The organism is Flavobacterium sp. (genome assembly GCF_034111225.1).
Taxonomy (GTDB): Bacteria; Bacteroidota; Bacteroidia; order Flavobacteriales; family Flavobacteriaceae; genus Flavobacterium.
Map to the genome: position 1 here is coordinate 1 of NZ_JAWUXR010000016.1, position 57,671 is coordinate 57,671.

59 protein-coding genes and 1 tRNA gene (1 of these 60 running past the window's edge) are annotated in these 57,671 nt (G+C 31.4%); 25 read left to right on the forward strand and 35 right to left on the reverse strand.

Translation table 11 applies throughout. The annotated features are described in order from the left end of the window. Both UXY25_RS11150 and UXY25_RS11155 read left to right on the forward strand, forming a co-directional pair. Window positions 1-549 (forward strand): adenosylhomocysteinase (locus tag UXY25_RS11150; protein ID WP_320816100.1); only part of this gene is annotated, 549 nt, incomplete at its 5' end. 146 nt (window positions 550-695) lie between these two features. Further along, window positions 696-1,796, forward strand: a complete 1,101-nt coding sequence (locus UXY25_RS11155; RefSeq protein ID WP_320816101.1) for a DUF4407 domain-containing protein — start codon at window positions 696-698, stop codon at window positions 1,794-1,796. 51 nt (window positions 1,797-1,847) lie between these two features. On the opposite strand, the gene UXY25_RS11160 is transcribed toward UXY25_RS11155, so the two are convergent. From UXY25_RS11160 to ruvC, 6 genes are all read right to left on the reverse strand, one after another. Next, complete coding sequence (locus UXY25_RS11160) at window positions 1,848-2,522, reverse strand: PH domain-containing protein (protein ID WP_320816102.1); 675 nt, start codon at window positions 2,520-2,522, stop codon at window positions 1,848-1,850. A gap of 114 nt (window positions 2,523-2,636) precedes the next feature. Continuing rightward, a complete protein-coding gene (locus UXY25_RS11165) occupies window positions 2,637-3,578 on the reverse strand; it encodes a zinc metalloprotease (protein WP_320816103.1) in 942 nt (313 codons plus the stop codon). A gap of 203 nt (window positions 3,579-3,781) precedes the next feature. Beyond that, a complete protein-coding gene (locus UXY25_RS11170) occupies window positions 3,782-4,138 on the reverse strand; it encodes an MmcQ/YjbR family DNA-binding protein (protein ID WP_320816104.1) in 357 nt (118 codons plus the stop codon). Between the two features lie 12 nt (window positions 4,139-4,150). After that, window positions 4,151-4,948 (reverse strand): cyclase family protein, encoded by a 798-nt coding sequence (locus tag UXY25_RS11175; protein WP_320816105.1) that lies wholly within the window; start codon window positions 4,946-4,948, stop codon window positions 4,151-4,153. Between the two features lie 11 nt (window positions 4,949-4,959). Then, window positions 4,960-6,093, reverse strand: a complete 1,134-nt coding sequence (hemW, locus tag UXY25_RS11180; RefSeq protein ID WP_320816106.1) for a radical SAM family heme chaperone HemW — start codon at window positions 6,091-6,093, stop codon at window positions 4,960-4,962. 2 nt (window positions 6,094-6,095) lie between these two features. Then, window positions 6,096-6,650 (reverse strand): crossover junction endodeoxyribonuclease RuvC, encoded by a 555-nt coding sequence (gene ruvC, locus UXY25_RS11185; protein WP_320816107.1) that lies wholly within the window; start codon window positions 6,648-6,650, stop codon window positions 6,096-6,098. Between the two features lie 74 nt (window positions 6,651-6,724). Here ruvC and UXY25_RS11190 point away from each other — a divergent pair, with 74 nt between their 5' ends. Together UXY25_RS11190 and UXY25_RS11195 are read left to right on the forward strand one after the other, a co-directional pair. Next, window positions 6,725-7,588: a hypothetical protein gene (locus tag UXY25_RS11190; RefSeq protein ID WP_320816108.1), complete on the forward strand. Its 864-nt coding sequence runs from the start codon at window positions 6,725-6,727 to the stop codon at window positions 7,586-7,588. Next, a complete protein-coding gene (locus UXY25_RS11195; RefSeq protein ID WP_320816109.1) occupies window positions 7,585-8,685 on the forward strand; it encodes a glycosyltransferase family 2 protein in 1,101 nt (366 codons plus the stop codon). Before UXY25_RS11190 ends, UXY25_RS11195 begins: the two co-directional genes overlap by 4 nt. A 1-nt stretch (window position 8,686) precedes the next feature. Here UXY25_RS11195 and UXY25_RS11200 read toward each other — a convergent pair whose 3' ends face one another. Further along, window positions 8,687-9,166: a hypothetical protein gene (locus UXY25_RS11200; RefSeq protein WP_320816110.1), complete on the reverse strand. Its 480-nt coding sequence runs from the start codon at window positions 9,164-9,166 to the stop codon at window positions 8,687-8,689. A gap of 58 nt (window positions 9,167-9,224) precedes the next feature. Here UXY25_RS11200 and UXY25_RS11205 point away from each other — a divergent pair, with 58 nt between their 5' ends. Continuing rightward, window positions 9,225-9,722 (forward strand): DUF456 domain-containing protein, encoded by a 498-nt coding sequence (locus UXY25_RS11205; protein ID WP_320816111.1) that lies wholly within the window; start codon window positions 9,225-9,227, stop codon window positions 9,720-9,722. Between the two features lie 16 nt (window positions 9,723-9,738). Here the strand turns inward: UXY25_RS11205 and UXY25_RS11210 are convergent, their stop codons facing one another. The 7 genes from UXY25_RS11210 to UXY25_RS11240 form a co-directional block, all read right to left on the reverse strand. Then, window positions 9,739-10,281 (reverse strand): hypothetical protein, encoded by a 543-nt coding sequence (locus tag UXY25_RS11210; protein ID WP_320816112.1) that lies wholly within the window; start codon window positions 10,279-10,281, stop codon window positions 9,739-9,741. A gap of 264 nt (window positions 10,282-10,545) precedes the next feature. Next, a tRNA-Asp gene (locus UXY25_RS11215) sits at window positions 10,546-10,619 on the reverse strand. Between the two features lie 86 nt (window positions 10,620-10,705). Continuing rightward, entirely contained in the window at window positions 10,706-11,632 is a 927-nt protein-coding gene (locus tag UXY25_RS11220) for a DUF58 domain-containing protein (protein WP_320816113.1), read from the reverse strand. Between the two features lie 221 nt (window positions 11,633-11,853). Next, a complete protein-coding gene (gene trxA, locus UXY25_RS11225) occupies window positions 11,854-12,171 on the reverse strand; it encodes a thioredoxin (protein ID WP_320816114.1) in 318 nt (105 codons plus the stop codon). A 112-nt stretch (window positions 12,172-12,283) separates the two neighbouring features. Then, window positions 12,284-12,859 (reverse strand): peroxiredoxin-like family protein, encoded by a 576-nt coding sequence (locus tag UXY25_RS11230; RefSeq protein ID WP_320816115.1) that lies wholly within the window; start codon window positions 12,857-12,859, stop codon window positions 12,284-12,286. A 66-nt stretch (window positions 12,860-12,925) separates the two neighbouring features. After that, entirely contained in the window at window positions 12,926-17,437 is a 4,512-nt protein-coding gene (dnaE, locus tag UXY25_RS11235; RefSeq protein WP_320816116.1) for a DNA polymerase III subunit alpha, read from the reverse strand. Between the two features lie 156 nt (window positions 17,438-17,593). Beyond that, window positions 17,594-18,298 carry a DUF6252 family protein gene (locus UXY25_RS11240; RefSeq protein WP_320816117.1) on the reverse strand — a complete coding sequence of 235 codons (705 nt, stop codon included), beginning with the start codon at window positions 18,296-18,298 and terminating at the stop codon, window positions 17,594-17,596. Window positions 18,299-18,468: 170 nt separating this feature from the next. On the opposite strand from UXY25_RS11240, the gene UXY25_RS11245 reads away from it, so the two are divergent. The 5 genes from UXY25_RS11245 (at window position 18,469) to UXY25_RS11265 (ending at window position 22,499) form a co-directional block, all read left to right on the forward strand. Then, entirely contained in the window at window positions 18,469-19,023 is a 555-nt protein-coding gene (locus UXY25_RS11245; protein ID WP_320816118.1) for a 30S ribosomal protein S16, read from the forward strand. Window positions 19,024-19,040: 17 nt separating this feature from the next. Beyond that, window positions 19,041-19,568 (forward strand): ribosome maturation factor RimM, encoded by a 528-nt coding sequence (gene rimM, locus UXY25_RS11250; protein ID WP_320816119.1) that lies wholly within the window; start codon window positions 19,041-19,043, stop codon window positions 19,566-19,568. 9 nt (window positions 19,569-19,577) lie between these two features. Continuing rightward, complete coding sequence (locus tag UXY25_RS11255; protein WP_320816120.1) at window positions 19,578-20,288, forward strand: tRNA1(Val) (adenine(37)-N6)-methyltransferase; 711 nt, start codon at window positions 19,578-19,580, stop codon at window positions 20,286-20,288. A gap of 127 nt (window positions 20,289-20,415) precedes the next feature. Next, the gene (locus UXY25_RS11260; protein WP_320816121.1) at window positions 20,416-21,594 is read left to right on the forward strand and encodes an acyl-CoA dehydrogenase family protein; all 1,179 of its coding nucleotides are present in this window, start codon (window positions 20,416-20,418) and stop codon (window positions 21,592-21,594) included. A 122-nt stretch (window positions 21,595-21,716) separates the two neighbouring features. Next, the gene (locus UXY25_RS11265; protein ID WP_320816122.1) at window positions 21,717-22,499 is read left to right on the forward strand and encodes a DUF3050 domain-containing protein; all 783 of its coding nucleotides are present in this window, start codon (window positions 21,717-21,719) and stop codon (window positions 22,497-22,499) included. Window positions 22,500-22,530: 31 nt separating this feature from the next. Here UXY25_RS11265 and UXY25_RS11270 read toward each other — a convergent pair whose 3' ends face one another. The 8 genes from UXY25_RS11270 to trmB form a co-directional block, all read right to left on the reverse strand. Beyond that, window positions 22,531-22,860 (reverse strand): 2Fe-2S iron-sulfur cluster-binding protein, encoded by a 330-nt coding sequence (locus UXY25_RS11270; RefSeq protein WP_320816123.1) that lies wholly within the window; start codon window positions 22,858-22,860, stop codon window positions 22,531-22,533. Beyond that, a complete protein-coding gene (locus UXY25_RS11275) occupies window positions 22,860-23,918 on the reverse strand; it encodes an NAD(P)/FAD-dependent oxidoreductase (RefSeq protein ID WP_320816124.1) in 1,059 nt (352 codons plus the stop codon). The genes UXY25_RS11270 and UXY25_RS11275 overlap by 1 nt, the downstream gene beginning before the upstream one ends. Before the next feature lie 78 nt (window positions 23,919-23,996). Next, window positions 23,997-24,236: a NifU family protein gene (locus tag UXY25_RS11280; protein ID WP_320816125.1), complete on the reverse strand. Its 240-nt coding sequence runs from the start codon at window positions 24,234-24,236 to the stop codon at window positions 23,997-23,999. Between the two features lies 1 nt (window position 24,237). Next, window positions 24,238-25,380 carry an Mrp/NBP35 family ATP-binding protein gene (locus UXY25_RS11285; protein ID WP_320816126.1) on the reverse strand — a complete coding sequence of 381 codons (1,143 nt, stop codon included), beginning with the start codon at window positions 25,378-25,380 and terminating at the stop codon, window positions 24,238-24,240. Window positions 25,381-25,543: 163 nt separating this feature from the next. Continuing rightward, window positions 25,544-26,401 carry a hypothetical protein gene (locus UXY25_RS11290; RefSeq protein WP_320816127.1) on the reverse strand — a complete coding sequence of 286 codons (858 nt, stop codon included), beginning with the start codon at window positions 26,399-26,401 and terminating at the stop codon, window positions 25,544-25,546. Between the two features lie 10 nt (window positions 26,402-26,411). Continuing rightward, a complete protein-coding gene (locus tag UXY25_RS11295; RefSeq protein ID WP_320816128.1) occupies window positions 26,412-26,756 on the reverse strand; it encodes an MGMT family protein in 345 nt (114 codons plus the stop codon). 3 nt (window positions 26,757-26,759) lie between these two features. Beyond that, window positions 26,760-27,386, reverse strand: a complete 627-nt coding sequence (locus UXY25_RS11300) for a hypothetical protein (RefSeq protein WP_320816129.1) — start codon at window positions 27,384-27,386, stop codon at window positions 26,760-26,762. Between the two features lie 53 nt (window positions 27,387-27,439). Further along, the gene (gene trmB, locus UXY25_RS11305; protein WP_320816130.1) at window positions 27,440-28,114 is read right to left on the reverse strand and encodes a tRNA (guanosine(46)-N7)-methyltransferase TrmB; all 675 of its coding nucleotides are present in this window, start codon (window positions 28,112-28,114) and stop codon (window positions 27,440-27,442) included. A 94-nt stretch (window positions 28,115-28,208) separates the two neighbouring features. Between trmB and UXY25_RS11310 the strand changes: the two genes are divergently transcribed. Beyond that, window positions 28,209-29,264, forward strand: coding sequence for a glycosyltransferase (locus UXY25_RS11310; RefSeq protein ID WP_320816131.1), 1,056 nt, complete (start codon window positions 28,209-28,211; stop codon window positions 29,262-29,264). Here UXY25_RS11310 and UXY25_RS11315 read toward each other — a convergent pair. Continuing rightward, entirely contained in the window at window positions 29,247-30,290 is a 1,044-nt protein-coding gene (locus UXY25_RS11315; RefSeq protein ID WP_320816132.1) for a sensor histidine kinase, read from the reverse strand. The two genes, UXY25_RS11310 and UXY25_RS11315, sit on opposite strands and share 18 nt — an antisense overlap. After that, complete coding sequence (locus UXY25_RS11320; protein ID WP_320816133.1) at window positions 30,290-30,973, reverse strand: response regulator transcription factor; 684 nt, start codon at window positions 30,971-30,973, stop codon at window positions 30,290-30,292. The genes UXY25_RS11315 and UXY25_RS11320 overlap by 1 nt, the downstream gene beginning before the upstream one ends. Before the next feature lie 178 nt (window positions 30,974-31,151). Between UXY25_RS11320 and UXY25_RS11325 the strand changes: the two genes are divergently transcribed. From UXY25_RS11325 to UXY25_RS11345, 5 genes are all read left to right on the forward strand, one after another. Then, window positions 31,152-33,911, forward strand: a complete 2,760-nt coding sequence (locus UXY25_RS11325) for a TonB-dependent receptor (protein ID WP_320816134.1) — start codon at window positions 31,152-31,154, stop codon at window positions 33,909-33,911. 27 nt (window positions 33,912-33,938) lie between these two features. Beyond that, window positions 33,939-35,099, forward strand: a complete 1,161-nt coding sequence (locus UXY25_RS11330; protein WP_320816135.1) for a hypothetical protein — start codon at window positions 33,939-33,941, stop codon at window positions 35,097-35,099. A gap of 112 nt (window positions 35,100-35,211) precedes the next feature. Beyond that, a complete protein-coding gene (locus UXY25_RS11335; RefSeq protein WP_320816136.1) occupies window positions 35,212-35,535 on the forward strand; it encodes a T9SS type A sorting domain-containing protein in 324 nt (107 codons plus the stop codon). 105 nt (window positions 35,536-35,640) lie between these two features. Continuing rightward, window positions 35,641-37,347, forward strand: a complete 1,707-nt coding sequence (locus UXY25_RS11340; protein WP_320816137.1) for a T9SS type A sorting domain-containing protein — start codon at window positions 35,641-35,643, stop codon at window positions 37,345-37,347. A 77-nt stretch (window positions 37,348-37,424) separates the two neighbouring features. Next, a complete protein-coding gene (locus tag UXY25_RS11345; RefSeq protein WP_320816138.1) occupies window positions 37,425-38,405 on the forward strand; it encodes an acyl transferase in 981 nt (326 codons plus the stop codon). A gap of 1 nt (window position 38,406) precedes the next feature. Here UXY25_RS11345 and tyrS read toward each other — a convergent pair whose 3' ends face one another. Further along, window positions 38,407-39,714, reverse strand: a complete 1,308-nt coding sequence (gene tyrS, locus UXY25_RS11350) for a tyrosine--tRNA ligase (RefSeq protein WP_320816139.1) — start codon at window positions 39,712-39,714, stop codon at window positions 38,407-38,409. A gap of 106 nt (window positions 39,715-39,820) precedes the next feature. Between tyrS and UXY25_RS11355 the strand changes: the two genes are divergently transcribed. Continuing rightward, entirely contained in the window at window positions 39,821-40,822 is a 1,002-nt protein-coding gene (locus UXY25_RS11355) for an NAD-dependent epimerase/dehydratase family protein (RefSeq protein ID WP_320816140.1), read from the forward strand. Here UXY25_RS11355 and UXY25_RS11360 read toward each other — a convergent pair. Genes UXY25_RS11360 through UXY25_RS11370 form a run of 3 tightly spaced genes read right to left on the reverse strand, consistent with a single transcriptional unit; the run spans window position 40,791 to window position 43,254 of the window. Next, window positions 40,791-41,186 carry a DUF4296 domain-containing protein gene (locus UXY25_RS11360; RefSeq protein ID WP_320816141.1) on the reverse strand — a complete coding sequence of 132 codons (396 nt, stop codon included), beginning with the start codon at window positions 41,184-41,186 and terminating at the stop codon, window positions 40,791-40,793. The genes UXY25_RS11355 and UXY25_RS11360 overlap by 32 nt on opposite strands. Window positions 41,187-41,188: 2 nt before the next feature. Continuing rightward, complete coding sequence (locus UXY25_RS11365; RefSeq protein WP_320816142.1) at window positions 41,189-42,532, reverse strand: dihydroorotase; 1,344 nt, start codon at window positions 42,530-42,532, stop codon at window positions 41,189-41,191. Beyond that, entirely contained in the window at window positions 42,532-43,254 is a 723-nt protein-coding gene (locus UXY25_RS11370; RefSeq protein WP_320816143.1) for a polyprenol monophosphomannose synthase, read from the reverse strand. The genes UXY25_RS11365 and UXY25_RS11370 overlap by 1 nt, the downstream gene beginning before the upstream one ends. A 107-nt stretch (window positions 43,255-43,361) precedes the next feature. Here UXY25_RS11370 and UXY25_RS11375 point away from each other — a divergent pair, with 107 nt between their 5' ends. Further along, entirely contained in the window at window positions 43,362-44,024 is a 663-nt protein-coding gene (locus UXY25_RS11375; protein ID WP_320816144.1) for a DUF4271 domain-containing protein, read from the forward strand. A gap of 18 nt (window positions 44,025-44,042) precedes the next feature. Next, window positions 44,043-44,792, forward strand: coding sequence for a uroporphyrinogen-III synthase (locus UXY25_RS11380; RefSeq protein WP_320816247.1), 750 nt, complete (start codon window positions 44,043-44,045; stop codon window positions 44,790-44,792). A gap of 70 nt (window positions 44,793-44,862) precedes the next feature. On the opposite strand, the gene pckA is transcribed toward UXY25_RS11380, so the two are convergent. After that, window positions 44,863-46,488, reverse strand: a complete 1,626-nt coding sequence (gene pckA / locus UXY25_RS11385; protein ID WP_320816145.1) for a phosphoenolpyruvate carboxykinase (ATP) — start codon at window positions 46,486-46,488, stop codon at window positions 44,863-44,865. Window positions 46,489-46,558: 70 nt separating this feature from the next. Further along, a complete protein-coding gene (locus UXY25_RS11390) occupies window positions 46,559-46,948 on the reverse strand; it encodes a DUF423 domain-containing protein (RefSeq protein ID WP_320816146.1) in 390 nt (129 codons plus the stop codon). A 123-nt stretch (window positions 46,949-47,071) separates the two neighbouring features. On the opposite strand from UXY25_RS11390, the gene UXY25_RS11395 reads away from it, so the two are divergent. Beyond that, window positions 47,072-48,442, forward strand: coding sequence for a saccharopine dehydrogenase family protein (locus UXY25_RS11395; protein WP_320816147.1), 1,371 nt, complete (start codon window positions 47,072-47,074; stop codon window positions 48,440-48,442). 105 nt (window positions 48,443-48,547) lie between these two features. Beyond that, window positions 48,548-49,018 (forward strand): Lrp/AsnC family transcriptional regulator, encoded by a 471-nt coding sequence (locus UXY25_RS11400; RefSeq protein ID WP_320816148.1) that lies wholly within the window; start codon window positions 48,548-48,550, stop codon window positions 49,016-49,018. A 69-nt stretch (window positions 49,019-49,087) separates the two neighbouring features. On the opposite strand, the gene UXY25_RS11405 is transcribed toward UXY25_RS11400, so the two are convergent. From UXY25_RS11405 to UXY25_RS11425, 5 genes are all read right to left on the reverse strand, one after another. Beyond that, window positions 49,088-49,783 carry a zinc metallopeptidase gene (locus UXY25_RS11405; RefSeq protein WP_320816149.1) on the reverse strand — a complete coding sequence of 232 codons (696 nt, stop codon included), beginning with the start codon at window positions 49,781-49,783 and terminating at the stop codon, window positions 49,088-49,090. An 86-nt stretch (window positions 49,784-49,869) separates the two neighbouring features. Further along, on the reverse strand, window positions 49,870-50,025 hold the full coding sequence (locus UXY25_RS11410; RefSeq protein WP_320816150.1) for a hypothetical protein: 156 nt from the start codon (window positions 50,023-50,025) through the stop codon (window positions 49,870-49,872). Window positions 50,026-50,124: 99 nt separating this feature from the next. After that, a complete protein-coding gene (locus tag UXY25_RS11415) occupies window positions 50,125-50,742 on the reverse strand; it encodes a hypothetical protein (protein WP_320816151.1) in 618 nt (205 codons plus the stop codon). Between the two features lie 275 nt (window positions 50,743-51,017). Then, window positions 51,018-51,809 carry a hypothetical protein gene (locus tag UXY25_RS11420; protein WP_320816152.1) on the reverse strand — a complete coding sequence of 264 codons (792 nt, stop codon included), beginning with the start codon at window positions 51,807-51,809 and terminating at the stop codon, window positions 51,018-51,020. A 2-nt stretch (window positions 51,810-51,811) separates the two neighbouring features. Continuing rightward, window positions 51,812-54,796: a leucine--tRNA ligase gene (locus UXY25_RS11425; protein ID WP_320816153.1), complete on the reverse strand. Its 2,985-nt coding sequence runs from the start codon at window positions 54,794-54,796 to the stop codon at window positions 51,812-51,814. A 254-nt stretch (window positions 54,797-55,050) separates the two neighbouring features. Here UXY25_RS11425 and UXY25_RS11430 point away from each other — a divergent pair, with 254 nt between their 5' ends. The 4 genes in view from UXY25_RS11430 to truB are tightly spaced (at most 29 nt apart) and all read left to right on the forward strand, a layout consistent with a single transcriptional unit that may run on beyond the window. Then, window positions 55,051-55,926 carry a cell division protein FtsX gene (locus UXY25_RS11430; protein ID WP_320816154.1) on the forward strand — a complete coding sequence of 292 codons (876 nt, stop codon included), beginning with the start codon at window positions 55,051-55,053 and terminating at the stop codon, window positions 55,924-55,926. 29 nt (window positions 55,927-55,955) lie between these two features. Further along, a complete protein-coding gene (locus UXY25_RS11435) occupies window positions 55,956-56,195 on the forward strand; it encodes a DUF3098 domain-containing protein (RefSeq protein ID WP_320816155.1) in 240 nt (79 codons plus the stop codon). A 3-nt stretch (window positions 56,196-56,198) separates the two neighbouring features. Continuing rightward, entirely contained in the window at window positions 56,199-56,984 is a 786-nt protein-coding gene (locus tag UXY25_RS11440) for an undecaprenyl-diphosphate phosphatase (RefSeq protein ID WP_320816156.1), read from the forward strand. After that, window positions 56,984-57,671: the 5' portion of a tRNA pseudouridine(55) synthase TruB gene (truB, locus tag UXY25_RS11445; protein WP_320816157.1), read on the forward strand. Its footprint extends 11 nt past the window's final position; only the first 688 of its 699 coding nucleotides appear in the window; its start codon is at window positions 56,984-56,986; its stop codon lies off the right edge, out of view. The genes UXY25_RS11440 and truB overlap by 1 nt, the downstream gene beginning before the upstream one ends.

Here is a 57,671-nt window from a genome sequence, read left to right on the forward strand (position 1 = left end):
GCATTGCAAGCTGCAATGGATGGTTTTGAAGTTAAGAAATTAGAGACTGTTGTTGCAAACTCAGATATTATTATTACTACAACAGGAAATAAAGATATTGTGCGTGGAGAGCATTTTAAAGCAATGAAAGACAAAGTAATTGTTGCCAATATTGGTCACTTTGATAATGAAATTGATGTTCCTTATTTAAATGCAACCAGCGAAAAAGTTGAAATCAAGCCACAAGTAGATAAATATAATATCAACGGAAAAGATATTATCTTATTAGCAGAAGGACGTTTGGTAAATCTAGGTTGTGCAACGGGGCATCCAAGTTTTGTAATGTCTAACTCATTTACAAACCAGACTTTGGCGCAAATGGAACTTTGGAACAATGCAAAAGCATACGGAAACGAAGTGTATATGTTACCAAAACATTTAGATGAAAAAGTAGCTGCTTTACACTTAGCTAAATTAGGAGTTGAATTAGAAGTTTTACGTGACGACCAAGCGAAATATATTGGCGTTCCAGTTGAAGGTCCATTCAAACCAGAATATTACAGATACTAGTCTGAAGTTATAATTCAGAAATTAGAATACCAAAACCCTTGCAGAAATTGCAAGGGTTTTTTTATGCTTAAAATTTTAATTACCAATATTTTAACAACAAATTAAAACATTTCACGTTAAATTTGTACATATCAAAATCAATCATCATGTTAAAAAAATTCTTCATTCTTTGTTCTGGAGCAGATAAGAATCTCATCAATTCTTGTTCCAATGGCGAACAAAATAAGTACGCTGGTATTGGCGCAACCGTTTTCTTTACCGCCGTAATGGCATTTATTGCCGCTAGTTATGCTCTTTTTACGGTTTTTGACAATGCTTATATAGCAATGGCATTCGGACTCGTTTGGGGTTTACTTATTTTTAATTTAGACCGATTTATTGTTTCTACCATTAAAAAAAGAGATTCTTTTTGGAGTGAGTTTAAACAAGCAACTCCTCGAATTCTCTTAGCAGTTATTATTGCAATCGTAATTTCAAAACCATTGGAAATTAAAATCTTCGAAAAAGAAATCAATACGGTATTATTGAAAGAGAAAAACCAAATGGCTTTGAACAACAAAAAAGAAATTGCCAATTACTTTCAATCGGATGTTGATAAAAACAAAACACAAATTGACAGTTTAAAATCGGATATTACCAAAAAAGAAAAAGAAGTAAACGACTTATATTCGGTTTATATCACCGAAGCCGAAGGGACAGCAGGAACTAAAAAACTAGGAAAAGGTCCGGTTTACAAAGAAAAAAGAGAAAAACATGATGCCAGTTTACAAGATTTAGCCTTGTTAAAAACTATTAATCAAGCTAAAATTGCCGAATTGGAAACGAAAGCTAAATCACTACAAACTGATTTAGACAAAAAAATTACAGAAACACAGCCAATAATCGACGGATTTGACGGTTTAATGGCTCGTATTAACGCTTTAAATAAATTACCATTACTTCCTTCTTTATTTATAATGCTGCTGTTTTTAGCTATTGAAACTTCTCCTATTATTGCTAAATTATTATCTCCGAAAGGAGAGTTTGATTTCAAACAAGAAGATGCGGAAATGTCCGTTTTAAATATGCTTACCCAAAACAAATACCAAAGTGAATTGCAGCGGAAAACCGATGCGGAAATTTACGACAAAGTATATGCAGACATAAAAGACGATAAAGAACTTTATAATTATAAAAAGAAACGCACCATTGAATTGCTGGAACTTCAAGCTGATGGCTTTGTAGAAAAACAAAAGAATTCATTGTAAACAAAAAAAGCGATAAGTTTACCTTATCGCTTTTTTTATATTTAAATGAAATTACATTCTACTTAAAACTTCTTTTTTCAAAGCATCATATTCTGCTTGTAAAATAAGTCCGTTGTCTAATAGTTTCTTGTAATTTTGAAGCTTTTCAAACAACTCTTCTTGTGAAAGATTGTTGCCTAATTTCTCAACTTCAGAATTTACAGGTGCAATTTCTGCAAAATTTGTAATTTCTTCAGCAACCATCTCTTCTACTGATTCAATGATTTCTACTGATTCATCAGTAATATTTAATGGAACAACTGCATCTACTACTGGAATAGATTGCAATGGATTTTTCAACAAATCCAATTGTTCTTTTGCAAAAGTATATAACTTTCTTGCTTGATTTTTTGGCAAATAATCTATTGTATGCGTTAGGTCAGTTTTAGTAGAAAAAGTAAAATCTGAACCTAAAATTCCTTCTTTCACAAAAGAACCTGCAATATCGTCCCAATCATAATCTACAAATTCCATTGAAAAACCTAAATTTTTAGGCTTACAAAGAATAATTCTTTTGTTGGTAACCACTACACTATCAGGAAAAATGGTTACAGCGGGTTTTTTTTGAACCGCAATATAACCTACTTCTTCATTAGACATTATTAAGTTTTCCAATTTTGAAGCAATTTTTTCTATTGCTTTTGGATCTTGGTCTTCGTTTAAAATATTTTTTAAATTTTCAAGCATGATTAACATTTATTTCTTTTACAAAAGTACTATCAAAATTGATAAGTTAGCTACTTTTTTTAATAGAAAAAGCCGTTTAATAAATTAAACGGCTTAAAGTGTTTTTTATAATAATTATCTAAATGAAGCTCTTGGCCCTGTTGAACCAAAAACGGCTGCCATTCTTGATGCTTGACCGCTAGAGAACATGTACATTCCTCTATCATCCGTATAATCCATATAGTTCATATACATTTCTAATGGAGTCCCTGAACAAGTACTTCTATGACCTACTGCAGGTACACCATAATTAGCTGCATTATGAGAAGGCGTATCAGTAACTAAATCATTTCCACAAGTAGCATCACCCCAAATATGACGTAAATTCATCCAGTGACCAACTTCATGTGTTGCTGTTCTACCTAAGTTAAAAGGATAAACAACAGTTCCTGTTGTACCAGTATACTTTGAATCAATTGCTACACCATCTGTTGCAGAAGCACCTCCAGGAAATTGAGCATATCCTAATATTCCACCACCTATTGTACAAACCCAATAGTTTAATTTTGTTGTTGGTGAAGTAGGATTAATACCCCCTTGAGTAGATTTCTTCATAGCATCTGTAGTTCCCCATGATGTTTTAGTTGTTGATTTTCTATAAATAGCATCTAAAACAAATCTAATATTTAAACCTCCTCTTACACTATTGTATGGATTACTTGAATTATAATCAGAATTTGTTGCTGTAAAATCTTTATTTAAAACATCTATTTGTGATTGTAATTGTGCTTGAGTAATATTTTCTGCACTTGTTCTATATAACACATTAAATACAACTGGAATTTCCAAAACTCCGTTTACAATCCTACCCTGTTGTATGAATTTCTCAGCTTCAATTTCAAAATTAGCCATTCTTTCTGCTAATTTAGGATCATCTGATAATTGTCTCTCCAAAACTTCATGAGAAGCACAACCTCTATGTGCTCCAGAATTTTGAGTTGCTGCTGACGTCGATTCGTCGTTACTACAAGAAAAAAGCATTGCTAACGTGAATGCTGATAAAATAAGTTTTTTCATAAATAAAGTAGTTATAGTTTTTTGATACAGCAATACTATGGCGAAAATTTTAATGTTTTTTCAAAAAAATTCACTAACTACCTATTGATTATTAATTATTTTTGTTATATAATTGCAAAAACCGTATTTATTTTTCATTTTTAATGAAATAAATAACATCTATTAAGATAAATTAACATTTAATTATTAATAAATACTTGTGCTTACAAAGATTCTTTAATTTTTTTACTTAAAGAACTAAAAACCAACCCATAAGAATCATTAATTAAGTCAGTTATCATTTTACTCGGAAGTTCTTCGTTTAGATAAACGCTATTCCAATGTGTTTTACTCATATGATAACCTGGTTTTATAGCTTCATATTGTTCTCGAAGTTCAATTGCTCTTTCGGGATTACATTTTAAATTTAAAAATGGATTTCCTTCTTCAAATTTTTTCAAAGAAGCTAAACAAAACATTTTTCCGCCAACTTTAAAAACCAATGTATCTTCATCAAACGGAAAATGCTCGGTTACTCCTTTTTTGGAATGGCAAAATTCGTAAAGCTGTTGAATATTCATTATTTATTGTAATTATTTTATCTTATACAAAACTGGTTTACTTGGACTCGCATCATTTTCAAATGAAGCAATTTGTAAGTTTAAGAAATAACTTCCGTCAAGAATTGTATCGTTTACATAAATCATTTCAGTAATGGTACAATTCATTCGAGCATCTGCATTTAATACGTTTACATTTTTTACATTCCAAAATGCTTTGTGTGCCAATAAAAAACCTCCATCGTGCTCTTTATCTACACTTGGCAAGTCAATTAATAAATGTTGCACACCGATTTCCCTTATATAAGCTGCCGCTGCTATATCTAGATATGGCGGATTTGTATGCGAATAATTTATGTGTTTTTTCTTTTCTAAATTAGGTAAAGTTCTAATAATAATAGCTTCAGGATAATGATTTTGATTGTGTGATTTCTCCTCCGTCGAAATGACAAAAAAAGATTCAATTTGTTCTTTTGTAATGACTAAGTCTTCTCCAATCGTTTTTGGTTCAACCGAAATAACTTCAGCAGTAAAGAAAAACTGTTTTAAACATTGATTGATGCTGTAAAAATCTTTAGTAATATGGCCTAAACATTCAGTATGTGTTCCGTGTGCATGCGGATTGAAGAAAATATTATTAAAATTAGTGGAAGACTTTCCTTCTGAAACTTTTCCTATCCAATCACCCTCTTTTACAGGTTCTATAATTGGTGTACTTTGATACCAAGCAATTGGGTTTTGCTCATTATTAGTTAATGGAATTGAAATATCTAAAGGTTTAGATAAATCTAATTCAAAAGTTATATTGTTATGTTGAATTGCAGTTTTCAATTGGATTGATTTTAATCCAAATTTACTAAAAATAAGTCTGATGCAATTCCATCACAAAGAAACTTTCCTTTTTTGGTTGCTCGAAGCACATTTTCTTCAATAATAAGTAGCTCGTCTTCTAAAAAACGCTTTGCTTCTTTAAGAGAATGATTTAGATAGAACTCTCCAAATTCATTTTCTATTCTTTCTAACGAAACGCCCCAAATGGTTCGCAAACCAGTCATAATATATTCGTTATAACGGTCTGTAATCGTAAGTTTTTCAGTTTCAATTGGAACTTTATTTTCTTGAATAGACTTAATATAAAGTGAATTATTAGAAATATTCCAACCTCTATTTATGCCATCGTAACTGTGTGCTGAAGGTCCAATTCCTATGTATTTTTTACCCAACCAATAAGCCGAATTGTTTTTCGAAAAATATTCAGGTTTTCCAAAGTTTGATAATTCGTAATGTACAAATCCGTTTTCTTGTAAAGAATCAACTAAAATATGAAATTGCTCTTGAGTTACTTCATCATCAGGTTGTTTGATAATTCCTTTTTTAATGAATTTATCTAAAGCTGTTTTTGGCTCGACTGTAAGTGCATAACTGGAAATGTGATTGATTCCAAAAGAAAGTGCTTTATCTATATTTTGTTTCCATTTCTCGTTACTCGAACCTGGAATTCCGTAGATTAAATCCAAAGAAATATTATCGAAATATTGTGTGGCAATTTCCAAGCAATTTAAAGCTTCTTCTGAATTGTGTGCACGATTCATCATCTTCAAATCGTCTTCAAAAAAAGATTGAATACCAATTGAAAGTCGGTTTACTTTGCTCTTTGATAATTCAATGATTCGTTCTTCGGTCAAATCATCAGGGTTTGCTTCTACTGTAATTTCTGGATTTTCTACAACTTTATAATTTTTATATACTTCATCAATCAAAAACCTTAAATCTTCAGTTGATAAGATACTTGGCGTTCCACCACCAAAATAAATAGTTTCTACTTCTTCATTTTGAGATTCACTTTTACGCAAGCTAATTTCTTTGGCCAAAGCCAAAACCATTTCGTCTTTCTTCTTTAAGGAAGTAGAGAAATGAAAGTCGCAATAATGACATGCTTGTTTACAAAACGGTATGTGAATGTAGATTCCTGACAAAACTATTTTTTTACTCGTGATTCATTGTTTTTTACGAAAGCATCCCAACCCGAATAGCTTTTTTCGCCAACCACTTTTCCTGAGTTGAAGAAATGACAAACTGCTGCCGCTAATCCGTCAGTTGAATCAAGATTTTTGGGCAATGTTTTCAATCCTAATAATTGTTGAAGCATTTTGGCAACTTGCTCTTTACTGGCATTTCCGTTTCCGGTAATGGCCATTTTTATTTTCTTAGGTTCGTATTCTGTAATAGGAATATCTCTAGACAATCCTGCAGCCATAGCAACTCCTTGCGCCCTTCCTAACTTCAACATCGATTGTACATTTTTGCCAAAAAAAGGTGCTTCAATAGCAATTTCATCTGGATGATGCGTATCGATGAGTTCAATTGTGCGTTCAAAAATATGTTTTAATTTTTGATAATGATTGTCGAGTTTATTTAACTGCAGTTCATTTAGCTGAATAAACTCCATTTTTTTATTCACGACTTTTATCAAACCAAAACCCATTATGGTTGTTCCTGGATCTATTCCTAATATGATGCGTTCGTTTGCCAAATTTTCTTTTCTTTGTAGTAATGATTTCGATTCCTCACAAAGCTAAACAATTCCTGTTACTTATAATCAAACTTTTGATTGTAAGTATTGCTTTGTTTTATATTTACCATCAACTACAAGGCGATAAAAAAATCAATTGGAGTATTATTTCGAGTTATTTATCAGTACAATCGGCCATCATTTTAATTGGATTTTCAGCTGTAAATTGGGTATTAGAGATTTTTAAATGGAAACATTTAGTTTCTTACTTTAAAGAAATTTCTTTTTTTGAAGCTACTAAACAAAGTTTAGGTTCGCTGACTGCTTCTATTTTTACGCCTAATCGAATTGGCGAATATGGCGCTAAAGTTTTATATTTTCCAAAGGAAAACAGAAAGCAGGTTGTTTTACTAAATTTCATTGGAAACAGCAGTCAAATGCTTGTTACAACGTTTTTTGGAGTTATTGGAGTTTCATTAATTGGGCTGAACTTTCAAGTTTCAAATTGGGTTATTTTTGGATTTTTTATAGCTGCATTTTTGATTCTTTTCCTTTTTAAGAAGGTTGAAATCTACGGGTTTTCCATTCAAAAATTAGTCCAAAAAATTGCTTCCTTCTCATTTGCATTTCACAGAAAAAATATTTGGTTTTCAATAATGCGTTATTTGGTTTTCTCTTGTCAATTCTTCTTTTTACTATTGACTTTTGACATTGAAATTGCACTTGAAATCGCTTTTGGAACTATTTTTACAATGTATTTATTAGCATCGATTGTTCCAAGTATTCACTTAATGGACGTTGCTATAAAAGGAAGTGTTGCTGTATATCTATTTAGCCTTCTAGGTGTTGAAAGTTGGAAAATAATTGCAATTACTTCTTTAATGTGGCTTTATAATTTGGTGCTACCTGTTTTAGTTGGAAGTTATTTTGTTTTACGCTTTAAACCTCAAAAACCATGATTGTAATTCTATTCACAATCTTAATAATTTATGTGCTTTTTATAAGTGCACTCATTTTTGGTTTTAGCAAAAAAACTAAAAATGAAGCAAATGCCTTAAAGCCTAAAACTACTTTTTCTATTGTAGTTCCTTTTCGAAATGAAGCAGAAAATTTACCCAAATTATTGCATTCTATTTCACAATTGAATTATCCTAGAGCCCTTTTTGAAGTTATTTTAGTGGATGATGAATCGTATGAAGAATTCAGAATTCAGAATTTAGAATTCAGGATTCAGGTTATAAAAAATATTCGTAAAAGCAATTCGCCAAAAAAAGACGCGATTGAAACTGCAATTAAAGTTGCTGAAAATGATTGGATAATCACTACTGATGCCGATTGTTTAGTTCAAAAAAACTGGTTGCTTTCTATTGACAATTATATTCAAAATGCAAATGTGAAAATGATTGCGGCTGGCGTAACTTATTTACCCAAAAATGGCTTTTTACATGCTTTTCAAACCGTAGACTTTATGAGTTTACAAGGCGCAACTGTTGGGAGTTTTGGAATTGGAAAACCGTTTATGTGTAATGGAGCAAATTTTGCTTATTCGAAATCATTTTTCCAAGAATTAAATGGTTTTAATGGAAATGAAAACATAGCAAGTGGCGACGATGTTTTCTTATTACAAAAAGCGGTTTTAAAAGCACCAAAGTCGGTTGGGTTTTTATATGATTCTAAAAGTATAGTTGCAACACAAACTGTAAACACTTGGAAAGAACTTTTTATGCAACGCGTCCGTTGGGCTGCAAAAAGCACAGGTTATACTTCTGTTTTTGGAAAAGCACTTGCCTTACTTGTTTTTGCTACAAATTTATGTTGGATTCTTGTTTTTACGCTTTGGCTCATTGGAAAACTAGACCAAAACTATTTTATGCTTTTTATAGGAAGTAAATTTTTGATTGATTTGATACTTCTTCAAAAAACGGCTCACTTTTTTAAAACCAAACTGAGTTGGATATTAGCAAGTTCGTTTTTGTATCCTATTTTTAGTTCTTCAGTTGCTTTGTATTCACTTTTTGGAAAGTATGAATGGAAAGACAGAACGTTCAATAAATAAATTACTCCGTAACTTTAATTATTACAGGAACTATAAATTGTGTTTTTACTTTAATTCCTCTTTTAATTGCTGGCTCAACACGTGGAAAATCAGCTAATCTATTCTTTAGAATACTGTCAATTTTTACAAAATCGTATGTAATGCTGTCTTTTGGTTGTTGGGCTTCAAATTTAAGTGTCGAATCGGCATTAATAGTAACTTTAACATCAATAGTATCTGCTTTTGGGTACATCATTTGAATAGTATCAATTCCTATTCGTTCTTGAATAATTTGAACTAAATTTTCAAAAAAACATTGTTTTTGAAAATCTTTATCTTGAATAGTGTCGCATTTAAAAATACTTGGATATTGATCTACTTCAGACCAATTGATTTTATTCAATTCTTCTTGTAACAATACATTTTCATCTGGTGCTTGCGCATCAAAATATTGACAAGAAACCACAAGAAAAACAAAAAATAAACTTAGCTTTTTATACATTTAATTTTGAATAACAATTAAATTTGTAAACATTCATTGCCAAAAATAGAAATAATTTATGGAATACTTTTTATTAATAACCGGTTTTTGCTTTATGATTATTGGCATACTTGGTAGTTTTTTACCTGTTTTACCGGGACCGCCTATCAGTTGGGTTGGGTTATTACTTTTATACCTTACAAAAGGAATAGAAATAAATTATTGGGTTTTAGGCATAACACTTTTTATAGCATTGTTTGTAGCCGTTTTAGATTATATTATTCCTGCCAAAGGCACAAAACGATTTGGCGGAAGTACATACGGTATTTGGGGAACCAATATTGGTTTAATAATAGGTTTGTTTTTTCCGCCAATAGGATTTATTATTGGAGCTTTTGTTGGCGCACTTATAGGAGAACTTATTTACGACAAGAAAGACCAAAACAGAGCTCTAAAAGCCGCAACGGGTTCGTTTTTAGGATTCCTCGCCGGAACTTTTATAAAACTTGTGGTTTGCTTTGCGTATTTAGGCTTGTTTATAAGTTTGGTTTGGGAAAATTGGAATGTTTGGTTTTAAGAATAGTATCTTATAATCACCAATTCTTTCCACCTAAGATAATTATTTGCTCATTGCAATTTGGGAAACACAATGATTTATTCTTACTTCTCTTTCTTGAGTTCATTTTATAAAACTTATATAAACAATTTATATCTATTTCTCCAATGACTTCAGAGTATCCAATAAAATCAGTAACCTCAATTTTCTTCAAATCTTGAAAAAACTCATCAATATCTAGATAATCAAAACCAGCAAGACGATAAAATATCTTATTTTTTTTATTATATGACAAATAATAATTACAATGACCGAATGAAATTTTTTCAGAATCATCATCAAATCTGTATGGTTGTTCAAAAGTTATTTTAAGAAAAATAAAATTTTTATATTCTGATTTAAGATATATGATTTTTTGATTTTCGACATCATTACTTATTAATTCTTTTGCAGAAACTCCATATCTACTTACTGTTAGTAATTTTGCCTTAAATTCTATGTCAACAGAATCTATCTCTTTTTGTTGAGCAAAAGAAGTAAGTGTTATTAAAAAAAATAAAAGCGCTAATTTATTTGTCATAATTTATATTGTATTCTTAAAAACAAAAATAAGATAGAAATGTAAAAAAGAGTTGTAAATAGAAATATTTATTTTTTGAAAAGTGTATAAAATCAAAAAAGCCATCCAAATCCTGATAATTCAGAATATTTGGAAAGCTTTTCATTGGTCTAACTACTAAACCTGCTACGAGTTACAAAGTCGCAGCGTAAACAACACAACTGTTTTTGATACTTTTATGGGGCAAAAAAGCACCTCATTTCTGAAGTGCTTTCCCCAATCTTGCGGTCTGGACGGGACTCGAACCCGCGACCCCCTGCGTGACAGGCAGGTATTCTAACCAGCTGAACTACCAGACCGTTGCTTGATTGCGAGTGCAAATATAGGACGGAATTTTAATATTCCAAACCTTTTCTTAAAAAAATTTCATCTTTTTTTTAGCTAATTAGCCAAACCTTTGTTTTTCAACTAAATATGTGGTCATAATTTTTTGAAAATTTTCTCCAACCGCAACAGGAACGTACTGAATTTTATATTGCATGCAGTTGTTTTCTATTTTCTTGAAGAAAGAGTCTACTTCTTTTTCATAATTTTCTTTGGTTTGCTCTGTATACAGATTTATTGTTTCTCCGGTTTCTAGATCAATAAACTTTCTAGGAGTGCCATCGTATTCTAATTTAAGCTCTGATTTTTCATCATAAACATGAAATACAATTACTTTATGTTTGTTGTGCTTTAAATGCTGTAATGCTTTAAAAATTTCCTCTTCATTTGTGTTTTGAAACATATCTGTAAACAAAACTACCATAGAACGACGATGCATTTTTTCGGCAATTTCATGCAAATAAGCAACCGTATCTGTATTTTTTGATTGTTTTGTGTCCTCTAAAACCGACTCTAGCTTGTCTAAAAGCATACGATGATGACGTTCGCTTCCTTTTTCGGGTGCATAATATTCATATTCGTCGGAATAAACACTTAGACCAACAGCGTCACGTTGTTTTTTAAGCAAATTCATTAAAACTGCAGAAGCCAACACCGAAAACCCTATTTTGCTTTCGTAAAAGCCTTGATTTGACTTTAAAACAGGATAATGCATCGAAGAAGAGTTGTCGATAATTAAATGACAACGCATATTAGTTTCTTCCTCATAGCGCTTTGTATAAAGTCGGTCTGTTTTTGCAAATAATTTCCAATCAATATGCTTGGTGCTTTCGCCTGGATTGTAAATTTTATGTTCAGCAAACTCAGCAGAGAAACCATGAAACGGACTTTTATGCATTCCCGAAATAAAACCCTCAACTACTTGCTTCGCCAAGAGCTCAAGATGCTTGAAACTGGATATTTTTTCTAATTGATTTTCAATCTTCATCTCTCAAATGTATTAAAAAAAAATTGGATTTTTAGATTTTTAGACAATAGACAAATGTTTTTCCCAACAGCCCTGATAGAGCGCTTATCCTTGTGAAGTAAAGCGAAACAAGATAATAGCGAAAGCAGGAATTACGCTTACAAGAAATACTAAAACTTTCGCTTCATAAAAAAAGCCCAACTTTCGCTGGGCTTCATTTTCTTTTTCAATTTGATGCTTTATTACAATAATGCGTCGATAGCATCTGTATATGTTTTCTTTGGAGCAACTCCAACTTGACGACCTACTACTTCTCCGTTTTGGAAAATTAATACTGTAGGAATGTTTCTTACGCCGTATTTTGCAGCAAATTCTTGGTTTGCATCTACGTCTACTTTTCCTACTACTGCTTTTCCTTCGTAATCTGCAGAAACCTCATCGATAACCGGCCCAACCATTCTACATGGTCCACACCAAGCTGCCCAAAAATCTACTACTACTGGTTTATCTGATTTTAACACTACTTCTTCAAAAGTAGCATCTGTTATTGCTAATGCCATATTTTTTATGTTTTAATTTTATTAATTTCTGATAACAAAAGTAACTAAATATTTTTTAGAAACCTTAATACAAGAATTGCTTTTGCTTATAGCTCTATTTTAAAAAATGATATTAAAGCGATTTTAAAACAGCTAATAAAACATCTCCTTTTAAACGCGTCCCGTAATTTGGATTGATGTACATGAATTCTATTTCACGATTGTTATTTAACACATAAACAGTAGGGACAGGAAGAAATCCTGGATTTTTACCTTCTGAATATTTATCTAATTTTGGTTTTTCTTTTTCAAATGCAATTCCAATAGCTTGAGCAAAAACTCCTTCGCTATCTGAATATAACTTATATTTTAATTCTTTTTTATCCAAAGTCTGTTTTAAGAAACTTGGTGCATCTGGGCTAATTGCAATAACTTGATAGCCTAATGCAATAATGTCTTTCTCAATTTCTTGCATATCGGCTAATTGCGAATTACAATAAGGACACCAACCACCACGATACACAACAAGAACTGTTTTTTTATCAAGAATGTCTTTTGTTTTTACTTCTTTTCCATTTGCATCATGTAAAATGACATTTGGAATTTTTTCTCCAATTAATAACGGACTTACATTTTCTGCTTTATCTGCTATTTGCGCAAATGAAACAGCAGAAAATAAAAAGATTACGATTTTAAAAATATTTTTCATGTTTGTTTATTTTATTTGATACAAAGTTCAATAATTAAGCCACAACAGATTGTTAGCTACATTACATTAATTCAACTTAAAGTTAATTTGCATGCTTTCTAACTCTTGAAGTAATTCATTTGAAATTTTAATTTTCAACTTTCTGCTTGGCATTACCAGTTTCGTTACTACTTGTATTTCTTCTACTTCAGTTTCAACAACTGCGGTTTCAGTAGATTCGTCTTCATTGATTGAAGCTTCATCTTCTTCGCTTTCTACAACCACTTCAGTTGCAACCATTCTTTTTACTTTTTGAAGTTCCATTACTTCCATAGTAACTTGATTATCTCCTTTTGCTCTAGAAAATAAATCTTGAAGTGCGTGAATTAAATTATCATTTAAATCGGCTATGTTAAATTGTAGTATTAATTTTTTAGCAAAAGTGGTTAGCACATCTTGCAAATACTGCACTGCAAGAAACTGCATTCTAGGGTCTCCCTTTTTACCTTCAGCATTTGTCCAACCTTCTTTTACAACTAATTTTATAAAAGTGAAATTATTTTGAATAAGAAAATGTCGGAATTTCAAATACTCTTCTCCAAATATTCTAAAATCGTAACTCTCATCATAACCTTCTAAAGTAAACATTGCCCAACCTTTACCGTTTTTAGAAACCCTGTGCTCTATTTTTGTAATGATTCCACCAATACTCACATTCTTACCGACTAAAGTATTTAAGTCTTTTAGATATTCTAGCTTAGTACCGCAGAAATATTTCATTTCATATTTATAATCATCTAATGGATGTCCCGAAATATAAATACCTACTACTTCTTTTTCCTTGGCTAATTTTTCCATAGTGTTCCACTCTTCACAAGGCGGAACAATTGGTTCTGGGATTTGCACTTCGGAAGCGTCTCCAAACAAACTTACTTGTGACGAATTTTCGTTTTCTTGAAACTTAGCTCCGTACTTAACTGCTTTTTCTAAGAAAGTAATTCCATCTCCTTCATCATGGAAATATTGCGCTCTATGTGTTTCACCAAAACCATCAAATCCTCCTGCCAAAGCCAAACTTTCAAAAGCTTTTTTATTGGCTGCACGTAAGTCAATCTTTTTGGCAACATCAAAAATAGATTTGTATTTTCCTTCTTTTCTATTCTCTACAATAGTATCAACCGCATTGGCTCCAACGCCTTTAATTGCTCCCATCCCAAAACGAACCGCATACTCATCATTAACCGTAAACTTATAGTACGACTCATTTACATCTGGTCCAAGAACCTGTAATCCCATTCGCTTACATTCTTCCATAAAGAACGAAACTTGTTTAATATCGTTCATGTTATTAGAAAGCACTGCGGCCATATATTCGGCGGGAAAATGCGCTTTTAAATAAGCCGTTTGATATGCAATCCAAGCATAACAAGTAGAATGTGACTTATTAAAGGCGTAACTCGCAAAGGCTTCCCAATCTTTCCAAATTTTCTCTAAGATAACTGCGTCATGCCCTTTTGCTTCAGCTTGCTCAATAAACTTAGGCTTCATTTTATCTAGAACGTCTTTCTGTTTTTTACCCATTGCTTTACGCAAAACATCGGCATCACCTTTAGAAAAATCAGCTAATGATTGAGACAAAAGCATCACTTGCTCTTGGTAAACTGTAATTCCGTAGGTTTCTCCTAAATATTCCTCACAAGCGTCTAAATCGTATTTTATTTCTTCTTCTCCATTTTTACGTTTTACAAATGAAGGTATATATTCTATTGGCCCTGGTCGATATAAGGCATTCATTGCAATTAAATCGCCAAAAACCGTTGGTTTTAAATCTTTTAAATATTTCTGCATTCCTGGTGATTCGTATTGAAAAATACCAACCGTTTCTCCTCTTTGGAATAACTCATACGTTTTAGCATCATCAATAGGAAAAGTATCTGGATCTAAATCAATATTATTTCTGTACTTAACTAGCTTAACTGTGTCTTTAATTAAGGTTAATGTTTTAAGACCTAAGAAGTCCATTTTCAATAAACCTGCACTTTCAGCAACTGAATTGTCAAATTGAGTAAGGTATAAGTCAGAATCTTTTGCGGTTGTAACCGGAACGAAATTGGTAATATCTGAAGGCGTAATAATTACACCACAGGCATGAACACCCGTGTTTCGCAACGAACCTTCTAATATTTTCGCTTGTTGAATAGTTTCTCCTGCTAAATCTTCGCCATTTGCAATTGCAATTAATTCTTGTACTTTTTCAAATTCTTCTGAACGCAATGCTTTTTTAATTGTCACTTCATCTTCTGCAATAAAACGAGCTAAATTCCATTTCGATGGCATCATAGCCGGAATTAACTTCGCAATTCTATCTGCTTCAAATAAAGGTAAATCTAATACACGCGCTGTATCTCGAATAGCCGATTTAGTTGCCATTTTACCATAAGTAATAATTTGCGCCACTTGATTAGCACCATACTTATTAATTACATAATCCATAACACGACCACGACCTTCATCATCAAAATCGATGTCGATATCGGGCATGGAAACACGGTCTGGATTTAAGAAACGCTCAAAAAGCAAGTCATACTTAATAGGATCAATATTGGTGATTTTTAAGCAATACGCTACTACAGAACCTGCTGCAGAACCACGACCTGGCCCAACAGAAACGTCCATTTTTCGAGCTTCGGCAATGAAATCTTGTACAATTAGGAAGTATCCTGGATAACCTGAATTGGAAATGGTTAACAATTCAAAGTCAACTCGTTCTTGAATTTCTGGCGTTATTTCACCGTATCGTAATTTTGCTCCTTCGTAAGTTAAATGTTTTAAATACGCATTCTCTCCTCTTACTCCGCTATCATTTTCATCTTCAGGATTCAAAAACTCTTCAGGAATTTCATATTTAGGAAGTAAAACATCCCTGTAAAGAGAATAAATTTCGACTTTATCAACAATTTCTTGAATGTTCGTTATTGCATCGGGTAAATCAGAAAAAAGTTTTTTCATGTCTTCTTGCGATTTGAAAAAATATTCTTGATTTGGCAATCCATAACGATATCCTCTACCTCTACCTATTGGTGTAGCTTGTTTTTCACCATCTTTTACACATAATAAAATATCATGTGCATTAGCGTCTTCTTTATTTACATAGTACGTATTATTAGTAGCAACTAATTTTACATTGTGTTTTTGAGAAAATTCAATTAAGGTTTTATTGACACGGTTTTCATCTTCTTGATTGTGTCGCATAATTTCGAGATAAAAATCATCTCCAAATTGCTCTTTCCACCAAACTAAAGCTTCCTCTGCTTGGTTTTCCCCTAAATTTAGAATTTTACTTGGAATCTCTCCGTATAAATTTCCAGACAAAACCATAATATTTTCTTTATACTTTTCAACGACATCTCTATCAATTCTAGGTACATAGTAAAAACCTTTTGTAAAGGCAATAGAAGACATTTTAGCTAAATTATGATAGCCTTTTTTATTTTTTGCCAATAAAACAACTTGATAACCGTTGTCTTTTTTGGTCTTATCTAAATGATTTTCACAAATATTATATTCACATCCAACAATAGGTTTTATTTCAGTTTCAGTTGGTTCTTCCCCATTTTCCACTGCAGCTTCCATTTTCGCTTTTGCTGTTTTATTGTAATTCATTACTGCACTCACGAAATGGAAAGCTCCCATCATGTTTGCAGTATCAGTCATTGCAACCGCATTCATATTATTTTTGGCTGTAGCTGAAACTAAATCAGAAATTCCAATGGTAGATTGAAGTACTGAAAATTGTGTGTGATTATGCAAATGCGCAAACTTTGCTTTATTTAAACCCTTTTTATCGGCATCTGAGATGGTAGTTTGAACATTATCTTGCTCAACCTTTTGCAACTGTTTTCTAATTTGCTCAGAAGCAGCTTTTAAGTTGATATGTTTTAAACCTATAAGTTGAATTCCTTTTGGATTATGCTCTTTAAATCGTGTAAAATAATCTGAAGAGGCAGCAAGCTCTTCTTTTGTAAAGACTTCACGATTGATTAATTCCAAGAAACAACGAGTTGTAGCCTCTACATCGGCAGTTGCATTATGCGCTTCCGAAAAAGGGACATTAAATAAATACTGGTGTAATTCTGTTAATGTTGGAAGTTTAAATTTTCCTCCTCTACCACCTGGAAGTTTCAGTAAAGAAGCGGTAACTTCTGTACACGTATCTAAAACCGGCATTTTTGACATTGTAGAACCTACATTCATCCTATGAAATTCACAGCCTATAATATTGACATCAAAACCTAAATTTTGACCAACAATGAACTTCGTCTTAGATAAAGCTATATTGAATTTTTCAAGAACTTCGCTTAAAGAAATTCCTTGCTCCATTGCTAATTCAGTAGAAATGCCGTGAATACGCTCGGCATCATACGGAATATTAAAACCTTCTGGCTTAACCAAATAATCTTGATGCTCGATAAGGTTACCCATGTCGTCATGTAACTGCCATGCAATTTGAATACAACGAGGCCAATTGTCTGTATCCGTTATAGGAGCTGACCAACTACGAGGCAATCCGGTTGTTTCGGTATCAAAAATTAAATACATTGAATTGATTATTAAGCGTTAAGCAATAAAAGAGTTGAAAATTTCAACAAAACAAAAATACATTATAAAAAAATGAAGCACAATTTTAGTTATCAACAGAAAACAAAAAAGCCGTTTTGAAAAAATCAAAACGGCTTTTTAAAAATTTTTTTTTAACTATAAACCTGCTTCGCTCAATTTGTAAAAAACTCCACTAGAAAAAGTAATAACTTCCCCTGAACTACTTACAGCGTTAAACTTAAACGAACCTGTGTATTTTCCATTCTCAACCTCTTCAATAACGATTTCTCCATTACTTTGTTGAGTATTTAAAATTCTAACTGTTGCATTATTATTACCTCCAACAACACTAACTATATCGCCAGCAACATAACCATCTCCTCGTGAAACTATAGAAACACTAGTTATATTTCCACTAGTAGCATTTGTTAAAATTGCAAGTTTCAAACCTGATCCTGAACCAGTAACAGGAGTTGTTTGAGAATTATTTGAATTAGAATAACCAGTTCCTGAATTCACAATATTAGAAATTTTATAAGCTGGACCTTCATAAAGAGAAGTGTCATGACTTGAAAAAATTCCTTGCCCATCAAAATCATAAGAAACATAATTATCTTGATTAGTAGTTCCTAAAACATAAGTTCCTGGATTTGCAGAAGAAGTTCTCAGCACAACAGTTTCATATTGAGTATATGCTGTAATGACAAACCTTCCTTGATCATCTAAAGAAACTCTGGCATCCAAGGCCCTCCAAGTAGCATCGTTGAATTTTGCTTGAAATGCTGGATTATTAGTTTGTACATCGTTTGTACAAGCTGAAAAGATTAATCCTGTAAGGAACAAATAAATTATATTTTTCATTTTTTTTAGTTTTCTTAAATTCAATTAACAAAAATAATTTTTTTAAACTAAATACAATACAATTAGATGAAAAATATTTTAAAAATACTTTTATAAAGTAAATATAAATATTGTATCTTTGCGGCCTTAATTAACTGAGGTCGTGAACCTCAAAATTTAATCATTAGATTATGTCAGTAAAAATTAGATTACAAAGACACGGTAAAAAAGGAAAACCTTTTTACTGGATCGTAGCAGCTGATGCGCGTTCAAAAAGAGATGGTAAATTTCTAGACAAAATAGGAACTTATAATCCAAACACAAACCCTGCAACTATTGACTTAAATGTTGATAGCGCTGTTCAATGGTTACACAATGGTGCTCAACCAACTGATACAGCTAAAGCTATTCTTTCTTACAAAGGTGCTTTATTAAAACATCATTTAGATGGTGGAGTAAGAAAAGGAGCTTTAACACAAGATCAAGCAGATGCTAAATTTGCTAAATGGGTTGAAGAAAAAGCTGGAAAAGTTGACTCTAAAAAAGACGGTTTAAGCAAAGCGCAAGCTGACGCAAGAACTAAAGCTTTAAAAGCAGAGCAAGTAGCAAACGACAAACGTAGTGCTGCACAAGCTGAAGCTTTAAAAGTTGAAGAAACTGTAGAAGAAGTTACTGAAGAAGTTGTTGAAACAGCTACAGAAGAAGCTCCAGCAGTTGAAGAAAACAACGAAGAAACAGAAGCTTAATTTAAAAATTGTGATTGATGCATAAAGATGAATGTTTCTATTTAGGCAAAATTGCAAAGAAATTTAGTTTCAAGGGAGAAGTACTAGCATTCCTAGATACTGACGAACCCGAAATTTATGAAAATTTGGAATCAGTTTTTGTTGAATTAAACAAAACACTGGTTCCATTTTTTATTATAAAAAGTCATATTCACAAAAGTAAATTTCTAAGAATTAAATTTGAAGACTTTACTTGTGAAGAAGATGCAGATGCAATTATGAATTGCCATCTGTACTTGCCTCTCTCATTCTTACCTAAACTTGAAGGTAATAAGTTTTACTATCATGAAATTGAAGGCTTTAAAGTTGAAGACACTCGCTTAGGCGATATTGGTGTTATTCAACGCATTAACGACAGTAATGCACAGCCTCTTTTTGAAATATTAAAAGGAAAAACGGAAATACTAGTTCCTTTAATAGATCATTTCATTGTTGAAATTGACAGAGAAAACAAAATCATCCACCTTAATACACCAGTAGGACTAGTTGATTTGTATTTAAGATAATTTTAAAAAATGTCTTTTAAATTCAAACAATTTACCATAGAACAAGAACGTTGCGCAATGAAAATTGGCACCGATGCTGTTTTACTAGGTGCTTGGACTCCAATTCCAAAAAACATATTTAGTGTTTTAGATATTGGCACTGGAACAGGCGTTTTGTCTTTAATGTTGGCTCAACGCAGTAATGCCGAACAAATCGACGCCATTGAGATTGATGAAGATGCGTATGAAGAATGCGTTGATAATTTTGAAAACAGCAATTGGAGCGATCGTTTATTTTGCTACCATGCAGGCTTAGATGAATTTCTTGAAGAAATGGAAGATGAATCTTATGATTTAATTATTTCAAATCCTCCATTTTATACAGATGAATATAAATCTAATACAGAAAAAAGAAATTTAGCTCGATTTGAAGACGCCTTACCTTTTGACGAACTTATAGAAAGTGCAGCGAATTTATTGAGTGAATTTGGGATATTCTCTGTAATTATCCCTTTTAAAGAAGAAGAACGATTTACTCAAATAGCCGCGAAATTTCACCTTCAACCATTTAAAACAACACGAATAAAAGGAACAGAAACTTCTGAAATAAAAAGAAGCTTATTGGCTTTTAAATGGGACGAACAAATTAATATAATTGATGAATTGGTTATTGAAATTACAAGACATCAATACACTGCAGATTATATTGAATTGACAAAAGATTTTTATTTAAAGATGTAAATATTTTTGAATTACGCTTATAAAATATAACATCTGTTCATTGATTTGTTAAAAATGTTTACTTACTTTTGTTCTACGAAAAACCGATTGTAACACATAACTGCGTTACAATCATAATGATAAAAAAATGAGACCAGATTTATTTCAATCACCTGATTATTACCTTTTAGACGACTTATTGTCTGATGAACATAAATTAGTTCGTGACGCAGCACGCGCATGGGTTAAAAAAGAAGTATCTCCTATTATTGAAGAATATGCTCAGAGAGCTGAATTTCCAAAACAAATTGTAAAAGGTTTAGGTGAAATTGGTGGTTTTGGACCATACATCCCTGTTGAATACGGAGGAGCTGGTTTAGACCAAATTTCTTATGGTTTAATCATGCAAGAAATTGAAAGAGGTGATTCTGGAGTTCGTTCAACTTCATCTGTACAGTCTTCTTTAGTTATGTATCCTATTTGGAAATATGGTAACGAAGAACAAAGAATGAAATATTTACCTAAATTAGCTACTGGAGAATTCATTGGTTGTTTTGGTTTAACAGAACCAGACCATGGATCTAATCCAAGCGGAATGACTACAAATTTTAAAGATATGGGTGACCATTATCTTTTAAATGGTGCAAAAATGTGGATTTCAAATGCGCCTTTTGCAGACATTGCTATAGTTTGGGCTAAAAATGAAGAAGGAAGAATTCACGGTCTTATAGTAGAAAGAGGAATGGAAGGGTTCACAACTCCTGAAACACATAATAAATGGTCACTTCGTGCTTCAGCAACTGGGGAATTAATTTTTGATAATGTGAAAGTTCCTAAAGAAAATTTATTGCCAAACAAATCTGGATTAGGAGCGCCTCTTGGATGTTTAGATTCTGCACGTTATGGCATTGCCTGGGGAGCAATTGGAGCAGCGATGGATTGTTATGATACTGCATTAAGATATTCAAAAGAGCGTATTCAATTTGACAAACCAATTGGAGCTACACAATTACAACAAAAAAAATTAGCTGAAATGATTACTGAAATCACTAAAGCACAATTATTAACTTGGAGACTTGGTGTTTTAAGAAATGAAGGTAGAGCAACTTCTCCTCAAATTTCTATGGCAAAAAGAAACAATGTTGATATGGCAATTCATATTGCTCGTGAAGCGAGACAAATGCTTGGCGGAATGGGAATTACTGGAGAATATTCAATCATGCGTCATATGATGAACTTAGAATCTGTAATCACATATGAAGGAACTCATGACATTCACTTGCTAATTACAGGTATGGATGTAACAGGTTTTCCTGCATTCAAGTAATTAAACAATAGATAAAATTTATACAAAATGCTTCGTTATTTAACGAAGCATTTTTATTTTTGGAACACTATTTGCAAATCCATAATTAAATAGATTTCGTAAATATATTAAAACATACTGTCATGAAAACCCAAACTATTAACCACAGCATTCAAAAATATAAAGATGAATTATTAAATCATTCTTTATATAATGAAATAAAAACGATTGACGACCTACATTATTTCTTGGAAAACCATGTATTTGCCGTATGGGATTTTATGTCGCTCTTAAAAGCTTTACAAAGCAAACTTACATGCACTACTACCCCATGGGTTCCTGTTGGAAATCCAGAAATTCGCTATTTAATTAACGAGATAGTTGTTGCCGAGGAAACCGACATTGATTTAGACGGAAACCGAAAAAGTCATTACGAATTGTATATAGATGCAATGAAAGCATGTGGAGCAAACACAACCTCTATTGAAAATTTCTTGTTAGATGTGGAGGCTACCAAAAACATTTTTGTTTCTATTAAGCAAAGTGAATTGCATTCTAATGTGAAAGAATTTTTAGACTTTACTTTCAGAGTTATTGAAGAAGGAGAAACACATCAAATTGCAGCTGCATTTACTTTTGGTCGAGAAGATTTAATTCCGGAAATGTTTACAGCAATATTGAAAAAATTTCAAGCAAACTTTCCTGATGTGGATTTGTCTAAACTAATTTATTATTTTGAAAGACACATTGAATTAGACGCTGATGAACACGGACCAATGGCTATGAAAATGATAGATGAACTATGCGGAGATGACGATAAAAAATGGCAAGAAGCTGAAATAGTTTCTGCCTTAGCATTAGAAAAAAGAATATTATTATGGAATGCAATTGAAGAGCAAATATGTAAAAAGGAATTAGTGCATTAAAAAAAAGCGAGATTTAATAATCTCGCTTTTTTTATTGTTCAGGTGCAATTTCAATTTCTAAACCTTCAAGATCTTCTGAAATATGAATTTGACAACCTAGTCTACTATTCTCTTTTACATGATAAGCATCACAAAGCATAGCCTCTTCATCATCATTTCGTTCTGTTTTTAAAGCATCATTCAAAACATAACATTGACAAGATGCACACATTGCCATTCCGCCACAAATACCAATTGTACCTTCTTCTGCTAATTCATAAGATCGAATAAGCTCCATGACATTCATATTCATGTCTGTTGGCGCAAGAACTTCATGTTTTACACCATTTCTATCGGTAATTTTTATGGTAACGTCAGTCATTAGTCTATTGATTTTACAACTGCTTTTTCAGCTTCTTTTCTAGTTCCGTCAAAACCATCTACTCCAGAAACTGTTGTGTATTTTAACACATAGCGTTTTCCTGGATTCAGTCTATTATAAACACTTTGACACATTAAAGTTGCCTCATGAAAACCACATAAAATCAATTTTAATTTACCTGGATATGTATTCACATCGCCAATAGCGTAGATTCCATCAATATTAGTTTGATAATCTAAAGCGTTATTCACTTTAATAGCGTTTTTTTCAATTTCTAATCCCCAATTTGCAATTGGTCCTAATTTAGGCGTTAACCCGAAAAGCGGAATAAAATAATCGGTTTCAATATTCATACGAGCTCCATTGATTTCAATATCTAACGACTCTATTCGTTCGCTTCCTTTGAAACCAACAACTTCAGCTTCTGTAATTAATTTTATTTTTCCTGCAGATTTTAATTCTTGTACTTTCTCTACAGAATCTAAAGCTCCTCTAAATTCATTTCTTCGGTGTACCAAAGTAACTGAACTGGCAACATTTGATAAGAAAACACTCCAATCTAAAGCAGAATCTCCACCACCAGCAATTATAATATTTTTTCCACGGTATTTTTCCGGATCTTTTACAAAATAATCAACTCCCCGATCTTCCTTCTCATAAAAATCAATATCCTTTAAAACTGGTTTTCTAGGTTCAAAAGTACCCAAACCTCCCGCAATAGCAATCGCTTTTGCTTTATGTTGCGTACCTTCTTTAGTTGTAACTAAAAAAGTTTCATCTTCTAATTTTTCAATTGTATTTGCCGTTTCTCCTAATGTAAATCCTGGCTCAAATTGTTTAATTTGTTCCATTAAATTAGTTACCAAATCACCCGCTAAAACTTCAGGGTAGCCTGGAATATCAAATATTGGTTTTTTAGGATACAATTCTGCTAATTGCCCACCTGGTTGTGGCAAAGCATCAATAATATGGCATTTTAATTTTAATAATCCTGCTTCAAAAACAGTAAAAAGACCTGTTGGACCAGCTCCAATTATTAATATATCAGTTTCAATCATTTTTAATTTTTATAGACTACAAAGTAACTAAATACAAAAGCAAAATAGAATGACTTTTATCAGTTTGTCGTTTTCTAATTAAGCAATATTCTCTACGGTTTCGATTTGAGGAACAAACTTTTTAATTGTTGTTTCAACTCCAGCTTTCATAGTACTAATGCTTAAACTACAACTTGTACAAGCGCCCTCTAAACGAACCTTAACGTGCTTGCCGTCTAAAACCTCAACCAATGAGATATCTCCACCGTCTGAGTTTAAAAAAGGACGAATTTCATCTAAAGCTTTCTCAATACCAATTATGATTTCTTCTTTGTTCATCTTACTTTCCTTTAACAGCAGAACAACCTGCCATTGTTGTTATTTTTATTGCCTCAGAAGCTGGTAATGTTTCATTTCTACTTACCGTTTCAGCAACAACACTTCTTGCTAATTCTTCAAAAGCAGTTTCTAATGGAGAACCCGTTTGTAATGCTGCTGGACGACCATAATCTCCTGCTTCACGTATGCTTTGCACTAATGGAATTTCTCCTAAAAATGGCACATTTAAATCTTGTGCTAAGTTACGAGCTCCTTCTTTTCCAAAAATGTAGTATTTGTTATTTGGTAATTCTTCTGGTGTAAAATAAGACATGTTTTCAATAATTCCTAAAACTGGAACATTGATACTTTCGTTAGCAAACATGGCAACACCTTTTTTAGCATCGGCTAAAGCTACAGCCTGAGGCGTACTAACAACAACAGCTCCTGTAATAGGTAAAGATTGCATAATTGAAAGGTGAATATCTCCTGTTCCTGGCGGTAAATCAATTAACATGAAATCGATTTCTCCCCAGTTGGCATCAAAAATCATTTGGTTTAATGCTTTTGCAGCCATTGGTCCACGCCAAATTACTGCTTGATCTGGTTTTGTAAAAAATCCGATAGAAAGAATTTCTACACCATAACTTTGAACTGGTTGCATTTTTGATTTTCCGTCAATTTCAACTGATGTTGGTTTTGCTTGTTCAACATCGAACATAATTGGCATTGATGGTCCGTAAATATCCGCATCTAAAACACCTACTTTAAAACCCATTTTAGCTAAAGTTACTGCTAAATTTGCAGTAATTGTAGATTTACCAACTCCTCCTTTACCTGAAGAAACTGCAATAATATTACTGATTCCTGGAATAGCCTTCCCTTTTATTTGGTTTGGATTTTCTGGTTTCTCTGGAGCTTCAACCTTTATATTTACTTTTACTTTTGCTTTTTCATACACTTTATCGTGTATTACTTTTATGATGTCAACTTCTGCTCTTTTTTTAATATGTAAAGCCGGCGTAGATAAAGTAAGATCTACTAATACTTCATCTCCAAATGTGATTACGTTTTGAACCGCACCACTTTCAACCATATTTTTACCTTCTCCAGCAACAGAAATAGTTTCTAATGCTTTCAATATTTCTTTTCTATCTAACTTCATTTGTATAAACTTGAAAGTTGTGTTAACTTTATTTAAACTGATTTAAGATTGCAAAGATAAAGAATATAGTTGTAATCTAATAAAGTTACAAGTTGTAAAGTTTTGTGAAAGTTAACGAGTTGAATTTATAGAAGGCTTTTGTAGTTATTCGAAAAGTAAATAATCATAAATCACTCTTTAACAAACTATTATTCTTTTTTACTAAAAACCATTCATCATCTAAATATGGGTCAAAAATTTTATAAAAATCAAGATTCAAAAAATCATCATTAAATTGAGGCTGATTGATAAAACCTTCAATTTCATTTGAATAATAATAATGATTGTTTAATCTTATTTTAACTCTTATTTTCGTTTTAAAGTTACCGTGATATTTTATTATAGAAATTGCAATATATTTTTTGGGTTTTAATTTGTGGAAAAATGGACTTATCATATCCGAACTTAAATTATTTAAATATTCAATAGGTTTCCATTTACCATCAATATCTTTTGCTTCCTGAATTAATTGAAAACCACTCAACGCATCATAAATGAAAACATCTTTCAATTCATTATTATAAATTAGTAACGGATAAGCTGTTACTGGTTTTTTTCGCGTTTTTGTTAACTTATCAAAATAAACTTTCGTAATCAAATCTGGCTCTATTTCTCTATTTGTGTAATTTAATTTAATTAAACTATCTATTTTTTTTCTTAAATCTAACCATTCATATTCAAAATTTTTACAATGGAAACCATAACTTGTATCAATAATTATTTTAAAATCATATTTGGGTAAAATTGTATCATATTTAAATTCTACTTGAGAGGTATTTGCCTTAAGTATATTAGTATTAATAACAGTGTCTTTATTAAAATTAATTCCTAAATAAACTGGTTGACTTTGCAACATATGTGCAGTATTAACCTCAACAATCTTGTTAGATTTTGGTACAATTAGTCTTGGGTATTCGTGTTCATTTTTTGAAGTGCAAAAAACAAAAAATTGAATAACTAGAATTAAAAAAAACTTTTTCATAATTGAAACATTATTCACTACTAACGCTTGGCTCCCAATAATATTTTTGAAAATTGACAATTTGGTTATCAACCACTTCAACACCTTCAGATTCTAATAGTTGTTGCATTAAATTTGTTCCGTCAAAATGATGCTTTCCTGAAAGTAAACCAAGACGATTTACCACTCTGTGCGCAGGAACGTCATCCCTATTATGCGAAGCGTTCATTGCCCAACCCACCATTCTTGCAGAACGAACAGCGCCTAATGCTTTTGCAATTGCTCCATAAGATGTTACTTTTCCGTAAGGAATTTGACGTGCAATTTCGTAAACACGCTCGAAGAAATTTTCATTATTTGGGTTCTTATTTATCAAAAGCTAAGCAAATATCATTTTATAAATAGAAAAAGCAGCAACAAATCCTGTAAATGCAGCTAAAATAAAATAGATGTTATTTATCAGCACCTCGGCCTTGTCTTCTATTTTTTTAAAGAAAACAGCATAACTATAAAAGATAGTAAAAGTTCCAAATGCAGCTGCAATTGAAAATACAATTATAGAAGTCAGAGAAAAATCAAAAAGTTCTTTTGAAGCTAAGGTTAAACTTGATATAGCAAAAAAAGGAATAGCAAACATATTGAAACTCGCCATCATTAAACCGTAAACATATCGATTGCGTTTCGACTTAATTTCTACCTCTTTTTGTGGTTTTTTTACTTGAAATCCTTTAAACAAAAAGGCAATTGTTAGCAATACGAAAATTACAGTTCCAAATTGTTTAAGAGTTTCACTTACACCTGGATGATTGTCTAAAAATTTAGCAAAGTAAACTCCTGTAAAAGCTTGCAACAAAACGATGGTTAGCGTTCCAAAAATAAACAACATTGCAGCTCTTTTACTTTCGGTAATACTAATTTTAGCTGCCAAAACATTTAACATTCCTGGAGCAACAAACCCAACAATGGCAACTAAATATCCGGCTATAAAATCTACAATTAATCCCATTTCGTTTTTATTACAAATTTATCTTTCTCAAAGTTTTTAATACGTAACCCATATTACTTAATACGGAATTGAATGTATGTGATAGCCTTATTAATCTCTAAATATTGTCCTTCATAGAAAGTTTGAATACTTGTTACCTCTTCAGGAGCACCTTCGTTTTTATATACATTGTGATTTGCATAAATAACTTCATGACCGGCTCCGTGCAACAAACCAAGAGTATAACCGTGCATAAATTCACTATCTGTTTTTAAATGCATTAACCCATTTGGCTTTAATACTTTTTTATAATTTTCTAAAAAAGTAGCATTTGTCATTCTATGTTTTGTACGCTTGTATTTTATTTGCGGATCTGGAAAAGTAATCCAAATTTCATCAACCTCATCTTTTGCAAAACAATGTTCAATAAGTTCAATTTGGGTACGTACAAAAGCAACATTACCCATATTATCTTCGATAGCGGTTTTAGCACCACGCCAAAAACGAGCACCTTTAATATCGATACCTATAAAATTTTTGTTTGGATTTAATTTTGCTAATCCAACCGAATATTCTCCTTTACCACAGCCTAATTCCAAAACAACCGGATTGTCATTTTTAAAAAAATCTGTATTCCATTTTCCTTTTAAAGGAAATTCGCCACCTACTACTTCTTCTCTGCTTGGTTGAAAAACATTTGCAAATGTTTCATTTTCTTGAAAACGCTTTAATTTATTCTTACTTCCCACTTGTTTTATAAATTTTTGGTAAAATTAAGGAAATATAAAAGAAGTAGAATATTTTTTTTAAATAACCTAACTTTGCTGTAAACAACAACGCTTTTTGAACAATCAGAAAAAGAAAATATTAGTAGCTCCTTTAAATTGGGGTTTAGGCCATGCCACAAGATGTATCCCTATTATTAATGGATTAATCGACAATGGTTTTGAACCTGTAATTGCATCTGATGGAGACGCTTTAGAACTGTTAAAAAAGGAATTTCCAAAACTTATTTCGCTTGAACTACCTTCTTATGACATTCAATATGCTGAGAAAGGAAGAAATTTTAAATGGAAAATGTTTGCCCAAATACCAAAAATTATTTCTGCAGTTCAAAAAGAGCAAAAAGAGACAACTAAAATCTTAAATACCTATCATTTTGACGGAATAATCTCTGACAATCGATTAGGCGTTTACTCTAAAGAAACACCTTCGGTATTTATTACACATCAACTGAATGTCTTAACGGGAAGTACATCATGGTTAACTACAAAATTACACAAAAGATATATTCAAAAGTTTAATGAATGTTGGGTTCCTGATGTTGAAAGTAGCCCTAATTTATCAGGTAAATTAGGACATCCTGTAGAGGCCATTAAAAACGCGAAATACATTGGGCCGCTAAGCAGGCTTTCTAAAAAGGCAAAACCTATTGTATATGACTTAATGGTATTATTGTCTGGACCAGAACCTCAACGTACTATTTTAGAAGAAAAAATAATTTTGGAATTAGAATATTATCCTAAAAAAGTTATTTTTATAAAAGGGGTTGTTCAAAACAAACAAGTTAAAGAACAAATAGACAATGTAACCTACTATAACTATATGAATAGTGATGAATTAGAAGATGCATTTAATGAAAGCAACTTTATACTTTGCCGTTCTGGCTACACAACTATTATGGATTTAGCCAAACTGAATAAGAAAGCTTTTTTTATACCCACACCAGGACAATATGAACAAAAATATTTAGCAAATAAATTTAAATATGAAGGTATTATTCCATTTTGTGAGCAAGAAATTTTTAAAATTGAAATGTTAAATGAAGTAGAATCTTATTCAGGATTTTTAAACTATACAGAAGAAATTAGTTGGAAAGAATTATTTGATCTTTTCTAAAGTAAACGAAAACTCAGAACCAACTCCAAACTCACTTTCAATGTAAATTTTTTCATTATGACCTTCAATAATGTGTTTTACTATTGCTAATCCTAAACCTGAACCACCTTCGCTTCTAGCCCCACTTTTATCTACTCTATAAAAACGTTCAAAAAGCCTAGAGATATGTTTCTTCTCTATTCCTTCTCCATTATCTGTTATTCTTACAATAATTTTATTGTTTACTAAGTTTTCAATACCTACTTCAGTAGTCCCTCTTTTTTTTCCATACTTAATGGAATTTACAACTAAATTAGTTACTACTTGTTGTATTTTCTCTTGGTCTGCAAAAACAATTATTGGCTCTGAATATTTTCCGTCAAAGGTTAAGGAAATGTCTTTTTTAGCTGCTTTCATTTCTAATAATTCAAAAACATTTTGAATTAAAGTTACAATATCGAATTCGGTTTTTTCAAGATTAATTTCACCTATTTCTAACTTAGTAATTAAATCTAAATCTTTAACAATATAAATTAATCTCTCAACACCCTTTTCAGCTCTTTGTAAATATTTTTCTCGAATTTCTTTATCATTCATCGCCCCATCTAACAATGTTGATAAATATCCTTGAACTGTAAATAATGGGGTTTTTAATTCATGAGAAACATTTCCCAAAAATTCTCTTCTGTATTCTTCTCTGATTTTTAAAGTTTCAATTTCAAGTTTTTTATCTCTTGCAAACTTTTGAACTTCTTGGCTTAGTGTCTTAAAATCAGTAGTAATTGGTTCGTTTTTAAAAGAGCTGTTTTCAAGCAAGGAAACATCATCGTATATTTTTTTTACTCTTCTGTAAATAAATTTCTCAACTCTAAACTGCAATACAAGAAACGAAAATAATAAAACCAAAAATACAATTATAACAATGTAAAGATAATTGGTTTGAATTAAAAAGTAATTAAATAAAAACAACAAAACCGCAACAAAGAGCGTAATGTAAATAGAGGATTTTACCGCAAACTTATATGATTTTTTAAAATTAAAACTCATTAAAATTCAATTTTATAACCAACTCCTTTAATGGTCTTAAAAAACTCATCTCCTATTTTTTCTCTTAATTTTCTAATATGGACATCGATAGTTCTACCTCCAACAATAACTTCATTACCCCAAACTTTATCTAAAATTTCTTCCCTAGTAAATACTTTACCTGGTTTAGAAGCTAATAAATAAAATAATTCAAATTCTTTTCTTGGCAAAAATATTTCTTCACCCTCTTTAACAATTTTATATTCTTCTCTATTAATTTCAATTCCTCCTACATTTAAAGTGTCTGAAACTTCAATATTTTCTTTTATTCGTCTTAACAAAGCCTTCACCTTACTTACTAAAATTCTTGGTTTAATAGGCTTTGGTATGTAATCGTCTGCACCTGCATCAAAACCAGCCATTTGTGAATAGTCTTCTGATCGAGCAGTTAAAAAAGTAATAATTGTATTTTGTAATTCTGGAAATTGTCTGATTTTCTCACATGCTTCAATACCATCCATTTCAGGCATCATTACATCCATAATTATCAATTGAGGGATTTCTTGTTTTGCTTTTAAAACAGCCTCTTTACCGTTATTAGCTTTAATAATTCTATATCCTTCTTGTGATAAATTATAACCTACAATTTCTAAGATATCCGGTTCGTCATCAACTAATAAAATAGTAATCTCCTGATTATTCATTTCTTTAAATTAAAATTTTAGTTAGTAAAGATAAAACAAATTATAACTATATAATTCACTTAACAATTATTTAATGTGGTAACATTTTGATAACACACTTAACGTACAAGCATAACATGGCGTTAACAATCTATTAATTTAACCGAGGTTTCTTTGCATCAAAATTAGAACACACAATATGAAATTTAATTCGTTACTATTATTTTTATTATTTAGTCTTGTAGGTTTTTCACAAAACGGGAGAGTTTCTGGAACTATTTTAGACAAAGAATATGACAATGAACCTTTAGTTTTTGCTAATATCCTTATAAAAGGAACAACAACAGGTACTTCAACTGACGATTTTGGAAAATATTCAATCTCTCTAAAGCCCGGAAGCTATACTCTAGTTGTAAATTATCTTGGTTATGAAACAAAAGAGTTTCCATTTACCGTTAAAGCAAACCAAACTGTAACAATAAATCACACACTTGAAGCAAGTGGGGTTCAATTACAAGCTGTAGTTGTTATTCAAACAATAACAAAGGAAAGCGAATCGGCATTATTAAATGAGCAAAAAAAATCTATTGAAATAAAGCAAAGTATTGGTGCAGAAGAATTGTCAAAAAAAGGTATTGGCGACGTAGCGTCAGCAGTAACAAAGACAACAGGAATATCAAAACAAGAAGGTTCTGGAAGCATATATGTAAGAGGTTTAGGAGACAGATATAACTCTACTTCTATGAATGGATTACCAGTTCCATCTAACGACCCTGAAAAAAAGAATATTGATTTAGGTATTTTCTCTACAGATATCGTTGAATATGTTTCAATTGATAAAGTATACAATAGTAGAATGTATGGAGACTTTGCAGGAGGAAATATTGATATTATTTCTAAAGACTATAACGGTTCAGGCTTTTTAGCATTTGGTTTAAAATCAGCTGTAAACACAAATGCAGTTTCAAACAAAAACTTTAGATTACAAGATGGGCCATCTTTCTTAGGCTTTCACAATTCAAGCGTTCCTTCAAATGTATTATCTAGTTATAATTTTAACAACAGTTTAAATCCACATAAAGAGTCTCCATGGGCTTCAGGATTAAGCCTAACAGGTGGAAAAAGATTCAACATAGGAGAAGTTAGTAGATTAAGTTTATTTGCTTCTGTTTCATTTGATAACGAATATACGGCAATCAAAAACGGAATAGCAAGATCTGTAAATGCTGAAGGAGTTGCAACAAAAGATTTTAATAAGTATGAGTCTTTTGGATACAATACAAACACTACAGGTTTATTTAATCTTGGGTTTAAGATTAATAATGATCATAAAATTAAATACAATAGCGTATTTATCAATTCATCAAATCAATCATTAAAAGAATACAATGGTTTTATTGCCGATGTTACTCAAGAGGATGGTTTTATAAGAAGAAACGAATATGTTAAAAATTCTATTTTTATCAATCAATTGCTTGGTGAGCATAAATACAAAGAAAGGTATGCCGCAAACTGGGGATTCTCATACAATCAAGTAAAAGGAGACATGCCAGATAGAACCACAAATACACTTAAAAGAAACAGTACAAATGATTTTGTAATTGCTAATAACTCTGCTTCAGATAACCAAAGATATTACCAAAAATTAACTGAAGACGAATATGCCGTAAGTCTTTCTGGAGATTATAAATTTGCCAAAAAAGAAGATGAGTTTAAAGGTAAAGTTACTATTGGTTACAATGGAAAATATAAATCTAGAGATTTTGAAGCAACACAATTTAACTTTAAAATTAACGCTTTAGCTCCAGGAGCTACAACAACAATAATTGATCCAAATAATATTGATGCTTACTTCAATCAAAACAATTTTAGTAACGGATATTTTACAATCAATACTTATAATGGTGGACTAAATAGTCCAAATGCTTTAGACCCACAAACATACTCTGGTCTTCAAATTATAAGTAGTGCTTTTACATCGGTTGAATACCAATTTTCAAAAAAATTCTTTGCTGTAGTTGGGCTTCGTTCAGACCAAGTTTACCAAAGAGTAAAATGGCAAACTCAAGTAGACCCAATTGGTGATAAAAATTACTTCACTAAAGTAGGAGTATTACCAAACGTTACTGCCAAATATGAACTTAATGAAAAGCAAAACTTAAGATTTGGAGCAAGTAAAACCTACACTTTACCACAGTTCAAAGAAACTGCACCATTTATCTATGAAGAGATAAACCAACAAAAAATTGGTAATAAAGATTTATATCCTTCAGACGACTACAACTTTGATTTAAAATGGGAGTATTTTCCAAAAAGTGAAGAAGTATTTGCGGTAACTGGTTTTGGTAAATACATTCAAAATCCAATGAATGAAGTTACAATTGCATCATCAAGTAATGACATTTCTTATGTAAATACAGGAGATTGGGGTTATGCAGCAGGTATTGAGTTTGAAGGTAAAAAAATATTATTCAACAGAAGTAATGAATCAATCAACAATAACATTTCTGCTGGATTAAATGTTTCTTATATGTATACTAATCAAGAATTAGATAATGATAAAGTAGCAAACGAAACTGCATTTAACACAACTTTTACTGATAAAAATGCATCATTCTCTGGAGCTTCTGATTTATTAATAAATGCTGATGTTACCTTCCTTAAAGAATGGAAAAAAACTGAAACTAACATGATGGCTACAATTGCATATTCTACTTATTCAGATAAAATTTATGCTATTGGAACACAAGGAAGAGGAAACATCGTTGAAAAATCAATTGGTTCTCTTGATTTTATCTTAAAATCTAAACTAACAAAAAACCTTGGAATAGGATTGTCTGCTAAAAACTTATTAAATCCTGACTTTAAAATGGTTCAGGAAAATCCAAATACCGATATAACAATTCAATCCTTTAAAAAAGGTATAAACACAAGTTTATCGCTTAACTACAAATTTTAATAATAACACAACAAAAAATAACTAAAAATGAAAAAAATTGTAAAATTATTTAGCTTAGTTGTAATGACATCGCTAATTGCTACGAGTTGTATTAACATAGAAGAAGGAGATAATGTTTCTGGAAATGGGGGGAACACAAGTACAATTGACCCTAACGATTTTCAAGGAAACATCTTTACAAATGTTTCTTTACAAGCAAACACAATTTACAAATTAACTGGGCCCTTAACGATCCAAGAAGGTGCAAGTTTAACTATTCCTGCAGGAACAAGAATTGAAGCTACAGGTGGAACTTCGGCTTATATTGTAGTTGCACAAGGTGGAAAAATTTATGTAAATGGAACTTCAACTGAACCAGTAGTTATGACAAGTGCTAACTCAAGTCCAGCACCTGGAGACTGGGGTGGATTAGTGATCTGTGGAAAAGCACCTATAAATAGTGCAGTTTCTGCATCTGCTGAAGTGTCAGGTTTAACTTATGGTGGAACAATTGCTAATGACAATTCTGGTACAATCAGGTATTTAAGAATTGAATATTCAGGAGCAATTTACAATGCAAATAAAGAATTTAATGCACTCTCATTATTTGGAGTAGGTTCTGGAACAACAATAGAATACGTTCAATTTTACAGAAGTTCAGATGATGGAGTAGAATTTTTTGGAGGAACAGTTAATACTTCTTACATTGTATCTACTTATAATGAAGATGATCAATTTGACTGGACTGAAGGATGGTCTGGAACAAATAATTACTGGTATGGTAAATTAGGAAACAATATTGGAAATAGAGGAATTGAGGCAGATAACTTAGAAGCTAATTTTGACGCAACACCTATTGCAAACCCAACAATTAATAACATGAGTTTAATTGGACTTGGAAATCAAGGAAGTGAGCCAGATGCTATTAAATTAAGAAGAGGGACAAGATCAATAATGTCAAACGTTGTTTTAGATAATTTTGTTACGGGTTTAAACATTGAGCACGATCAAACAATTGCATTTATCCCTACAGATTTAAAAGTAACGAATGTAACTTTTAGTAATATCACAAACCTTTCAAAAGGTAAAAATACTGCAGGTGCAACTGTAGATGTTTCAAATTCTTACACAGAAACTACAACAGCTACTGGCGCAGGGAATGGGACAGGAGTTCCTACTTGGGCATTGGGTTGGACAACAGGTTTATAAAAACCAATCTGTATAGTTAAAAAAAACCCTAATTCGTTAGGGTTTTTTTATTGGTATCATTTTTGTATTTGTATTTAAAAAATTCTTATCTTTACACTATATAATTATGCGAATGATAAAAAAATACTTTTATATTATCTTAATTTTTTCAGTTTTATTTACTTTTGAAGGATATTCACAAGTAAATAGATCGCAGGAACCTACTATTGAAGGATTGACAATTTATCCAAATCCTGTGAATTCTGGGAAAATTTATATTACCTCTAAATCTTCATTAGATAAGAAAGTAGAAATTTTTGATGTACTAGGTAAAAAGGTTTTAGAAACAGTAACTTCTAACAAAGAAGTAAACATTTCTAATCTTACCGCTGGTATTTACATTATAAAAATTAAAGAGGGAGACAACTCAGCCACAAGAAAGCTGATTGTCAACTAAATAACACATTACCCCCTATTCAAAATTAACCTTTAAATAACATTTCATTGTGCATGCATAATGAATAATTATTATCTTTGTATTCGAAATTTAAATTCATAAAAAATGAAAAAACTTTACTTTTTATTATTTACACTAACAGGTATGTTATCTGCAAATTCGCAAACAATATACACTGAAAACATGGGATCTCCATCTTCAACAACGCTAATTTCCGCATACACAGGTTGGCAAAACACTAGTCCTATTGTTTATACTGGAGATGGCGATGTAAGAACATCTGCAGCTTCAACAGGATATTCAGGGGCCTCTGGAAGCGGAAACGTTTTTTTAACTTCAACTATTAATAAAAATTTACGAATAGACGGTATTAACACATCTGCTTATACCGCAGCAAATATCGAATTATCTTTCGGTTATTTAACAAATTCGGTAGCTGCTCCTCAACTTGTTTTAGAAAAGAGTACTGATGGTACAATATGGACGCCAATTACATTTGCACAAAATACCACAAGCAACACCTGGACCTTAGTTACTATAGGTGGCGGACAAATTCCATCATCAACAACCTTATCATTACGTTTTACTCAACCAGCAACTGCTCAAATGAGACTTGATGATATTAAAATAATAAACGTTTCTGCATCTTGTACATTAAATTTAGGAACACCAGTTGTTGCATGTACTGCATCAACATTATCATTAGACCCTTATACAATAACAATTCCATATACAGGGGCTGCTAATGCAACTTATACAATTACTGGAGGAACTGTAAGTGGAAATAACCCAACTACAACTGCAGCTGGAAATATAATAGTTACAGTTACAGAAGGAACGAATTACACAATCAACATTAGCGGAGGTACTTGTAATTTTGATGTAAATGGGAATAGTCCTGAATGTAAACCAATCAATACTTTACCTTACCTAGAAACTTTCAACTATACGGCAGCTCAAACTTTAGGAAGTCAACAAAGATGGACTAACGTAAATTCTGGTGATGATGTAAATATAATAGCAGGAAATTTAACATATGGCTCAACAACTGGTACTGGTAACTCAGTTGAATTTAGCGGAGATGGAAAAGACCCTTTTACTCCTTTTACAGCTACAACTACTGGAACAATTTACGCTGGTTTTATGATGAGAATTTCTGATTTAACTAATGTTACTGATGGATTTGAAGATTATTTTGCAATTTTAACGGATGCAAATAAAAACTTTAGAGCAAAATTATTCACTAAAAGAGTTGGAACTCAATATCAAATTGGGTTTGATTTCATAGGAGGTTCATCAACTACAAATTACGATGCTACCTTAAGAAATGTTGGTGACGTAGTTTATGTTATTATGGGCTACGATTTTGCAACAACTACATTAAAAGCATGGTTGAATCCAAATTTAGCAACTTTTAATGCAGCTACACCTCAACAACTAAGTGCTACTTCAACTATTGCAGAAATAGGAGGGTTTATGATAAGACAATCTGGAAACACTAGTACTCCAACTACACAAATTGATGAGTTAAAAATCTCAACAGCTTCTACAACTTTCTTAGGAACAATTTCTTTTGATGCAATTGACGGCTTAAACATGTATCCAAATCCATCTAATGGAAATACATTATATTTCACAACTGCTGTAAATGCTGAATTAGACATTCAAGTATATGACATGTTAGGAAAACAAGTTATCAATTCTAAAGTATTGAACAACGCTTTAAATATCTCAAGTTTAAACCAAGGTATTTACATTGTTAAGATTACTGAAGAAGGAAAAACAGCTACTAGAAAATTAGTTGTTAGATAATTTTTGAAAAAAATAAACACAAAGAAAGCACCAACGTATAGTTGGTGCTTTTTTATTTTATAGCTTTGTAAAAAAAATTGATTACTTCACAAGACATATTTACAATTTCTTCAAAAAAAGAATTCGAAAAAATAACCCTAAAAGTTTTTCGTCACCAATATGATAACAATAAAGTATATCAAGATTTTTGCTCGCATTTGAAAAAAAATAAATCCAATGTAAAATGTATTTTAGACATTCCTTTTTTGCCTATACAATTCTTTAAAACACACAATATACTAAGTTCTTCTGAAGCCGTTCAACAAACATTTACAAGCAGTGGAACTACAGGCTTAACAACAAGTAAACACTTAGTAACCGATATTTCAATATATGAAGAGAGTTATCGAAATGGGTTTTCTGAATTTTATGGAAACATTGAAAATTATTGTGTTTTAGCGCTTTTACCATCTTATTTAGAACGTGAAGGCTCCTCTTTAATCTATATGGCTGAAGATTTAATTAAAAGCAGCAATCATCCTGATTCTGGGTTCTACCTAAATAACTACAATGAATTAATTTCAAAATTAATCGAACTTGATAATTCAGGGCAAAACGTAATATTAATAGGTGTCACTTACGCATTACTTGATTTAATTGAAATGCAAAAATTCCAATTAAAAAACACAATTATAATGGAAACTGGTGGAATGAAAGGAAGGCGAAAAGAAATGATTCGCGAAGAGCTTCATGAAGAATTATGTATGGGTTTTGGCATCTCTGTTATTCATTCAGAATATGGAATGACAGAATTACTATCGCAAGCTTATTCTTTAGGGAATGGAGTATTTGAATGCCCGCCTTGGATGCAAATCCTTGTTCGTGACACTGAAGATGCTTTGTCTTACGTAAAAGAAGGAAAAACAGGCGGAATAAACGTAATTGATTTAGCCAACATCAATTCATGTTCTTTTATAGCTACGCAAGATTTAGGCAAAAAAAATCCCAATCACTCTTTTGAAGTATTGGGACGTTTTGATAATTCAGATATTCGTGGCTGTAACCTTATGGTTCTGTAAGTTACTTTACTCTTACCACAAAATAATTTTTCTTCCCTCTTTGTAAAAGAATAAATTCATCACTTACTAAATCTTTAGTCGAAACAATATATTCTTCAGCTATTTTCTCTTTATTGATAGAAATAGAATTTTCTTTTAAAGCTCTACGTGCCTCGCCATTTGAAGCTAAAAACCCTGTTTTTTCATTTAGGAAGGCAATAATTTCAACTCCTGCTTCAATGTCAAACTTTGAAACTTCAGCAACAGGAATTCCTTCAAAAACAGCTTCTAATTCTTTAACAGATAACGTTTTTAAATTAGTCATGTCTTTACTAAAAAATGCAGCTGATGAAAAAATAGCTCTATCTAAATCTTCTTGAGAGTGAACTAATATCATTAACTCTTGTGCTAAACGTTTTTGTAAAATCTTAGCTCCTCTATCTTCATCATGTTCAGCAATTAAAGTGTCAATTGTTGCTTTGTCTAAAAACGTAAATATTTTAATGTATTTTTCAGCATCTTCATCTGTAGTATTGATCCAAAATTGGTAAAATGCATAAGGAGTAGTTTTATCAGCACTAAGCCATACATTTCCACCTTCAGATTTTCCGAATTTAGAACCATCTGCTTTTGTAATCAATGGACAAGTCATTGCATAAGCTTTAGAACGTTCTTCATTATCTACATTCATTCTACGAACTAATTCTGTACCTGTTGTGATGTTTCCCCATTGGTCACTACCTCCCATTTGAAGCAAACAGTTGTATTCTTTGTTTAAATGGTAAAAATCGTATCCTTGAATTAACTGGTAGGTAAATTCGGTAAAACTCATTCCTTCGCCACCTTCTTCTCCACTTAAACGTTTCTTCACAGAATCTTTTGCCATCATGTAGTTAACGGTAATTCGCTTACCTACTTCGCGAGCAAAATCAATGAATGAAAATTTCTTCATCCAATCGTAATTGTTTACTAAAACTGGCGATGTAGCATCTGTAGCTTCAAAATCTAAAAATTTAGAAAGCACACCTTTAATTCCATCTACATTATAGTTAAGAGTATCTTCATCTAGTAAGTTTCTTTCATTAGATTTTCCAGAAGGATCTCCAATCATACCAGTTGCACCACCAACTAAAGCGATTGGTCTGTGTCCGTAATTTCTAATATGTTTTAATAATATAATTGGCACTAAACTACCAATATGTAATGAGTCTGAAGTTGGATCAAAACCTATATAAACAGCTGTTGGCTCTTTTAATAGTTGTTCTTCTGTACCTGGCATAATATCATGCACAAGTCCTCTCCATTGTAATTCTTCAATTAAATTTTTCATTTCTATTATTAAATTTTGACAAAGATAAGAAATACAATAGCAATGGCAATAAGCAAATTCAATGTCAATTTTAAAAAATAAGTGAAAGATTATTTATCTTTACAAAATGATATTAGTTACAGGAGCAACAGGTTTAGTAGGTTCGCATTTGCTTATAAATTTACTTCAAGAAGCAAAGGAAGTAAAAGCATTGTACAGAAATGAGAAAAATATTGAAGCTTTAAAAAATGTTTTTAAGAATAAGGATGCAATTCATTTATTTGAAAAAATTATTTGGATAAAAGGAGATATTACCGATATTCCTTCTTTAAACAATGCTTTTGAAAACGTTACACATGTTTATCATTGCGCTGCTTTAATTTCGTTTGATCCAAACGACGAAGAACTGCTTAGAAAAACAAACATTGAAGGCACTGCAAATATTGTAAATTGCTGCATAGATTTTAATGTAAAAAAGCTTTGTCACGTAAGTTCAACCGCTGCTTTAGGCGACCCTAAAGAAACAGAATCCATTATCACTGAAGAAACAGAATGGAACCCAGAAAAACTTCATGGCGACTATGCAATCTCAAAATATGGAGCCGAAATTGAAGTTTGGAGAGCACATCAAGAAGGACTTGAAATTGTTATTGTAAACCCTGGGGTTATTTTTGGTGGTGGTTTTCCAAATCAAGGCAGTAGCATTTTAATTAATAAAGTGAAAAATGGACTTTTATTTTACACAAAAGGTAAAATAGGTATCATTGCTGTTGAAGATGTTGTAAACTGCATGACACAATTAATGAACAGTTCTATAAATGGAAAGAAATTTTGTTTAGTTGCCGAAAACATAAACTTAAATGACGTTTTATTTATTATAGCAAAAGGCTTAAAAGTAAAAAAACCTAAGTTTTATGCACCTAAATACTTAACAAGCTTAGCATGGCGATTAGACTGGTTTTTTACTACAATTACATTTAAGAAAAGGAGTTTTACAAGAGCTACTGCAATTTCTTCTCACAGTGTTGATGTTTATGAAAATACTAAAATTGTAAATCACTTAAACTACAATTTTATTAATATGGAAGAATATTTAATTAATCTTTTATTGGAATATAAACAGTTTTAGAGCCTGAAGAACTATCTTTAATTCCAGAAGTAGCATCCTGTAACTCTTTGGTTTTAAAGTCAATTCTACTGATTACTTCTTTATACATTTTTTTATACTTTCTAACATTCCCTGCATAGTATTTATGATTTTGATAATAGGTAACACTATCTATTTTATACTTACTATAAATAAAACTATTGATTTTAATATTGTTAGCTGTTAACTTTTCAGGGACATAACCATCGGCTGCTTGTAATAATGCAATATCATATAAGATATCAACCATCACCTCTTCATCCAACAAGTTCTTTGGAGTTTGAACAGGATTATCATTACATGCAAATAATGCAAATAAAATTATTGTATAAAGTATTTTTTTCATAATTATTCTCTTTCGAAAAGTAATCTTTTTCCAGCTTTTACACTTTTAACTTTTCCATTTGTATAAACCAAATTTCCATTCACAAAAGTATGCATTACTCTCGATTTAAAATTTGTTCCTTCAAAAGGCGACCATCCACATTTGTATAGAATATTATCTTTATTTACAACCCAAGGCTGATGTGTGTTTACAATAACTAAATCAGCAAAATAACCTTCTTTTAAAAACCCTCTTTTTTCAATTTTGAAAATTTTAGCAGGGTTATGACACATTTTTTCTACTAGTTTTTCAACTGAAATTTTACCGTTTAAATGCGCTTCAAACATCGCTACTAAAGCATGTTGAACTAATGGCCCGCCAGAAGGGCAGTTTAAATAAGAGTTTTTCTTTTCTTCTAGAGTATGTGGCGCATGGTCAGTTGCAATAACATCAATTTTATCATTAAGCAAAGCTTCCCAAAGAGCATTTTTATCAGCCTCAGTTTTTACAGCAGGATTCCATTTAATAAAAGCGCCTTTTGTATCATAATCTTTATCTGTAAACAAAAGGTGATGAACGCATACTTCCGCAGTAATTTGTTTCTTTTCAAGCGGAATTTTATTGGTAAACAAATCCATTTCTTTTGCAGTTGATAAATGAAAAACATGCAATCTTGCCCCTGTTTTCTTTGCCAACTCTATAGCTTTTGAAGAAGAAATATAACACGCTTCTGTACTTCTAATCAAATGATGTTTATTCATAGGAATATCATCACCAAATTCTTTTTGGTATTTTTCTAAATTAGCTTTTATTGTTCCTTCATCTTCACAGTGAACTGCAATTAGCATTTTTGTAGATGAAAATATTTTTTCTAAAACTTCTTGATTATCAACAAGCATATTACCTGTAGATGAACCTAAAAATAATTTTATACCCGCAACATTTCGCGGATTTGTCTTTAAAACCTCCTCTAAGTTGTCATTTGTCCCTCCCATCATGAAAGAATAATTAGCATAGGAAGTTTTGCTAGCGATAACATATTTATCTTCTAACAATTCTTGAGTTACTGCATTTGGAACTGTATTAGGTTGTTCAATAAAACTTGTAATACCACCTGCAACCGCAGCTCTACTCTCTGATTCAATAGTTCCTTTATGTGTTAAACCTGGCTCTCTAAAGTGAACTTGATCATCAATTACACCTGGAATAAGGTAATTTCCTTCAGCATCAATTATAGTACAATCAGATGATTTTAGACTTATTGATTCAGCAATCTCTTTAATATAATCATTCTCAATTAATACATCGCCTTCAAAAATCACCCCTTCATTTACAATTTTCGCATTCTTTATTAAAAACTTACCCATTATAATGTATTAAATATTTTTTTTATCCTTAATAGTATTACCCCAAATACTGCCTCTCTAATTATCGAACCACTCATTTTTGATTGTCCTTTTGTTCTGTCTGTAAAAACAATAGGAACTTCAACAATATTAAATTTTTGAACAAATGCTCTGTATTTCATTTCTATTTGAAACGCATATCCGATGAATTTTATTCTATCTAATTTAATAGTTTCTAAAACTTCTCTTCTGTAGCAAATGAAACCAGCAGTTGCATCATGAATCTTCATTCCTGTGATAAATTTCACATAAACTGAAGCAAAATAAGACAATAAAACCCTACTCAATGGCCAGTTTACAACATTTACACCTGTTGAATACCTCGAGCCGATTGCAACATCAGCACCCTTTTCACAGGCCTTGAACAATTTTACTAAATCCTTAGGGTTATGAGAAAAATCTGCATACATTTCGAAAACATATACATATTCTCTTTCAAATGCCCATCTAAAACCATAAACGTAAGCAGTTCCTAATCCTGATTTTTTCTGACGCACTTCTAAAAACAACTTATCTCCAAATTGTTCTTGCAGCTCTTTCACTTTTAATGCTGTACCGTCAGGAGAATTGTCATCAACTATAAGTACATGAAATTCAGTCTTTAAAGAAAAGACAGCATTAATTATCTCTTCTATATTTTCAATTTCATTATATGTTGGAATTATAACTATCCCTTTTGACATTTTTTTACATTTAAGAGCTACAAAAATAAACTTTTTAGGTGGTTTATATCTTAATAAAATTATAATAATAGTTATGAATAGATTTTTTGTAATTTTACAGCATTATTATGGAAATAAATTACCAAGAAAGAATTTTAAATTATACTGATTGGGCAACTTTATTGTTTGTCATAAGTGTTTTCATCATAGCATTGAATAGATCTGTTTTTCAAATCAGGTTTATTGAATTCATGCGCTTAGGCGTTTCTGACAAATACACTAAAATTTACAAGGACAGTAGTAATATGAACAGTGGCTTTACCATGTCAATGTTTTTAGTACAATTAATATCATTCTCTTTTTTCATTTTATTGACCTTAAGTCATTACAAATACTCTACAAAGGAAAATTTTATTGTATTTATTCAAATCATCACGTTTCTAGGTGTTTTTATACTTTCAAAGTACTTAATTGAAAAAATTATCGCCACTACTTTTAAAATTGAGGAGTTTGTTGACCAATTTAATTTACTGAAAGTAAGTTATAGAACTTATTTTGGGGTTCTCCTATTACCTATAAGCATCATTTTATATTACAATTCTTTCAATGAAAATTGGATTTACCTGTCATTACTACTGATTTTAATAGCAATAAATGTGATAACTTATTTTATTACATTAAAATTATATCAAAATGTAATTCTAGGCAAGATATTTTATTTTATTTTGTATCTTTGCACTCTTGAAATAGCACCGTATTATTTCATGTACAAATGGATTATAAAAAACTAAAGGAAGAATATGTCAAATTTGAAAGTGAAAACAATTTTAGTTTCACAACCAGAGCCTAAAGTAGAAAATTCTCCTTATTTTGAGCTTCAAAACAAACTGAAGGTTAAAGTTGACTTTAGAACTTTTATTCATGTAGAAGGTATTTCTGCAAAAGAAATAAGAGCACAAAAAATAGACTTAAGTAAATTTTCCGCAATAATTTTAACAAGTAGAAATTCAGTAGACCATTTTTTTAGAGTTGCTGAAGAAATGAGATATAAAATTCCTGAAGATTTAAAGTATTTTTGTCAATCTGAAGCAGTAGCTTTTTATTTACAACGTTATGTTGTTTACAGAAAAAGAAAAATTTATGTGGGTCAAAAAGATTTTATTGATTTAGCTCCACTTATTAAAAAATATAAAGACGAAGCTTTTTTATTAGTAGCATCAGATCAATTAAATGCAGACGTTCCATTAACTTTGAACGACTTGAAAATAAACTGGACAGAAGGCGTTTTCTACAAGACTGTAGTTAGCGACCTATCTGATTTAAAAGATGTTTATTATGATATTTTAGCTTTTTTCAGCCCATCAGGTATTAAATCTTTATTGAAAAACTTTCCTAACTTCGAGCAAAACACCACTAGAATTGCAGTGTTTGGAACTACAACTCAAAAAGAAGCTTTAGATAGTGGATTAAGAGTAGATATCATGGCTCCATCACCCGGAACGCCATCAATGACAGGCGCATTAGAAAAATACATCTTAGAAGCAAACAAAGGGAAGTAAAATTCCTGAATAATTATAAATAAAAAAGCTCTGCAATTGCAGAGCTTTTTTATTTATTCAATTTATTGTTTTATGAACTTGGACCTGCCTTTACTAAACTTTTCCCTTCTTCATTGTCTGTGTATTGCTCAAAATTAGCAACAAAACGGTTAGCTAAATCTTTTGCTTTTACTTCCCATTCAGTAGAATCAGTATAAGTATCTCTTGGATCTAAAATTTGAGAATTCACTTCACTTAATGAAGTAGGAACTTCAAAGTTAAATACTGGAATAATTTTAGTTTCAGCTTTTTCAATAGAACCATCTAAGATTCTATCAATAATAGCTCTAGTGTCTTTTATCGAAATACGCTTTCCAGTTCCATTCCAGCCTGTATTAACCATATAAGCAGTAGCATTATTTTGTTCCATTTTCTTAACTAATTCTTCACCGTATTTTGTAGGGTGAAGCGATAAGAATGCTTTTCCAAAACAAGCAGAGAAAGTTGGCTGCGGTTCAGTTACTCCTCTTTCTGTACCCGCTAATTTAGCAGTAAATCCAGATAAGAAATAATATTTAGTTTGCTCAGGTGTTAACTTAGACACTGGAGGCATCACCCCAAAAGCATCTGCGGTTAAGAATATTACTTTTGTTGCATGACCTGCTTTTGAAACCGGCCTAACAATATTTTCAATATGATTAATTGGATATGAAACTCTTGTGTTTTGAGTTGCAGAACCATCAGTAAAATCAATTTTGCCATTTGCATCAACAGAAACATTTTCTAATAAAGCATCTTTTTTTATAGCTCCATAAATATCTGGTTCGTTTTCTTTACTTAAATCAATTGTTTTAGCATAACAACCTCCTTCAAAATTGAATACACCATCATTGTCCCAACCGTGTTCGTCATCTCCAATCAATTCACGCTTTGGATCAGTAGATAAAGTAGTTTTTCCAGTTCCAGATAAACCAAAGAAAACAGCAACATCGCCATCTTTTCCTTTATTTGCAGAACAATGCATAGAAGCAATTCCTTGTAATGGCAAATAATAGTTCATCATTGAAAACAAACCTTTCTTCATTTCACCACCATACCAAGAACCACCTATTAACTGAACTTTTTCAGTTAAGTTAAAAGCAACATATACTTCTGAATTTAAATTATGCTTTTCGAAATCTTTAAATGATGTTTTTGAACCATTCATCACAACAAAATCAGGCTCTCCAAACTTTACTAACTCAGCGGCTGTAGGCTGAATGAACATGTTTTTTACAAAATGAGCTTGCCAAGCAACCTCCATTATAAAACGTACTTTTAACCTTGTATTTTCATTTGCACCACAAAAAGCATCAATTACAAACAATCTCTTACCCGATAACTGATTAACAGTTGTTGCTTTTAAAGCCTTCCAAGTTTCAGTTGAAATTGGCTTATTATCATTTACTGCTTTATCTGAAGTCCACCAAATTGTATCTTTAGTAACATCATCTTCAACAATATATTTATCTTTAGGAGAACGACCTGTATAAATACCAGTCATTACATTCACGGCACCAAGTTCAGTCAATTGACCTCTTTCAAAACCTTGTAAATTTGAACTCAACTCTTCATTATAAAGAAAGTCATATGAAGGATTGTAAATTACTTCAGCAACATCTTTAATTCCATATTTCTCTAACGATATAATATTCGTTGTTTGAGTGTGATTATTCATACTGTTTTTTAGTTATGTTGTTTATGTATAATAAAACGCAAAATTATAAATTAAATTTTAGAAAGCATTGTTAATTAGTGTTTTTTACAAGTGCAATATAAAACAAATACAACCAAGATGCAATTAAAAACAGTCCTCCAACAGGAGTTAATGGACCTAAAAAAGTTGTTTTTATTTTTGTAATTGTATTTGTAGAAAGTAAATAAATAGATCCTGAAAAGAGCAATATTCCAACAATAACCAACCACATGATTATTGTTTTATCCTTAAGAGTAATGAAATTTAAATTGGCAACAATTAATAAAAAAAAAGCATGATACATTTGATACCTAACCCCCACTTCAAAGGTATTAAGCTGAGAGTCAGTAAGAATTTTTTTTAAAGCATGAGCTCCAAAAGCACCTAAAACAATTGCAACTGCACCTATTATAGCAGCCGATAGAATCAATTTTTTTTCCATTTATCTGGTTTATACAACAAATATACCAATTTCTTTTTATGTTAAAAACCATAATAGATTTAAAATTGCTTTTAATAAATATAACAATTCATTACCTTCGTGTTATATTTATACCCTATCATAATGAGAAACATATTAGTAATAGGAGCAGGTAGATCTGCTTCTTCTTTAATAAAATACCTACTTGACAAATCAACAGAAGAAAATCTAAAAATTGTTATTGCTGACCTATCTGTTGAACTGGCAAAAAAGAAAACCAACAACCATCCGAATGCAACAGCAATTGCATTTGATATTTTTGATGCAGAACAACGTAAAAAGGAAATTGAAAAAGCAGATATTGTTATCTCAATGCTTCCTGCCCACTTACACATAGAAGTTGCCAAAGACTGTGTTGTTTACAAAAAACACATGGTAACTGCATCGTACATAAGTCCCGCAATGCAAGAACTTGATAAAGTTGCAAAAGAAAACGGAGTAATTTTCATGAACGAAATTGGCCTTGACCCTGGGATTGACCACATGAGTGCAATGAAAGTGATTGATGAAATTCGTGAAAAAGGAGGAGAAATTATTTTGTTTGAGTCTTTTTGTGGCGGCTTAGTTGCACCTGAAAGCGACACTAACTTATGGAATTATAAATTTACTTGGAACCCAAGAAATGTAGTTTTAGCTGGTCAAGGTGGTGCTGCAAAATTCATCCAAGAAGGAACCTACAAATACATCCCATATAATAAATTATTTAGACGTACTGAGTTTTTAGACGTAGAAGGATACGGTAGGTTTGAAGCTTACGCTAATAGAGATTCTTTAAAATACAGAAGTGTTTATGGCTTAGACAATGCATTAACAGTTTACCGAGGAACAATTAGAAAAGTTGGATTTTCTAGAGCTTGGGACATTTTAGTACAATTAGGAATGACAGATGATTCATATACTATTGACAATTCTGAAGAAATGTCTTATCGTGATTTCACAAACTCATTTTTACCTTATCACCCAACTGATATTGTAGAAATTAAATTACGTCATGCCCAAAAAATTGATCAAGATGATGTTATTTGGGACAAGTTAGTTGAATTAGATTTGTTTAATCCTAACAAAAAAGTAGAACTTACAAAAGCCACTCCTGCTCAAATTTTAGAAAAAATATTAGCAGAAAAATGGGTTCTAAAAGAAGACGATAAAGATATGATTGTAATGTACCATAAATTTGGGTACACTTTAAATGGTGAGAACAAACAAATTGACGCTACGATGGTTTGCAAAGGAGACGACCAAACTTATACTTCGATGGCAAAAACAGTTGGTTTACCCGTTGCAATTGCAACTTTAAAAATACTAAATGGAGAAATTAAAACTCCTGGAGTACAAATACCTATTTCAAAAGAGGTTTATAGTCCAATATTAAAAGAACTAGAAGATTACGGTGTAATTTTTAGCGAATATGAAACGCCTTATTTAGGATATAATCCAGACAATATAAGTTACTAGAATTATTTTAGAGTCTAATATTTTTAAAAGCCCAAACTAACCGTTGGGCTTTTTTATTGGTATAATTTCAACAAATAACTTACATTTGATTTCAAATTAAAACCCATGAAATTAAATCAGTTTCAAATTGAAATAGACGGCATCGATAAAGAAATCTTACGCCACTTAATGCAAGATGCTCGTAAACCCATATTACAAATTGCTAAAAAAATTGGGGTTTCGGGAGCAGCAATTCATCAACGTCTAAAAAAATTAGAACAAGCTGGTGTGATTTCGGGTTCAAAATTTGTGGTTGATGTAAAAGTGCTTGGTTATTCTACAATGGCATTTGTGGGCGTTTATTTAGACAAAGCCATGAGCAATCCTGAAGCAGTTAGAGAATTGAAAAAAATACCAGAAGTATTAGAATGTCATTATACTACAGGAAACTGGAGCATATTTATTAAGATTATCTGTAAAGACAACGAGCATTTAATGCAGTTACTAAACAAAAAAATTCAAGCTATAAATGGCGTTTCAAGAACCGAAACGTTTATCTCGCTAGATCAGCAAATTGACCGCCAAATACAGATATAGCTTCTGAAAAAAGTTCAGAAATAAAAAAATCCGCGATTGCGGATTTTTTTATAATATTTATCTTAAAATTTAATCTCTTGAACCAAAAACTTGAAATGCCCAATATACTAATGATGCTAATGCTCCTATTGCAGCAACAAAATACGTTCTAGCTGCCCATTTTAATGCATCTTCAGCGCCTTCATATTCTTGCTGACCTAGCATATTTTTCCCTTTTAACCATGCCAAAGCTCTATTACTTGCATCATACTCTACAGGCAGAGTAATAAAACTAAAAAGCGTAGCAAAAGCCATCATCACTAAACCCGCAATTGCAACATAATAACCAAAGCCAACTCCAGCAGCAGCTCCTAATAACAAACCACCTAGAACAACCCATTGTGACATTCCAGAAGTTACACTAACAATAGGTACTAATTTAGAACGTACTTCTAACATGTTGTATGCAGTTGCATGTTGCACCGCATGTCCACATTCGTGAGCCGCAACAGCCGCAGCCGCAGCATTTCTTTGGTTGTAAACTGCTTCAGAAAGATTTACTGTTTTATCTGCCGGATTATAGTGATCTGTTAACCTACCCGGAGTAGAAATAACTTTTACATCGTAAATTCCATTATCCGCTAACATTTTTTCTGCGATTTCAGCTCCAGACAATCCGTTGCGTAAATGTACCTTAGAGTATTCTGCAAATTTGCTTTTAAGCCTAGAACTTACTATCCAACTAACAAGAGCTATCGCGCCAAGTAAAATATAATATCCTATCATTTTTTTTAAATTTTGAATTTAAAGTTACAAAATAATCATCAAATTGTGTTCCAATTTTTAGAAATGACAATTTGACGTTTTTTTACCTACTTAATGTAATAAATGCTATTAATACCATTGATCGATGAAACGTTTACAACTTCAAAACCTTCACTTACTTTTTTGTTTAAAAACTGCTCCACATCTTTAGCTAATGTTTCTTTCCTAATCTTAAAACCAGATTTTACAGGTAATGCATGCACTTATTATCTTTACTATTATTATTATACGTAAAATTTGAAAAAAGTTACACATTTAAAATCAAAACATAAAAAAACCTTCTTAAAGAAGGTTTTAATGATCTAAGAAACATTTCTTAAACTATCAGTTTTCTTGATTTCATCAAAAAGTTTTCGTTTTAAATTTTGTTCACGCTGAATACAAACTCGACGAAATACCTCGTACTCATCTTCCAATTCTCGCAAAACTGATTTTGAACTGCTTGCTATATTATTAGCTCTTTTAAATTTTAAAAATAAAATTCCTGAGAACAGAATAGCGCCTAAAAACAAAATCCACATTACAGAAGTAAATACCGTTTTATTAATTGACATTCCTAAAAAACTCATGCTTTTAACATCTCCTAACAAAGACGAATTGGTATTTTGAAGTTCTGATATTTTATTTTGCAATGCAAGTATAGTATTATTTTTTGCTTCCAACTGATTTAAAATCTTCTTTTGAACCACTCCTTCTTTCCTTAAATAATTCCCTAAATCTGATTGAAAATTCACAATTTGATTTTGATCAATTACCTTATAATTTTTATAGGGTAAAGATTTTTTCATCATAATTGAAAAATTCTTCATTAATTCCTGTTTAGAAGCAGAAACTTGATTCAATTCTTGTGCTTGCGAATTCATAAAATTACCGCACAAAAAAACCAATACTAAAACGGACGTGATTAATCTTCTATTCATAGCTTATCGATTTGGGGATTAATAAAACTAGTAGAGCTATTCTTACAACTATATCAAATAAATTGCATAATTCTTAAATATATGAAATATAAAAACGTAAATCCTAATTTGTTTGAATGAAATATAAAATTTTAACACACATGTAGGTAATGGTGTAAGTAAATTTTGATTTAAACCAAAAAATCCCGACATTTCTGTCAGGATTTTGAATTTTAAGCGAAAGTCAACTATATACTAAATTTACAATTCTACATGTAACAACCTTAAGTATAAAATTAATTTCCGAGAACATTTAATTGAACGTCTATTTCGTTGTGAATTGTTTCTAATTCATTTGCATAAACATCTGTATCTTCTTCGATTGCTTTCTTAAAGAGTTGGAATGCTTTTATTCTTAATTTTGAATATTTTCCCAATTCTTCATTCATTGTTTTAACCTCATCGGGTAAATCTGAAATTTTAGAAACATTCTCGACAATTTGAATATTTTGTTCCCATTTTGGAATTACCATTTCATCTAACTCCTTTATAAGAGCAAAATTTGATTTTGTATCTAAATGATTATAGAATTCAATAGATTCAGTTTCATTTTTATAAAAAACCTCCATTTTTGCATCGTACAAATCTAGATTTTCATCATTAGAAGTAGAATAAATTGCTCCAAAAGATATTATAAAAATTAGAATTAAACTTACCAAACCAACACCAGCAGCTTTCCAACCTGAATAAAAACTGTTTCCGTTTTCTTCGTGCAGTTTTAAAACATCTCCTTGCGTTTTTTCAACAATATAATAAATAATCGCTGTGTAAATTATTGGTAAAATTTGGTTTGGAACTTTATCTATAATATTTTCCGGAATCATGAAAATACCTGTAAATATTATAATTGTAGCTGCAATAGCTATCATCAACGCATTTTTACCTTCATCTGGTTTGTTCAATGAAAGGTAATTCTCTCTTATTAAATAACCCGCCGCTAATGGTCCGCCAAAAAAAGTAGCAATCCCAATAGTTTTTTTAGAAAAAAACTTTACATTTTTGGTTTTATTTTGTATTTCTAATTCCATTTTTATCCTACTAAATTGATGATTTTACCTGGAACAATAATTACTTTTTTAGGAGCATTTCCTGCTAATTGAGTAATTGTTCTTTCGTCGGCCATAACGATTTTTTCAATTTCTTCTTTGGTTAAGTCCAAAGGTAATTTCATTGTAAAACGCATTTTTCCGTTAAACGAAACTGGATATTCTTTTTCAGATTCTACTAAATATTTAGCTTCAAATATTGGAAATTCAACCGTTGCAATTGAACCTTCGTGACCTAATTGTTTCCATAATTCTTCTGCAATATGCGGCGCATAAGGCGACATTACAATTGCTAATGGTTCTAATATGGCTCTGTGATGGCATTTTAATTGTTGTAATTCGTTTACACAAATCATGAATTGGGAAACCGAAGTGTTGAATGAAAAATTCTCAATGTCTTCAGTCACTTTTTTAATAGTTTTATGTAACGATTTGTACATCTCTGCCGTTGGTTCGTCATTGGTTACAATTGAACCGTTATCATCAAAATACAAACGCCATAGTTTTTTTAGGAAACCAAAAACACCAGTAATTCCTGCAGTGTTCCATGGTTTTGCTTGTTCTAATGGACCCAAAAACATTTCATACAAACGTAAGGTATCCGCTCCATATTCATTACAAATTTCATCTGGATTAACTACGTTGTATTTTGACTTCGACATTTTTTCTACTTCGCGAATAACAGTAATGTCTTTTGTTTCTTTAATCTCATTTCCATCAAAATAAGATGCATTTTGCAAAAGCTTATATCTTTCATCATTTGAAAGTTCAACTAAATCAATTTCGTTTTTTAAATTAACATAAGTCACATCGACAGCAGATTTAAAACATACAAAATTCCTTTCCAAACCTGACAACTGAGCATTTAAACTTTCAAATAAAGAGATTTTTTTATCTAAAAATTTGAAAAGATTTTCCGGAAGTAAATTTATGTTTCCTCCATTCAAGTAGTTTTTATATGTATCTTGATTTATTATAACTTGAATATTAGTATTTTTATCTCCTAGCTTTGTTTGTAAAACAAAAACAAAAGCACTTTCGCCCAAAATCATTCCTTGATTGATCAACTTTTTGAATGGTTCTTCTGTTGGAGCAAAACCTCTGTCTTTTAAGAATTTGTTCCAAAAACGAGCGTATAATAAATGTCCGGTTGCGTGTTCGCTTCCACCAATGTATAAATCTACATTTTGCCAATACTCTAAAGCTTCTTTACTTGCAAAATCTTCTTCATTGTGCGCATCCATATAACGCATCCAGTACCAAGAAGAACCAGCCCAACCCGGCATCGTGTTCAATTCTAAAGGAAACACACTTGTGTTATTTATTTTTTCATTACTTACTACTTGGTTTGCTTCACTATCCCAAGCCCAAACAGTTGCATTACCTAAAGGTGGTTGCCCATCTTCTGTTGGCAAATACTTTTCTACTTCTGGTAAAGCAATTGGTAAATGTTTTTTGTCAATCATTTGCGGTAAACCGTTCACGTAATAAACAGGAAAAGGTTCTCCCCAATATCTTTGACGTGAAAAAACAGCATCGCGCAAACGGTAATTGGTTTTTCCGTTACCTTGTTTTATGTTTTCTAAAGCTTCAATCGCTTTTTTTGTTCCTTCTTTATAGCCTAAACCGTTTAAGAAATCAGAATTTACTAATTTAAAACCTTCTTTCGCTCCAAAAGCTTCTTCCGAAATATCTTGGTCGAAAATGTTCTTAATTACTGGCATTCCGTTTGTTCCTTTAAAGAAATTCGCGAAAGCATAATCACGTTCGTCCCCACAAGGAACTGCCATAACTGCACCTGTTCCGTAACCTGCTAAAACGTAATCTCCAATCCAAACTGGAACTGGTTCTTTCGTAAAAGGATGTTCGGCATAAGCACCTGTGAATACTCCAGAAATGGTTTTAACATCGGCCATTCTCTCTCTTTCACTACGTTTTGCTGTTGCTTCTATGTAAGATGCAACGGCTTCTTTTTGTTCAGGTGTTGTGATTTTAGCTACCAAATCGTGTTCTGGTGCTAAAGTCATGAAGGTTACTCCGAAAATGGTATCCGGTCTTGTTGTAAATACAGAAATTCTGAATTCTGAATTCTGAATTCTAAATTCTACAGAAGCTCCAACTGATTTTCCAATCCAGTTACGTTGCGATTCTTTTAAAGATTCTGTCCAATCGATATCGTTCAAACCTTGCAACAAACGTTCTGCATAAGCAGAAATTCGCATCGACCATTGTGTCATTTTTTTACGAATGACAGGATGACCACCACGTTCTGAAACGCCGTTTACGATTTCGTCATTGGCTAAAACTGTTCCTAATCCTGGACACCAGTTTACTTCAGTTTCTGCTAAATAAGTTAATCTATATTGTAGTAATATTTTTTGTTGTTCGTCTGATGAAAATGCGTTCCACTCATCTGCTGAAAATGGAGCAATATTATCATCGCAAACTGCATTTACATTTGCATTTCCGTCTTTTGCTAAAATTTGAATTAACGTACAAATGCTTTCCGCCTTGTTTGAATCGTTATTGTACCAAGATTCAAATAATTGAATAAAAATCCATTGTGTATGCTTGTAATAATCGGCATTTGAAGTACGCACTTCTCTACTCCAATCAAATGAAAATCCAATTTTATCTAATTGTTCACGGTAACGAGCAATATTTTCTTTAGTAGTTTTATCTGGGTGTTGTCCTGTTTGAATCGCGTATTGTTCCGCAGGCAAACCAAATGAATCATACCCTTGTGGATGCAACACGTTAAATCCTTTGTGACGCTTGTAACGCGCGACAATATCGGAAGCAATATAACCTAATGGATGACCAACGTGTAATCCTGCTCCAGATGGATAAGGAAACATGTCTAACACATAATATTTAGGTTTTTCTGAATGATTTGTTGCAGCAAAGGTTTGGTTTTTTGACCAATATTGTTGCCATTTTGCTTCGATTTCGTTTGGATTGTATTTCATTCGTCTTTATTATTTCACCAAGGGACTCATGCTGTCGCAAGCTTAAGTCATTCCGCTTTAATATTGTTTTTTTATTGGAGTCATGCTTTTGCAAGCTCAAGTCATTATAAAAAATTCATGTTTCTTTAAAACATTTAATTCTTAAAAATCAGCCACAAATTTACGTTTATTGTACGAAAGTCAAAACTTTAGACGTTATATTCTATATATACGGAATTTCTTTTTTATTTTTACACCTTAATTTATAGTACACTATGGCTTCATCATTCGAAAATTACAACAAGAGAAGGTTAATTTCTTCTTATTTCTCTGTAGTTTTAAGTATATTTTTGGTTTTATTTTTGTTAGGAACTTTAGGATTATTTGTAATTAATTCTAAAAAAATAACGAATGATTTTAAGGAAAATATTCCCATGACTGTTTTCTTTAAAAACGAGGCAAAAGATAGTGCTTTAACTGCTTTTGATACTGAATTGAAAAATTCTCGTTTTATTAAAGAATACGTTTTTGTACATAAAGACAGTGCTGCTAAAAAAAATGTAGATATTGTAGGTAAAGATTTCATGGAATTTTTAGGATTCAATCCTTTGCAAAACTCTTTTGACATTAACTTAAAAGGTGATTATGTAGTTACTGATAGCATTAAAAACATTGAGACCGATATTAAGAAAAACGAAATGGTTTCTGAAATTATTTACGACAAACAATTAGTTGATTTAGTTAACGATAACATTAAGAAAATAAGCTTTTGGATTTTAATAATCAGCGGCTTTTTCGCTGTGATTGCAATGTTGTTAATTAATAGTTCATTACGATTATCAATTTATTCTCACCGTTTTACCATAAAAACGATGCAAATGGTTGGAGCAACTAAGTCGTTTATTAGAAAGCCTTTCATTTGGAGAAGCATTAAACTTGGCCTTTTAGGTTCTAGTTTAGCTATTATTGCGATTTTAGGAGTGGTTTATTATGTTGACGGAATTTTTCCGAACATTGGCATAGCTAAAGATTATGTTTCTATAGGAATTGTAATTATAGGCGTGTTAGTTGTAGGAATTGTGATTACTTGGATAAGTACTTACTTTGCTACTCAACGCTTTTTAAACCTAAAAACAGATGATCTTTATTAATTGAAGATTTCAGCATTAAAAAAACAAATATGAAAAACGAAAATAGCAAACCTCAATTTTTATTTGAAAAAGTTAATTATAAGTTTCTTTTAATTGGCCTTGGTGTAATTGCGCTAGGTTTCATTTTAATGAGTGGAGGCGGAAGTGACGATCCAAATGTTTTTAATGAAGATGTTTTTAGTTTTAGACGTATTCGCTTAGCACCAACTGTTGTTCTTGGAGGTTTTGGTGTTGTGATTTATTCTATTTTTAAGAAAGAGAAGAAATAAATAATGAATATTTTTCAAGCTATTATTCTTGCCATTATTGAAGGAATTACTGAGTTTTTACCTGTTTCTTCAACAGGACATATGATTATTGCTTCTTCCTTCTTTGGAATTGCAGGTGATGATTTTACCAAACTTTTTACGATTGTCATTCAACTTGGAACAATACTTTCAGTTGTTGTTTTGTACTTCAAACGTTTTTTCCAAAGTTTAGATTTTTACTTTAAGTTATTTGTAGCCTTTATTCCGGCAGTTGTGTTTGGTTTACTTTTAAATGATTTTATTGATAGTTTATTAGAAAGCCCAATTGTTGTTGCTATTTCACTTATTATTGGTGGAGTTTTGCTTTTAAAAGTAGATGAATGGTTTGGAAATTCTGATAACACTGAAATATCATACTTAACAGCTTTAAAAATTGGTTTTTTCCAATGCTTAGCCATGATTCCTGGTGTCTCTAGAAGTGGAGCAAGTATTGTAGGAGGAATGAGTCAGAAATTATCTCGAACTTCAGCAGCTGAATTTTCATTTTTCTTAGCTATTCCTACAATGTTAGGTGCAACTGTAAAAAAATTATACGATTACTATAAAGCTGGTTTTGAAATAACAGATCATCAATTCAACTTACTTATTATTGGTAACGTTGTTGGTTTTTTAGTAGCACTTATCGCTATAAAATCATTCATTGGCTACTTAACTAAACACGGTTTTAAAATGTTTGGTTATTATAGAATTGTAGCTGGTGTTGCAATTTTATTCATTCACTTTTTTGTGCAAAAATTATCCATTATTTAATGACTAAAGAAGATATTTTAAACGGTCAAGTTTTATTAATTGACAAGCCTTTGACTTGGTCGTCTTTTCAAGCGGTTAATAAATTAAAATATGCTTTAAAAAGACATTTTGACTTACCTAAAAAGTTTAAAATTGGTCATGCAGGTACTTTAGATCCATTAGCAAATGGTTTATTGATTATTTGTACAGGAAAATTTACTAAAATAATTACCGAAATTCAGGCACAAGCCAAAGAATATACCGGAACGATAACTGTTGGCGCAACAACACCTTCTTATGATTTAGAAACAGAGATTGACGCAACTTTTCCAACAGACCACATTACAGAAGCTTTAATCAAGGAAACCATAAATAAATTTCTTGGTGAGATAGACCAAAAACCCCCCGTCTATTCTGCTATCAAAAAAGACGGAAAACGTTTGTATGAACATGCTCGTGCTGGCGAAGAAGTTGAAATTAAAGCACGAAAAACTACAATGTACGAGTTTGAAATTACTCGAATTGCATTACCTGAAATTGACTTTAGAATAAAATGCAGCAAAGGAACTTACATTCGTTCTATTGCATATGATTTTGGATTGGCACTGCAATCTGGTGGACATTTAACTTCTTTAAGACGAACAAAAATTGGTGACTATGCTGTTGAAAATGCAGTTACTCCTGAAGTTTTTGAAAAGAACATGTTAG

Excerpts from the sequence above, each read along its gene's own strand:
- UXY25_RS11155 (WP_320816101.1), top strand. The coding sequence starts at position 696 with ATGTTAAAAAAATTCTTCATTCTTTGTTCTGGAGCAGATAAGAATCTC.
- UXY25_RS11160 (WP_320816102.1), bottom strand. The coding sequence starts at position 2,522 with ATGCTTGAAAATTTAAAAAATATTTTAAACGAAGACCAAGATCCAAAA.
- UXY25_RS11165 (WP_320816103.1), bottom strand. The coding sequence starts at position 3,578 with ATGAAAAAACTTATTTTATCAGCATTCACGTTAGCAATGCTTTTTTCT.
- UXY25_RS11170 (WP_320816104.1), bottom strand. The coding sequence starts at position 4,138 with ATGAATATTCAACAGCTTTACGAATTTTGCCATTCCAAAAAAGGAGTA.
- UXY25_RS11195 (WP_320816109.1), top strand. The coding sequence starts at position 7,585 with ATGATTGTAATTCTATTCACAATCTTAATAATTTATGTGCTTTTTATA.
- UXY25_RS11200 (WP_320816110.1), bottom strand. The coding sequence starts at position 9,166 with ATGTATAAAAAGCTAAGTTTATTTTTTGTTTTTCTTGTGGTTTCTTGT.
- UXY25_RS11205 (WP_320816111.1), top strand. The coding sequence starts at position 9,225 with ATGGAATACTTTTTATTAATAACCGGTTTTTGCTTTATGATTATTGGC.
- UXY25_RS11210 (WP_320816112.1), bottom strand. The coding sequence starts at position 10,281 with ATGACAAATAAATTAGCGCTTTTATTTTTTTTAATAACACTTACTTCT.
- UXY25_RS11220 (WP_320816113.1), bottom strand. The coding sequence starts at position 11,632 with ATGAAGATTGAAAATCAATTAGAAAAAATATCCAGTTTCAAGCATCTT.
- trxA (WP_320816114.1), bottom strand. The coding sequence starts at position 12,171 with ATGGCATTAGCAATAACAGATGCTACTTTTGAAGAAGTAGTGTTAAAA.
- UXY25_RS11230 (WP_320816115.1), bottom strand. The coding sequence starts at position 12,859 with ATGAAAAATATTTTTAAAATCGTAATCTTTTTATTTTCTGCTGTTTCA.
- dnaE (WP_320816116.1), bottom strand. The coding sequence starts at position 17,437 with ATGTATTTAATTTTTGATACCGAAACAACCGGATTGCCTCGTAGTTGG.
- UXY25_RS11240 (WP_320816117.1), bottom strand. The coding sequence starts at position 18,298 with ATGAAAAATATAATTTATTTGTTCCTTACAGGATTAATCTTTTCAGCT.
- UXY25_RS11245 (WP_320816118.1), top strand. The coding sequence starts at position 18,469 with ATGTCAGTAAAAATTAGATTACAAAGACACGGTAAAAAAGGAAAACCT.
- rimM (WP_320816119.1), top strand. The coding sequence starts at position 19,041 with ATGCATAAAGATGAATGTTTCTATTTAGGCAAAATTGCAAAGAAATTT.
- UXY25_RS11255 (WP_320816120.1), top strand. The coding sequence starts at position 19,578 with ATGTCTTTTAAATTCAAACAATTTACCATAGAACAAGAACGTTGCGCA.
- UXY25_RS11260 (WP_320816121.1), top strand. The coding sequence starts at position 20,416 with ATGAGACCAGATTTATTTCAATCACCTGATTATTACCTTTTAGACGAC.
- UXY25_RS11265 (WP_320816122.1), top strand. The coding sequence starts at position 21,717 with ATGAAAACCCAAACTATTAACCACAGCATTCAAAAATATAAAGATGAA.
- UXY25_RS11270 (WP_320816123.1), bottom strand. The coding sequence starts at position 22,860 with ATGACTGACGTTACCATAAAAATTACCGATAGAAATGGTGTAAAACAT.
- UXY25_RS11275 (WP_320816124.1), bottom strand. The coding sequence starts at position 23,918 with ATGATTGAAACTGATATATTAATAATTGGAGCTGGTCCAACAGGTCTT.
- UXY25_RS11280 (WP_320816125.1), bottom strand. The coding sequence starts at position 24,236 with ATGAACAAAGAAGAAATCATAATTGGTATTGAGAAAGCTTTAGATGAA.
- UXY25_RS11285 (WP_320816126.1), bottom strand. The coding sequence starts at position 25,380 with ATGAAGTTAGATAGAAAAGAAATATTGAAAGCATTAGAAACTATTTCT.
- UXY25_RS11290 (WP_320816127.1), bottom strand. The coding sequence starts at position 26,401 with ATGAAAAAGTTTTTTTTAATTCTAGTTATTCAATTTTTTGTTTTTTGC.
- UXY25_RS11300 (WP_320816129.1), bottom strand. The coding sequence starts at position 27,386 with ATGGGATTAATTGTAGATTTTATAGCCGGATATTTAGTTGCCATTGTT.
- UXY25_RS11315 (WP_320816132.1), bottom strand. The coding sequence starts at position 30,290 with ATGAGTTTTAATTTTAAAAAATCATATAAGTTTGCGGTAAAATCCTCT.
- UXY25_RS11320 (WP_320816133.1), bottom strand. The coding sequence starts at position 30,973 with ATGAATAATCAGGAGATTACTATTTTATTAGTTGATGACGAACCGGAT.
- UXY25_RS11325 (WP_320816134.1), top strand. The coding sequence starts at position 31,152 with ATGAAATTTAATTCGTTACTATTATTTTTATTATTTAGTCTTGTAGGT.
- UXY25_RS11330 (WP_320816135.1), top strand. The coding sequence starts at position 33,939 with ATGAAAAAAATTGTAAAATTATTTAGCTTAGTTGTAATGACATCGCTA.
- UXY25_RS11335 (WP_320816136.1), top strand. The coding sequence starts at position 35,212 with ATGATAAAAAAATACTTTTATATTATCTTAATTTTTTCAGTTTTATTT.
- UXY25_RS11340 (WP_320816137.1), top strand. The coding sequence starts at position 35,641 with ATGAAAAAACTTTACTTTTTATTATTTACACTAACAGGTATGTTATCT.
- tyrS (WP_320816139.1), bottom strand. The coding sequence starts at position 39,714 with ATGAAAAATTTAATTGAAGAATTACAATGGAGAGGACTTGTGCATGAT.
- UXY25_RS11355 (WP_320816140.1), top strand. The coding sequence starts at position 39,821 with ATGATATTAGTTACAGGAGCAACAGGTTTAGTAGGTTCGCATTTGCTT.
- UXY25_RS11360 (WP_320816141.1), bottom strand. The coding sequence starts at position 41,186 with ATGAAAAAAATACTTTATACAATAATTTTATTTGCATTATTTGCATGT.
- UXY25_RS11365 (WP_320816142.1), bottom strand. The coding sequence starts at position 42,532 with ATGGGTAAGTTTTTAATAAAGAATGCGAAAATTGTAAATGAAGGGGTG.
- UXY25_RS11370 (WP_320816143.1), bottom strand. The coding sequence starts at position 43,254 with ATGTCAAAAGGGATAGTTATAATTCCAACATATAATGAAATTGAAAAT.
- UXY25_RS11375 (WP_320816144.1), top strand. The coding sequence starts at position 43,362 with ATGGAAATAAATTACCAAGAAAGAATTTTAAATTATACTGATTGGGCA.
- pckA (WP_320816145.1), bottom strand. The coding sequence starts at position 46,488 with ATGAATAATCACACTCAAACAACGAATATTATATCGTTAGAGAAATAT.
- UXY25_RS11390 (WP_320816146.1), bottom strand. The coding sequence starts at position 46,948 with ATGGAAAAAAAATTGATTCTATCGGCTGCTATAATAGGTGCAGTTGCA.
- UXY25_RS11395 (WP_320816147.1), top strand. The coding sequence starts at position 47,072 with ATGAGAAACATATTAGTAATAGGAGCAGGTAGATCTGCTTCTTCTTTA.
- UXY25_RS11400 (WP_320816148.1), top strand. The coding sequence starts at position 48,548 with ATGAAATTAAATCAGTTTCAAATTGAAATAGACGGCATCGATAAAGAA.
- UXY25_RS11405 (WP_320816149.1), bottom strand. The coding sequence starts at position 49,783 with ATGATAGGATATTATATTTTACTTGGCGCGATAGCTCTTGTTAGTTGG.
- UXY25_RS11415 (WP_320816151.1), bottom strand. The coding sequence starts at position 50,742 with ATGAATAGAAGATTAATCACGTCCGTTTTAGTATTGGTTTTTTTGTGC.
- UXY25_RS11420 (WP_320816152.1), bottom strand. The coding sequence starts at position 51,809 with ATGGAATTAGAAATACAAAATAAAACCAAAAATGTAAAGTTTTTTTCT.
- UXY25_RS11425 (WP_320816153.1), bottom strand. The coding sequence starts at position 54,796 with ATGAAATACAATCCAAACGAAATCGAAGCAAAATGGCAACAATATTGG.
- UXY25_RS11430 (WP_320816154.1), top strand. The coding sequence starts at position 55,051 with ATGGCTTCATCATTCGAAAATTACAACAAGAGAAGGTTAATTTCTTCT.
- UXY25_RS11435 (WP_320816155.1), top strand. The coding sequence starts at position 55,956 with ATGAAAAACGAAAATAGCAAACCTCAATTTTTATTTGAAAAAGTTAAT.
- UXY25_RS11440 (WP_320816156.1), top strand. The coding sequence starts at position 56,199 with ATGAATATTTTTCAAGCTATTATTCTTGCCATTATTGAAGGAATTACT.